Consider the following 56,972-nt stretch of genomic DNA (forward strand, 5'->3'; position numbering starts at 1 on the left):
GGAACGGTGGACTGGTTGACCGCGGCCATCGCGCGCACGCCATGGCGGATGGTCGCCGACTTCTCGGCCTCGAGCCCGATCATGAAGCCGGGGCAGTCCATCAAATAGACGACCGGCAGATGGAAGGTCTCGGCAAAGTCGACCCAGCGTACCACCTTCTGGCACGCCTCCGCCGTCCACGACCCGCCATAGTGGAAGGGATCGCTGGCCAGCAGCAGCACCGCGCGGCCCTCAAACCGGGCTAGCCCGGTGATGATCGGGCGGCCGAAATTGGCATTGACCTCGAAGAACGAGCCCTTGTCGACGACGGCCTCGATGATCGGGCGCATCTTGTAGACCTGGCGGCGGCTGCGCGGTACCGCCTTGAGCAGCGATTCTTCCTCGCGCTCAGGATCGTCATTGCACGGCGTGGTCGGCGGCAGGTCGTAGACTGATGAGGGCAGATAGGACAGGAAACGCCGGGCGCGCTCGAACGCCTCCTCCTCGGTATCGACCGCATCATCGACGCCGCCGGCGCGGGTCTGGATGTCAGCGCCGCCAAGCTCCGTCTTGGTGAGATCCTGGCCGAGGCGTTTCACGACCGGCGGGCCGGCGACGAACATCGCCGAATTCCGCGTCATGACGGAATAATGGCTGGCGGCCAGCCGAGCCGCGCCAAGGCCAGCGACCGAGCCGAGCCCGAGCGCGACCACGGGCACGCGCGCCATGTTGGCCGTCGTGAACCAGTACCAGCGCGTGCCGCCAACGCCGCCGGGCAGATTGGCCGCGCCGCGGGTCTCGATCGTCTTCACCGAGCCGCCGCCGCCGGAACCTTCAATCACGCGGATGATCGGCAGGCGGAAATCATGTGCCATCTCCTCGGCCATCAGCGGCTTGGCCGAGATCGAGGCGTCGGCCGAGCCGCCGCGCACGGTGAAATCGTCGCCGACCACGACTACGGTGCGGCCGTCGACCTTGCCGCGGCCGAACACGCAGTTGGCTGGCGTCAGGTGCTTCAGCTCGCTGTTTTCGTCGTATTCGGCGATCCCGGAAATCGCGCCGATCTCGTGGAAGGTATTCTTGTCGATCAGTCTGTCGATACGCTCACGAACCGTAAGCCGGCCCTGGTCATGCTGGCGCTTGACCTTGTCAACGCCTCCCATCTCGCGCGCGAACGCTTCGCGCCGAGCGAGCTCGTCGAGCTCCGGCTTCCAGTTCATTCGTATCCTCCGTCTTGATGACCTTATTGTTATGGACCGGGACCGGAAGCGGCTTTCTTTCGATTCGGCCGGGGAAGATGTCGCCCTCGCCGCCTTCGAGCAGGCTGCCGATCGCAGCGCCAAGCTCGATCATCTGCGGCGCCACTTCCCGGTGCAGCCGCTCCTCATCGAACATCGCGGACAGAAGGCCGATCGTCACGACGACAAAGGTTTGATACTGCGGCGACCACACCGGCACCGCGCAGCCGTTGATGTGCGGGCTCCAGGTGCCGCAGCCGACGACATAGCCGCGTTCGCGTAAGTGGCGGCGGTTGTCTTCGATGCGCGACTTCAACTGTGCCGCAGCATCCGGAATCTCGCGCTCCATTTCGGCGATCAGGGCGTCGCCGACGTCGGTATCGAGCGCTGCGGTATAGGCGAAACCCGCCGCGGTGCTCGTCATCGAGATGCGGCTGCCGGTTCCCTCGTGCAGGCCGAGCGCGTTCGCTGCGCGCGCGAATTCGAAATAGACCAGATGATAACGATCCGGAATCACGAAGCCGACGGTTCCAGGCAACTGATCGGCGACATCCTGAAGCCGCAGCCTGATCAGGTTCCGAAGCTGCAACCCCTTCATCATCGAGGTGCTCATCGCCACGGCGCTGGGGCCGATGCGGTATTTCTGGTCGCGCGGCAGATAGACAAGCTGTCCCATCCGCGTCAGCGTGTGCGTCAGCCGTGATACCGTTGAGCGCGGCAGACCACAACGGCTGGAAATCTCCAGATTGCCGAGTCTCGCTTCATGACCCTCGAAGCAGCGCAGGACGTCGAACGCCCGCGAGACCACCTGGATCACATCCCCCTCGCCATTGAGGTCGCTGGCGAGCATTCCCTGCTTGCTAAGCCGTTCCGAGCGTCTTCCCATTGTTATTGGCTCCATTCCGCTCTGCGGAATAAAATTCCACTTGCAGAACAAACTACCTCAGGCAATCTGCCGCCACAACAAAAAGCCGTTCACGAGGACAGCCAGTCCGTCAGACGGTCCTTGGGAGAACGGAAATGCCAGACATCAAAATTGTCACTGAAGTCGCCGGACGCGTGTGTGCGCTACCCATTGCAACCGGTAGCAATGTCGGCGATGGCGACGAGGTCGCTTTCGTCGAAGCGATGAAGATGGAAATTCCGGTTACGTCGACGGCAGCAGGAAAGATCAAGGCGATACTGGTCAAGCTCGACGACGTCATTGCCGAAGGACAGGTGGTTGCGATCATCGAAGCTTAACGAGATCGCGGCATAGAACGACTCGCAACAAGTTTCCGCGACAATCTGTCCAGCCTAGATGTTTAGTCGTAAGCACCTAACGTTGCCATCGCAAGCGGCCGATGACATGATTGACGGTAACGAGATATCTCGCATCGCGAAGCCAATCTGAGGGGAAAATGATGATTCATCGCTTGAAGGCGCCGGCGCTGGCACTGGCAGGCATCTCGTGGCTGACCTTGTCCGCGGCCTATGCCGAGGACGTCAAGCTGCCGCCGACCATGGTCGTCACCGCCTATGACACCGGCACCGCGGGCTTCAACATCGCTGTCGGCGTCGGCAAGATGATGAAGGACAAGTACGGCACCGATGTGCGCGTGCTGCCCGCCGGCAACGACGTGGCCCGGCTGGCGCCGCTCCGCGCCAAGCGCGCGGCGATGTCCGCAATGGGTTCCGGCACCTATTTCGCCCAGGAAGGCGTGTTCGAGTTCGGCACCAAGGAATGGGGACCGCAACCGCTGCAACTTGTATTGTCGTCGGTCGACTGCAACGCCGGCTCGCTTGGCGTCGCCAAGGACACCGGGGTCACCGAGATCAAGCAGCTCAAGGGCAAGCGCGTCGGCTTCGTGGTCGGCTCGCCGGCGCTGAACCAGAACGCGCTGGCGATCCTGGCATTCGGCGACCTCAAGCAGAGCGACGTCAAGATCGTCGAGTTCTCGAGCTATGGCGCGATGTGGAAAGGCATGATCAACAACGACGTCGACGCCGCCTTCGCCACCACCATCACCGGCCCGGCGAAGGAGTTGGAGACATCGCCGCGCGGCATCGTCTGGCCGCCTTTGCCCCCGGGTGACAAGGCCGGCTGGGAGCGTGTGAAAAAGGTCGGCTCGTTCTTCTTCCCGCATGTTGCGACCTGCGGCGCCGGCATCTCCAAGGACAAGCCGGTCGAGCTCGGCAACTACCCCTACCCGATCTTCATGGTTTATGGGACGCTGCCCGAGGCCGACGTCTACGCCATCACCAAGGCGATGATCACCGGCTATGACGCCTACAAGGATTCCGCGCCGGGTGCGGCGGGCCTTGGGGCTGACCGTCAGACCAAGAACTGGGTGGTGCCGGTGCATCCGGGCGCCGCGAAGGCGCTGAAGGAGGCCGGTCAGTGGACCGATGCCCAGGAAGCCCACAACAAGGAGCTGTTGAAGCGCCAGCAGGTTCTGGCGGCGGCATGGACCGACTATGGCAAGTCCAATCCGCCATCGGACGACAAGGCGTTTCTCGACGGCTGGATGAAGGCACGTGCGGCGGCGCTGGCCAAGGCGAACATGCCGAACGGATTTGAATAATACTGCTTAACTCTTCGCTCAAATCGTAGGCGAGCAGCGTCTCGGGGGAAATGATGTCACCTTCTGCGAGCGACAGCACCGTCGCGCCGACAAAACGCGTCGAGTTCGACGACCCCCATGCCAACATGCAGGAAGCCGAAGTCACGCGCGTGCGAACGCTGCGCGGCGCGTGGCGCTGGGCGCTCGTGGTTGCGACCGCGGTAACCATCCTGCTGTGCATCAACCAGCAATTCTCGCTGCGCTTCTTCATAGGCTATACCCAGCTCAACACCGAGTATTTCTACCTCCTGATCGCGCTGATGCTGCCGTTCACGTTCCTGATCTTCCCGGGAACGGAGAGTGCGCCACTGGATCGCGTTCCCTGGTACGACATATTGCTTTTTGTCGTGACCTTCGCTTGCGCTATTCTTCTGATGCGCAGCGTCCGCAAGGCGGCGGAAGCCGGCTGGGAATTTGGCGGCGCGCCCACCCAGGTGATCGTGGCCGGTGTCATCATGTGGGTGGTTCTAATGGAGGCGTTGCGCCGCACCGGCGGCTGGAGCCTCTTGCTCAGCGTGCTGCCCTTTACGGTTTATCCCCTGTTCGCCGATGCGAGCTGGCTCGGGCCGTTCCGCGGGACCCAATCGACCCTCGAGCAGGCGACCTCCTATCACGTGCTGTCGGGCGAAAGCCTGCTCGGGATCCCGATCCAGGCCTTCGCCGATACCGTGATCGGCTTTCTTGTATTCGGCACCGCACTGATGATGACGGGTGCCGGAAAGTTCTTCATCAACCTGGCATTCGCCCTGTGCGGTACGTTCCGCGGGGGCGCCGCGAAGGTATGCATCTTCGCCTCCGGCCTGCTCGGCATGATGTCAGGCTCGATCATCTCCAACGTGCTGACCGCGGGCACCATGACCATTCCGGTCATGAAGAAGAGCGGTTTCCGTGCCTCCTATGCAGGTGCAATCGAAGCCTGCGCCTCGACCGGGGCCGTGCTGGCGCCGCCGGTGATGGGTGCGACCGCCTTCGTGATCGCGCAATTCCTCAATGTCAGCTATGCCGACGTCGCCCTTGCTGCAGTCATTCCGGCCGCACTCTACTATGTCGGCCTGTTCATGCAGGTGGATTCCTATGCCGCCCGCCACGGTCTAAAAGGCATTCCGCGCGCCGAACTGCCTAGGGTCTGGGATACGATCAAGGACGGCTGGTACTACGTCTTCGTGATCGCGCTCCTGATCGTCATGCTGTTGTACTTCAAGCGCGAGAGCCATGCACCGTTCTACGCCACCGCGCTGCTGCTGGTGCTGAACCAGTTCTTCTCCAAGGACACGCGCTGGACGCTTGGAACCATCAACAAGTTCCTCGAGGTCAATGGCCGCACCTTTGTCGAACTGGTCGGCATCCTGGCCGGTTGCGGTCTTCTGATCGGCGCGTTCTCGATGACCGGCGTGGTCTCCAGTCTGGCCAACGACCTGCTGCGGATCGCCGGCGACAACGCGTTCCTGCTGCTGGCGATGTGCGCCTTCACCAGCCTGGTGCTCGGGCTCGGGTTGACGACGACGGCCTGCTACATCTTCCTGGCCATCCTGGTCGCGCCCGCGCTGGAGAAGCTCGGCCTTAATCGCATGGCCGTGCACATGTTCATCTTCTACTGGGGCATGCTGTCGTCGATCACGCCACCTGTCGCCATCGCCTCCTTTGCCGCGGCCGGCATCGCCGGCTCGCCGGCGATGAAGACCGGGTGGGAATCGATGTGGGTCGGCAGCATCATCTATTTCATCCCGTTCTTCTTCGTGCTGAACCCGGCGCTGGTGTTGCAGGGACCAAGCCCGTATCTCGAAGCCCTCGGCTTGATGGCTCTTGCCGGCGTCGGCACGCTGTTCATCTGCGGTGGCATTCAGGGCTACCAGGCCTTTGTCGGCGACCTCCGCGGCGCCGGCACGTTGGAATGGCCGCTACGGGTCCTGCTCGTGATCGGCGGCTTTGTGATCGCGACGCCCGGCGGCGGGATCATGCCGCTGTCGCAAATGCAGGTGACAATGCTCGGCCTCGCCATCCTCATCCCCACGGTGCTGGTCGCGCTCGTCCTGATACGACGCCAAGCACCGGTGGCGAAGCAGTTGCACGCTCCCTGATTGCGTTGCACAAGAGGAGGCGATGAAACCGTTGCCTCCTCCGTTCCAGGCCGCGCCCGCGGTCTGGACCCGTTCAAAGCCGCCCTTGCTGCGGTTCCTGACCGCCTGCCACGAAGACTTCACGCCCGAGACCAACGGCGCGATCGCCGACTACATTCCGGAGCTCGGCAAAGCCAACCCCGACCATTTCGGCATCAGCCTCGCCACGCTCGACGGTCATGTCTATGAGGTCGGCGACACCCAGGTCCCCTTCACCATCCAGTCGATGTCAAAACCGTTCGTGTTCGCGTTGGCGCTGGACACGCTCGGCGCGGCCGGGGTCGAAAGCGTGATCGGCGTCGAGCCCTCCGGCGATCCCTTCAACTCAATCCGTCTCAACGCCGAAAACCATCCGTTCAATCCGATGGTCAATGCCGGCGCCATCGCCTGCTCCGGCTTGATCCACGAGGCCAAGGGCGACGCCGCGTTCGAGCATATCAGGCAGGCGCTGGGCCGCTTTGCCGGCCGCGAGCTCGACGTGGACGAGGCCGTCTATGCTTCCGAAAGCGCAACCGGCGACCGCAACCGCGCGATCGGTTATCTGCTGCGCACCAATGCCGTCATCAAGGAGAATGTGGCTGAGGTGCTGGAGGTCTATTTCAGGCAATGCGCCGTCCTCGTAACGGCGCGCGATATCGCTGTGATGGCGGCGACGCTCGCCAACCGCGGCATCAATCCGGTGACCGGTGAGCGGGTGATGAGCGCCTACGCCATCTCGCGGACGCTCTCGGTGATGACGAGTTCCGGCATGTACGACTATGCCGGCGAATGGATCTACCGGGTCGGCATCCCCGCCAAGAGCGGCGTCGGCGGTGGCATCCTCGCCGCGCTCCCGGCCCGGCTCGGGCTCGGCAGCTATTCGCCAAAGCTCGACAAGCATGGCAACAGCGTGCGCGGCATCAAGGTCTGCGAGGCGCTTTCGGCGCATTACGACCTGCATATGCTCAACCGCAGCGACGATGCCCGCAACAGCATCATCGCCGATTACGACATCGGCAACTCCCCTTCGCGGCGGGTGCGCCGCGCGCAGGAACAGGAGATCCTCGCCGCGCACCACCAGGACGTTCGCGTGATCGAGCTGGTCGGGACGCTGTCGTTCTCCAATGTCGACTACGTCTCGCGCCAGCTTGCGGCGAGGCCGCGCCCACAGCTCGTCATTTTCGACCTGCGCCGCGTCACCGCCATGACGCGCGCCGGCGCCCGCCTGCTCGCCGAGGAATTCCGCGAGCTCGCCGCGCATCACGTCACCGTCATTCTATCTGGCATCCGCCGCGCCTCACCGGACTGGCAGATGCTCGCGGAGTGGACGGAGGGACTGACCAACATCCGCAACTACTATTTGCTCGACGCTGCGATCGAATGGGCGGAAGACCAGGTCGTGTACCGCTATGGCGGCGCCATCGACTTCTTCGAGGCAACCGAGCTCTCTGAACAGTCGCTGCTCGCGGGCCTGACGGACGAGGAACTGACCGATCTCACCTCACTTGCATCGATCAGAACCTATCAGGCCAATGAGAAGATCATCGCCGCCGGCGACCCGGCCGACTCGCTGTTTTTTCTCAGGAGCGGCGTGGTCCATGTCACCCTACCCGACGGCATCCGCCTGGCGACGCTGACGGCCGGAATGCCCTATGGCGAAATGGCGCTGTTGGAGCCGCGCCGCTCGGCCGACGTCTTCGCTGACATGGCCGCCACTGCGTATGAGATCCCACTGCGCGATTTCGAACGTTTTCGCAAACAGCATCCGCGCGCCGGCGAGCGGATCATGCGCAATCTTGCGCAGCTATTGGCCGATCGGCTGATCATGGCCAATGCCAGGCTGAACCTGCTGACGTCGGGGTAAACTTCCGTGTCCCGGACGCGGTGCAGCGTTCTTCACGCTGCTCCGCAGAGCCGGGACCATCACCCGCCGCAGTGGACCCCGGATCAGCAGCGCATCGCTCCGCGCTGCGCAGCGTCCGGGGAACGCCCAGGCACCTATCCCGCTTTGCCCCGTCCGCTCTTCTCGGCCGCGCGGCGCAGCGCCTCGGCGAGTGCGCCGCCCTGCTCCTGCGCCTTGCGTGGCGATGACGACGTCATCGACGCCTTGGAAAATTCGCGCGGCTTGCCTTGCGGCGCCCGGTCGCTCTTGGCGCCGACTTCATCGTCGAGCCGCAGCGTCAGCGCGATGCGCTTGCGGGCGACTTCGACCTCCAGCACCTTGACCTTGACGATGTCGCCCGGCTTCACCACCTCGCGCGGGTCCTTGATGAAGTTTTTCGACATCGCCGAGATGTGCACCAGTCCATCTTGATGCACGCCGATGTCGACGAAGGCGCCGAACGCCGCGACGTTCGTGACGGTGCCTTCCAGGATCATCCCGGGTTTGAGGTCCTTGATCTCCTCGACGCCTTCCTTGAACACCGCGGCCTTGAACGCCGGGCGCGGGTCGCGGCCAGGCTTTTCCAGTTCGCGCAGGATGTCGGTCACCGTCGGCAGGCCAAACGTCTCGTCCACGAAAGCCTGCGGCTTCAACTGGCGCACGATCTCGGCATTGCCAAGCAGCGCCTTGATGTCGCTCTTGGTCGCGGCAAGAATCCGCCGCACCACCGGATAGGCCTCGGGGTGCACGCCCGACGAATCCAGCGGGTCTTCCCCGCCGTTGATGCGCAGAAATCCGGCGCACTGCTCGAACGCCTTTGGCCCGAGCCTCGGCACGTCCTTCAGCGCCTTGCGTGACTTGAAAGGACCATTGGCGTCGCGGTGCTGCACGATGCTCTGCGCCAGCCCGGCCCCGATGCCCGACACCCGCGCCAGCAGCGGCGCGGAAGCGGTATTGGCATCGACGCCGACGGCGTTGACGCAGTCTTCCACCACGGCATCAAGCGAGCGCGCCAGCTTGGTTTCGCCGAGGTCGTGCTGATACTGCCCGACGCCGATCGCCTTCGGATCGATCTTGACGAGCTCGGCGAGCGGGTCCTGCAGGCGCCGCGCGATCGAGACCGCGCCGCGCAAGGTGACGTCGAGCTCCGGCAGCTCCTCGGAGGCGAAGGCCGAGGCCGAGTAGACCGACGCGCCGGCCTCCGACACCACGATCTTCGATATCTTCAGGTCCGGCAGCATTTTGACCAATTCAGTCGCCAGCTTGTCGGTCTCGCGCGAAGCGGTGCCGTTGCCGATCGCGATCAGATCGACCTTGTGCGTGACCGCGAGCTTGCCGAGGATCGCCAGCGCCTCGTTCCACTGCCGCTGCGGCTCGTGCGGATAGATCGTCGTGGTCGCCACCACCTTGCCCGTCGCATCGACGATGGCCGTCTTGACGCCAGAGCGGTAGCCGGGGTCGAGCCCCATGGTGACGCGTGCGCCGGCCGGCGCGGCCAGCAGGAGATCGCGCAGGTTCGAGGCGAACACGCGCACGCCCTCGGCCTCGGCGGCGGTCCAGAGACGCATCCGCAGGTCGATGTTGAGATGCACCTGGATTTTCGTACGCCACGCCCAGCGCGCGGTATCGATCAGCCAGCGATCACCCGGCCGGCCCTGATCGGTGATGCCGAAGCGCTGCATGATCTTCAGCTCATAGGTGCCGGGAACGCCGGCCGCGGGCGGGCTCGCCTCGGGCTGGATCTGCAGTTCAAGGATCTCTTCCTTCTCGCCGCGAAACAGCGCGAGAATACGGTGCGATGGCAGCTTGTGGAGGGCGCCGTTGTAGTCGAAATAATCCTTGAACTTTTCGCCTTCGGTCTTCTTGCCGTTGCGCACAGTCGAGGTCATTACCCCGCCCGACCACATATCCTCGCGCAGCCGGCCGATCAGGTCCGCGTCTTCTGCGAATCGCTCGACCAGGATCGCGCGCGCCCCCTCCAGCGCGGCGGCGACGTCCGCCACCTGCTTCTCGGCATTGACGAAGCTCGCGGCAACGGCCTGGGGATCATTCTGCGGCTGCGTCAGCAGCAATTCGGACAGCGGTTCGAGGCCGGCTTCCTTGGCGATCTCGGCCTTGGTGCGGCGCTTCGGCTTGAACGGCAGATAGATGTCTTCCAGGCGGCCCTTGCTATCCGCCGACATGATCTGGGCTTCCAGCGCGGCATCGAGCTTGCCCTGCTCGCGGATCGAATTGAGGACAGCAACCCGACGCTCCTCAAGCTCGCGCAAATAGGTCAGGCGCTCTTCGAGGGTGCGCAGTTGGGCATCGTCGAGCCCGCCGGTGATTTCCTTGCGGTAGCGCGCCACGAACGGAACGGTAGCTCCGCCGTCCAAAAGTTCGACGGTTGCCGCGATCTGTTCCTCGCGAACGCCAAGCTCTTGCGCAATCTGTCGGTTGATATTTGCCACGCGACCTCTTTTTAAAAGCCGTTTGCGGCAGCATAACCCGCCGCGGGACGCAGCTTATGGACCATCCCGGATTGATTTGCCAAGGCGCCGGGCGAAAGAAATTGATCTGTGGATTCGGCCCGATCGGCCGATCAGCAACACACGGGATTCGCAGGGAAAACACGCCGAGATAAGGGTGGATTGATGGCCTCGGAATGTGTAAACGGGCGCTCCCTCCCCGGAGCCTCCCATGTCGATCTGCGGCCTTGATTTCGGAACGTCGAACACGACGCTCGGCACCATCGATGGCCCGACACCCGATCTGGCGCCGCTAGAATCGGCGCACACCACGATTCCCAGCGCCATCTTCTACGCGGCGGATGGCAATGTCTTGATCGGCCGCAGGGCCATGGAAGCCTATGTCGAAGGCACGGCCGGCCGTCTGATGCGCAGCCTCAAATCAGTGCTCGGGACGTCACTGATCGAGGAAACCACCCGCCTCGGCCGCGCGCGGGTCGGTTTTCGCGACGTGATCGCCAACTACCTCGGAGCAATCAAGCGCCGTGCGGAACAGGCCACCGGTCGAGAGTTGCGCAATGTCGTCCACGGCCGCCCGGTGCACTTCGTCGACAACGCGCCGGATGCCGATCGCAAGGCCGAAGACACCCTGCGAACGATTGCCAAAGGAATCGGTTTCGAGGACGTCACGTTCCAGTTCGAGCCGATTGCAGCGGCCCTCGACTATGAGCGGCAGATCACCTCCGAGGAACTCGCCTTGATCGCCGATATCGGCGGCGGCACCTCGGACTTTTCGATCGTGCGTCTCGGGCCCGAACGCCACGGCAAGGCCGATCGCGCGGCTGATATCCTGGCCAATGACGGCGTGCGCATCGGCGGGACCGATTTCGACCGTCAGCTCAGCCTCGGCGTGGTGATGCCGCTGTTCGGATTCGGCGGCGCCATGAAGCGCGCCGGGCTTGATGTGCCCTCCAGCTATTTCCACGATCTCGCGACGTGGTCGAGCATCAACCGGATGTATGAGCCGCGCGTGCTGGCCGATATCCGCCAGGTACGGCAGGAGGCGGCGAAGCCGGAACTGCTCGACCGGCTGATCCGCGTGATCCACGAACAGCGCGGCCACACGCTGGCCATGGAAGTCGAAGACGCCAAGATCGCGCTGTCAGAAAAATCCCGCGCCGAGATTCCGCTCGCCTGGGTGGCGCCGGAGTTGAGCGCAGCCATCAGCCAGGGCGACCTCGTCAGTCACACCAAGCAGCTCGCGACGCGCATTTCGGCCCGCATCAAGAACTGCCTGGTTCAGGCCGGACTGACGGCCGACGCGATCGACGCCGTGTTCCTGACCGGCGGCTCGGTCAAGCTTGCCCATGTGCGCAAGGCGATCACCAAGGCCGTACCGGCAGCGCGCATCGTCGAAGGAGACATTTTTGGTGCCGTCGGCAAGGGACTGACGCTGGAGGCCTTGCGACGGTACGGGCCTTAAGAGGACGATCAGCCCACCACTTCGGTGACGGGCTGCATGTCGATGGCAAACGTCTCCAAAAACTTCGACGTCATGATGTAGAAGCCGACCGAAAGCTGTAGCTCGACCAAGGCAGCCGGCGTGAGTTTGGACGCGATGGCGTTGAAGGTCGCATCCGTCGGCTTGTGCTGCCTGACGATCTCATCGGTGAAAGCGAGCGCGGCGCGCTGCACATCATTGAAGCAGCTCGCCGCTTCCCAGTTCGCCAGCGCCTCGTTCTGCTCGTCGGTGACGCCGACATTCTTGCCGATCCGCTTGTGGGCGACGATTTCGTAGGGCGCCTCGCACAGGATGCCGGTGCGGGTGATGGCAAGCTCTCGCACGATCGGGTCCAGTTCACCCCGGTGCCGAATCGCTCCACCGAGTCGGCAGTATTGCTCGAGATAGCTCGGCGAATGCGCCATCATCCGGAAGATGTTCGCATTACGGTTTTTACCGAGCAATTCGCGGGTGCGCTCGTTGTGCTTGGCGGGATCGCTATAATCGATGCGGGCCATTCGTCACCTTGGGTTTTCACGATTTTCTGATTTGCTGACAGAGGGATCATGCACCGCAGCAGCGGGCCGATCAACCACTGAGACGACTCTCTCGCGGGCTTGAAGCCCTCTCCCAAGCTGCGCCAGACGCGCCAAAAAACTCCCTTTCTCGTGCACAAACCGGCTGCGAGCGAGCCAAATTGCCGCCTCAATGCTGGTCGATTTTCACGACTGTCGATATTCGCCGAGTGGGGACTCAAAGAGGCGAATACTCGTCGCGGGGTGTTCCGAGTAAACCAAACTGAGCTCATCAGGCCTTCACGGGCAAGGATGACTCATGCCCAAGTCTAGGGAGTTAGGCATGAAGGAAGCCACCAGGAAGGCGGCCTCGGAAGCGCTTGCGCAAACGCTGGCGGTAACGGCGATGCTCGTCATCGCTAGTGTTGTGTTCTACTGGCACTGAATGTTGACGCGTCGAAGCACTCAGATTTTTACCCGTTCCGCGTAATCTGGGTTGCTTCGTTGCGTGAGCATTTTGCCTGACAATCACCCCGTCTTTTCGAAATAGGGAACCAGCTTTCCCGCAAACTGTCGATAGCTCGCGGTGACCTTATCGCCGATCGAAAGGTCGTTGGTTCCGTGAGCCATCATGCGAAAACCTTCGGCGGTGTCGACCAACACGATATTGTAGGGAACGTGCGCGCGGGTTTCAGGCGTCGCGGCGCGGCAAACCAGCGATGTTGCATAGACCGTCCCTGCCCCGCTGGCGCGCTTTTCGACCGGATCAGGCGCGCCGCAGGCGGCGCAGAAGGCACGGTGGAAATACTGCACCGTCCCGCAAGCCTCGCAGGATTGATAGACGATGGCCTCGGTGCCCATGGTCCAGTCAGCTAGCCGCTCGGTCATCGCACTCGCTCCAGAAACATGCTGACATGCGAGGACAGCACGCCGCCATCGCCATGCAATAGCGCGACCGAGGCATCGCGGACCTGCCGCGGGCCGGCCCGCCCGGTCATCTGCAAATGTGTTTCGACGAGGTGCGCCATCGCGCCGCCGACGCCGCAATGGCCATAGCTCAACAGCCCGCCATGGGTGTTGAGCGGAACAGCGCCGTCGCGGCAAAAATACCCCGCCCGCACTCGTGCGGCCGCCTCGCCGCGCCCGGCCAGACCGAGGTCTTCCAGCAGCATCGCCAGCGTGATCGTAAAACTGTCGTAGACGGCGGCATAACGCACATCCGATATCGCAACGCCGGATGCTTCCTTGGCCTTGGCAATCGCGATCTCCGCGCCGAGCTCGCTGAGCGCGGGCGCCGCCGTGACGTGCTGATGGGTATGCGCCTGCGCGCAGCCGCGCACGCGAATGCGGCTCGTACCGGTCGGCTCGCGGCTGATCACGAACGCTGCGCCGCCATCGGAGACCGGGCAGCAGTCCAGCAATTTCAGCGGCATCGCCACCGGCTTCGAGGCCATCACGTCGGCCACCGTGATCGGCTCGTGGAACTGGGCGCCGGGATGGGTCAGCGCATGTGCGCGCATCAGCACCGCGAACTCGGCGAGGTCTTCTTCGGTGATGCCGTATTCGTGCATGTAGCGTGAGGCGACGAGACCGTAGTAAGCGGGGATGGTCGGCCCCAAGATCACCTCGTAATCGGGGTGACCGACCTGCGCCAGCGCCTGGATCGAAGCGTCGCGGCTCTGCCCGGTGAGACGGTTTTCACCGCCGACCACCAGCACATGCCGGGCTACGCCGGCGTCGACCAGATGATGCGCCAGCATGGTCATCGCGAGACCGGTGGCGCCGCCGACCTGCACGGCATGGGCGTAGGACGGTTGAATGCGAAAATGCTCGGCAAACACGGTTGCGAGCATGATGTGCGGCGAAACGGTCGAATAGCCGCAGAGAATGCCGTCGACCTCGGATCGCTTCAGCCCGGCATCGGCAATCGCAAGCTCGGCCGCCTTGCTCATGAGGTCGAGCGAGGACGAACCTTCATGCTTGCCGTAGGACGTCAGGCCGACGCCGGTGATGAAGCTCATGATCTCACCTCCTCGTCATTCCGGGGCGCGCGAAGCGCGAACCCGGAATCTCGAGATTCCGGGTCTGGTCCTTCGGACCATCCCGGAATGACGGCGTAAATTGCCGAGATGCGTCCCATCCTCAATACGACTTCGGCAGCCCCAGCACCTTCTCCGCAATAAAGCTGAGAATGAGCTGCGGGCTGATCGGCGCGATGCGCGGGATCAGGGATTCCCGCAAATAGCGCTCGACGTGATATTCCTTCGCATAACCAAAACCGCCATGCGTCATCACCGCCTGTTCGCAGGCATGGAAGCCGGCCTCGGCGGCGAGGTATTTCGCGGCATTGGCCGCGGGGCCGCACGGCATGCCTTGGTCGTATTGCCAGCCGGCACGCAGCACCATCATCCAGGCGGCTTCCAGCTCCATCCAGTTTTTCGCCAGCGGATGCTGAATGCCCTGGTTCATGCCGATGGGACGATTGAACACGACGCGGTTCTTGGCATAGCCCGCGGCGCGCGACAGCGCGATCTGTCCGAGACCGACCGCTTCGGCGGCAATCAGAATGCGCTCCGGATTCATGCCGTGCAGAATGTATTCGAAGCCGCGGCCTTCTTCGCCGAGACGATCCTCGACCGGAATTTCAAAGTTCTCGAAGAACAGTTCGTTGGAATCGACGGGCTTGCGACCCATTTTCTCGATCTCATGCACGGTGACGCGCTGCTTGTCGAAATCCGTGTAGAACAGGCTGAGCCCGTGGGTCGGGTTCTTCACCTCCTCCAGCGGCGTGGTGCGCGCCAATAGCAGGATTTTGTTGGCGACCTGGGCGGTGGAAATCCAGACCTTCTGGCCGTTGACGACATATTTGTCGCCCTTGCGCACCGCGCGCGTTTTGAGCTGGGTGGTGTTGAGGCCGGTATTGGGCTCGGTCACCGCGAAGCACGACTTGTCGCGGCCGTCGATGATCGGCGGCAGCATGCGCGTGCATTGCTCCTTGGTACCGAACACGACAACGGGATTGAGCCCAAAGACGTTCATATGCACGGCCGACGCGCCGGACATGCCGGCGCCCGATTCCGCGATCGTCCGCATCATGAGCGCGGCGTCGGTGATGCCGAGCCCTGAGCCGCCATATTCCTCGGGAATGCAGATGCCGAGCCAGCCGGCATCGGCCAGCGCGCGATGGAAGTCGGCGGGATAGCCGCCCTCCTTGTCCTTCTTCAGCCAATAGGCGTCGTCAAAGCGCGAGCAGATTTTTCCGACCGCATCGATGATCGATTCCTGGTTGGCCGACAGCGCAAAATCCATCTATCCCGTCCTCAATAGTTTGCTGCGGTTTTGGTGACGCCGTCGCGCACCAGCGCTGCGATTTCATCCGGCGAAAAACCGGCCTCTTGCAGAATTTCCGCGCTGTGCTCGCTGAGGCGCGGGGCCAGCCGCTGCGTCTCGACCGGCGTCTCAGAGAACCGCGCCGACGGCCGCATGTTGCGGATGCGCCCCTCGGTCGGATGGTCCACGACCGGGAAGAAATTGGTCGCGGCGATGTGGGGATCGCCGAGCAGGCTTTCGAGATCGTGCATCGGCATCACGGGCACGTCGGCCTTCTCCAAGATGGCCATCCACTCGGCGGTGGGTTTGGTCTCGAGAATGCGCGCCAGCTCGGCGTAGACCACGTCGATATTGGCGGCGCGGCCGGCGAAGGTCGCAAATTTCGGATGAACGCGCAGATCGGCGCGGCCGGTGGCGTCGAAGAAATTCTGCCACTGCTTGTCGTTATAGACGATCACGCAGATATAGCCGTCGGAGGTCTTGTAGGGCCGGCGGTCCGGCGACAGATGCCGCGCATAGCCGCCCTTGTCGAGCGGCGGCTCATAGGTCAGCCCGCCCATATGGTCGCCCATCACGAAGCCGGCCATGGTTTCGAACATCGGGATATCGACGCGCTGGCCGCGCCCGGTACGGTTACGATCGACCAGGCTGGCGCAGATCGCGCCGACTGCCGTCAACCCGACGATGCGGTCGACCAGCGCATTGGGCACATAGCGCGGCACGCCGTCAGCGGTCTGCGCCATCAGCGCCGGCAGCGCGGTGGCGCCCTGAATCAGATCGTCATAGGCCGGCTTTGCCGCATAGGGCCCATCCTGGCCGAAGCCGAACACGCCGGCGTAGATCAGGCGCGGATTGACCTCCGACACCACGTCATAACCGAGGTTCAGCCGGACCATGGCCTGCGGGCGCACGTTGTATACCAGGACGTCGGCCGACCTAATCAACCGCAGCACGGCGCCACGCCCGGCGGGCTTCTTCAGATCGAGGCAGATCGAGCGCTTGTTGCGGTTGGTGTTGAGGAATACCGGACCCATGCCGGGATGGCGCGTCGGGCCGATCTGCCGAGTAACGTCGCCGTCGTGAGATTCAACCTTGATGACGTCGGCGCCGTAATCGCCGAGCATCTGGGTTGCATAGGGCCCCATCAGCACGGTGGTCATGTCGATGACCTTGATGCCAGCCAATGGTCCCATGAACGCCCTGCTCCCGCTATGCGGCCATTTCCCGGCCGGCAATTGTGGCAGCCAAGTAACGGCAGGCGCTCGCGAAGATCAAGGCGCGCCCAGCGTATGGCCGTATGCGCGGGGCAGCTTCTATTTCTTCTATTTCTTCGGCGGCTCGTTTTTGGCTCTGGCGTCGCGCTCCCGGGTCAGGCGTTCCAGCTCTTCGTTTTGCTGGCTGAGGCGGTCGGCAATGCGCGCTTCGTTCTGTTCGCCGGAGGCGGCCGCAGCCTGTTCGATCAACTGCCGGATATTGTCTTCCAGCATTCGGATCCGGTTGTTCAGTTCTGCCTCTGACATCGAACTTTCGTTAGCCATGGTGCACGCTCCGGATGCGGGTGGGCAGAGCTACCGGGTCGCGCGAAATGCGCGCCCGATGACAGGCTCCGCGTGCCCACCAATCTCATCTCGCGCCAGTCATGGTAGGCACGGCACAAGCGCCTTTGCCTACCCTAAGATAGCATCGTACCACGTTTTTCAGCTACTTCACGGGCTCCAGCACGGAAACGTAATTCGCCACCGCTGCGCCGCCCATGTTGAAGATGCCGCCGAGCTTGGCGTTCTTGAGCTGCATGCCCTCCGGCGCCTGGCCGACGAGCTGCATCGCGCTCATCACATGCATGGAGACGCCGGTGGCGCCGATCGGATGGCCCTTGGCCTTGAGGCCGCCGGATGGATTGACCGGCAGCTTGCCGTCCTTCTGGGTCCAGCCCTCCTTGATGGCGCGGGCACCCTGCCCACGCGGCGTCAGGCCCATCGCTTCATATTCGATCAGCTCGGCGACGGTGAAGCAGTCGTGGGTTTCGACAAAGGACAGATCGGAAAGCTGCACCCCGGCCTGCGCCAGCGCACGCTGCCAAGCCACCGTGCAGCCTTCGAACTGCAGGATGTCGCGCTTGGACATCGGCAGGAAATCCTGCGCATGCGCGGTGGCGCGGAAGTTCACCGCCTTGCCCATGCTCTTGGCGCTCTCGGAATCCATCAGCACCAGCGCCGCCGCTCCGTCCGACACCAACGAGCAATCGGTACGCTTCAAGGGACCGGCGACGAACGGATTCTTCTCGCTTTCGGTGCGGCAGAACTCGTAGCCAAAATCCTTGCGCATCTGCGCGTAGGGATTGGCGACGCCGTTCTTATGGTTCTTGGCCGCGATCATCGCCAGCGCGTCCGACTGGTCGCCGTATTTCTGGAAATAGTTCTGCGCGATCTTGCCGAACACGCCGGCAAAGCCGCCCACGGTGTCGCCGTCCTCGGGCAGATAGGACGCCTTCAGCAGGTACTTTCCGATCTCGGGTCCCGGGGTCCGCGTCATCTGCTCGACGCCGACCACCAGTACGGTCCTGGCCGCGCCCGAGGCGATCGCCCGGATGCCCTGGTGTACCGCCGCCGAACCGGTGGCGCAGGCGTTCTCGACCCGGGTCGCCGGCTTGAAGCGCAGCTTGGGGTCGGCCTGCAGCACCAGCGATGCGGTAAAATCCTGCGGCGAGAAGCCGGCATTGAAATGCCCGAGCACGATCTCGTCGACGTCTTCGGCTGAAATGCCGGCATCCGCCAGCGCGTCGGTTGCAACCTTCACCACCAGGCTCTCGACGGTTTCCGCGTCGAACTTGCCGAATGGCGTGTGCGCCCACCCCACGATGCTGGCTGTCATGGTCGTTCTCCCTTGTTCCGGTTTCGGAAGCCTTTGTAGCCTATCGGGAAAAAGACTTCACGCCGGTTTCAGCGATTTCAGGGTCCGCGCGCACATAGCGGTTATGCCAGTCCAGTTACTGGCCCGGATGTCCGCCGCCGGACAGATCCAGGAACCGCCGACCGCCACCACATTCGGCTCGGCCAGCCACGCCGCGGCATTGGCCTCGCCGATGCCGCCGGTGGGACAGACCCGGATATTTGGAAACGGCCCGGCCAACGCCCGGAGCGCCTTGATGCCGCCGGCCTGCTCGGCGGGGAAGAATTTGACGATATCGAAGCCGGCGGCCAGTGCCTGCATCATCTCGGACGCGGTGGCGATCCCCGGCGCAAACGGCAGGTCGCTGGCTGCGGCCGCCTTCAACAGCTCCGGCGTCGAGCCGGGGCTGATGCCGAACTTGGCCCCGAGGGCCCGCGCCCGCGCCAGGTCGTCGCCATTCAGGATCGTGCCGATGCCGACGACCGCGTCCGGCACCTCCGCGATCATCGCCTTGGCTGCCTCGGCGGCAACCGGCGTGCGCAAGGTGACTTCCAGGACCCGGACGCCGCCGGCCACCAGCGCGCGTGCCAACGGCACCGCGTCTTCCAACCGCTCGATGGTGAGCACGGGGATCACGGTCGCGGACTTGAAGATGGCGGCGAGTTGTTCCTGCCTGGCGGCTGCGGTCATGGCGATGTCTCAACGGGAATTGGCGTGGTTCGGGATCAGGCCGGACGGCATCTCCGCACGCGGGATGATGGCGCCGGGATGGCATACCACAACGCCGGCGAGCCGATGCCCGGCGCGGGCGGCCTCGATCGGGTCCGCGCCCTTGAGGCGTGCGGCGACATAGGCGGCGGCGAAACTGTCGCCGGCCGCCGTGGTGTCGACGACGGGCGCCTCCACCGGCTTGGCCTTGATCGGATAGGACACACCTTCCAGGCGCACGATGCTCGCCGGCTCGGACAGCTTCAGCACCACTTCAGTGCCCGGAATCCGCGCCAGCAAGGCTTCGTTGGCCATATCAGGATAGAGCGGCAGCAAATCCTCGGTGGATGCCAGCACGATGTCGGCCAGGCCAAACGCCTCCTGGAAAACCGTGCGCGCGACGTCGAGGTCTGGCCAGCCGCGCGCGCGGAAATTGGTGTCGAAGGCGAAACGTACGCCCTTTTCGCGAGCGCGGTTCAGGGCTGAGAACAGTCTTGACCTTCCCGCCGCGCCATACAGCGAGAGCGTGATCGCCGAGAGATAGATCACATCATAGGTCGAGAGCACATCGAGGATCTCGGGCGTCTGCGGCAGATCCATCAGGCTGCGCGCGGCCGCGCTGTCTCGCCAATGGAAGAAGCGCCGCTCGCCCTTGTCGTCGGTCTGGATCATGTAGAGGCCAGGCAACTTTCCCGCCAGCCGCAGCACCCGCCCGGTTCCAACCCGCTCCGCCGCCCAGCCGGCGATCATCTCATCACTCAAGGCATCGTCGCCGAGCGCGGTGATGTAGTCGACACCGACGCCAAGGCGCGCGAGATAGACGGCGGTGTTGAGCGTGTCGCCGCCATAGCCGCGCGAGAACAGGCCACCATCAGCCTGTTTCAGCTCCACCATGCACTCGCCGATGCTGGCTACCCTGCTCATGACCGCATCCGTGCGAACCGGCGTGAGATCACCTCAGGCCGCGAACTTGCCGCCGAGCTCATCCTCGATGTGGATCCGGATGATATCGTCAAACGTCTTCTCGGCGGTGGTGAAGCCGAGCTTAAGCGCGCGGTCGGTGACGAAATCACGCGGCCAGCCGGAGACGATGCCGACGATCGTCGGATCTGGCACCCGCTTGATGCGCGCGGTAACGTTCTTGCCGGCGACGCGCTCGAGCGCGGCGATCTGTTCGCCGACGGTCACCGACAGGCCCGGCATGCTGAGGTTGCGCCGCGGCCCCATCGCATTGAGGTCCATGGTGCCGGCATGGACCAGGAAGCCGACCGCCGATTTCGGCGAGGCATGCCAGTGCCGGACGTCCTCGGAGACCGGCAGCACCGCCTCCTCGCCCGCCAGCGGCTCGCGGATGATGTTGGAAAAGAAGCCGGACGCCGCCTTGTTCGGCCGGCCGGGCCGCACGCAGATCGTCGGCAGACGGATCGAGATGCCGTCGAGCAGGCCCTTGCGGGTATAATCGTTGATCAGGAGTTCGCAGATTGACTTCTGCGTGCCGTAGCTCGTCAGCGGCGTGTGGAAGAATTCGTCGCCGATCTTTTCCGGGAACGGCGCACCGAACACCGCGATCGACGACGTGAACACCAGCCGCGGCTTGTAGCCGCCACCGGCATGGCGGATCACGTCGATCAGATAGCGCGTGCCGTCGAGATTGATCCGGTAGCCCTTGTCGAACTCGGCCTCGGCCTCGCCGGAGACGATCGCGGCGAGATGGAAGATCACCTCCGGCCGATGGGCGATCAACGGCTCCGCTGCGCCCGGATCGGCAAAGTCGGACGCCACGACTTCAATCGGGATTGCGGCATTGGCAGGCTTGGAGGGCGCCACCACGTCCTGCAGCGTCATGCGGGTGATTTCGTGCTTGCCGAGGCGGCCCTCGCGGAGCAGCCGTTCGGTCAGCTTGCGGCCTACCATGCCGGCGGCGCCGAGAATCAGAATGTGCAAGACCGTCTCCTTATTTTTATTCGTCGTCCCGGCCTTGAGCCGCGACCCATACGCCGCGGCCGTGGCTGTCAAAGCAAGATGGTCGACGGCTTCGTTTCAACAATTGCCGTCGGTGTTATGGATCCCTGCTTTCGCAGCGACGACAGCGATGGTTTCAGTGATTATTGGTGCGGCCCGCTTACTCTTTCACGGCTCCCGTCATGGCCGACACATAATGTTCGACGAAGAAGGCGTAGAGGATAACCAACGGCAGCGAACCGGCCAGCGCGCCCGCCATCAGCGAGCCCCAGCGATAGACGTCGCCATCGACGAACTCGTTGACGATTGCGACCGGCACGGTCTTGTTCTGCACCGATTGCAGGAAAGTGAGCGCGTAAATGAACTCGTTCCAGCACAGCGTGAAGCAGAAGATGAACGCCGAGATCAGGCCGGGAATGGCGAGCGGTAGCACGATCTTGACCAGGATCTGCCAGCGGCTCGCGCCGTCGATCAGCGCGCATTCCTCCAGTTCGAACGGGATGGTCTTGAAGTAGCCCATCAACAGCCAGGTCGAGAACGGGATCAGGATGGTCGGATAGGTCAGGATCAGCGCCAGCGGCGAGTCGAACAGGCCGTACTGGAACACGACGGTGGCGAGCGGAATGAACAGGATCGACGGCGGCACGAGGTAGGCGAGGAAGATAAGGCCGCCGACGAGGTTAGCGCCCTTGTAGCGCAGCCGCACGATGGCATAGGCCGCCAGCACGCTGGCAATGATCGACAACACGGTGGCGCAAACCGCGACGTACATCGTGTTCCACAGCCACATCGGATAGTGGCTTTCGAACAGCAGCTTGTAAAAATGCTTGAACGTCGGATTCCAGGTCCAGAACGGAGAATAGGTCTCCATGTCCAGCAGCTGCGCGTCCGGCTTCACGGCGGTGAGCGCCATCCAGTAGAACGGGAACAGCAGCACGAACACGATGATCGACAGCGGCAGATACAGCGTCACTATCCGGCGCGGCACCGACTGCAGATAGCTCATGCCCTCGCTGTGGTCCTCCCTTGCGGAAGACGTCAGCACACCCTTGAGGTTGACGTGCGTGGTCGGGAGATCAGTCATCGCACAACCCTCGTGTCCCGCGCGCGGTGCAGCGCGAAGCGGTGCACCGCAGATGCGGGACCCATTTCGACGCTAGCTACCCTGTTATGGGTCCCGGTTCTGCAGCGCATCACCATAGCGCGTCGAAGACGCGCGTGAACGCGCTTATCGTGACGCGCTGGGCCCGGGACACGGAGAGCAATGGAATTAGTCATTGCTCTCTCCCTGCTGCCACTTGCGGCGCTGCAACCCAAACCAGGAAATCATGATGGCACCGAGCAGGAACGGGATCATGGCGCTCGCGATCGCCGCGCCTTCGCCGAGCTGGCCGCCGATGATCGCGCGCTGATAGGACAGCGTCGCCATCAGGTGGGTGGCGTTGACGGGGCCGCCGCGGGTCATCGCCCAGATCAGCTGGAAGTCGGTGAAGGTGAACAGCACCGAGAAGGTCATCACAACAGCGATGATCGGCGTGAGCAAGGGATAGGTGATGTGGCGGAACATCTGCCAGCGCGACGCGCCGTCGAGCGTCGCTGCCTCATACAGCGAGGGCGACACCGTCTGCAGGCCGGCGAGCAGCGTGATCGCCACGAACGGCACGCCGCGCCAAATATTGGCGAAGATCACGCAGATCCGCGCCCAGGTGGTGTCACCAAGGAAATTGATGTTCTGGCTGATGATACCAAGGTGCTTGAGCGACCAGGAGATGATCGAAAACTGCGAGTCGAAGATCCACCAGAACGCCAGTGCAGACAACACGGTCGGCACGATGAACGGGATCAGCACCATTGCGCGCAACATCGCCTTGAACGGCATGTTCTCGTTCAGCAGCAGCGCGAGATAGAGACCGATGCCGAACTTGAAGGCGCTGGCGACGAATGTATAGAGCAGTGTGTTTAACACCGAGAGCCAGAAGACCGCATCGTCCCACAGCCATTCGTAGTTCTCGGCGCCGATATATTGCCCGACCCTGCCGATCTTGGTGTCGGTGAAGGACAGCCAGACGCCCAGGCCCAGCGGATAAGCCAGGAACAGGATCAGGAACGCCATCGCCGGCACCATGAACCAGAAGCCGAGCCAATTGTTGTTGTGCTTGAGCTGGTCCCACGACGTCGCTTCGCGGATCTGGGATTTGGCTTTTGCCGGCGTGAGTACGATGTCAGCCATGGGCCAGTTTCCTTGGGCCGTTTCCTTGGGCCAGCCAATCCTGGCGATACTCTGGGCGGTGTACCCGTTAGCCTAAGTCAAACGGGCGGCGGACGAGCCGCCGCCCCCTTTCACATCTTAGCGATAGATGCGCTTTAGCTGCCGCTCGGCTTCCGCCATGGCGGTCTTGGCATCCTTTGCGCCGGTGGCGTAGTTCGCGAACATGTCGACCACGATGAAGTCGGCGATCGCGGTCGCCGCCTTCTCGCCGACCTTGCCGATGCCAGAGGCCGGCAGCGCGCGCTTGGAGGCCTCGCGGAACACGGTGTTCTTCGGGTCCGCCGTCCACACCGGCGAGTTGTCATAGGAATTCAGCGTGTGGGTCAGATAGCCCCGCGAACCGGTCAGCCACTTGTCGTAGTTTTCCTTCTCCAGCATGAAGGCGACGAAGGCTTTCGCGGCGTTCGGATACTTGGTGAAGTTGAACGCCAGGATTGGAACCGTGAGCTGCAGCTCCGTCGGCTTGCCGATCGGACCCACAGGCCACAGCGCGTGATAGGTATCCTCGGTCAGCTCCTTCTTGGTTGGGTCGTCCTTGGCCGCCACGTAGATCGAAATACCGTTGGAGGTGCAGTACAATTCGCCGGCGAGGAATGCCTTATTGTTGGAGGAGTCGTTCCACGACGCCGTGCCCGGAATGAAGGTTTCGGAAAGCGCCTTGCAGTATTCCAGTGCCTTCGCCGTCTCCGGCGAGTTGATGATGACCTTGTCGTCCTTGTCGACGGTCCAGGCGTTGTGGCCCCACAGCAGCCAATGCAGCCAGCCATTGGCGTCGCCGGAGGCGTGGCCGAGCGCGAAGCCGGCGGGCGTGTTGTTCTTCTTCAGCGCCTTGCACAGCTCAAGGAAACCCGGAAAATCCTTCGGGAACTCCTTGAAGCCCGCCTTCTCGACCGCCGACTTGCGGTAGGTCATGTAGCCGCCGATGGTGGCCACCGGGATTCCAAGCCAGTCGTTGCCCTGCTTGCAGGTCAGGGCCGCCGCGTCAGTCCATCCGCCGTACTTCTTGCCGAGGTAATCGGCGACGTCGTTCATCTTCAAGACTTTGGTCGGGAACAGTTGCGGCAGCGTGTGCAGGCCCCAGACCAGGTCGAGGCCAGAACCCGTATTGGCTGACACCGACGCCTTCGGCTGCACGTCCTCGAAGGCCTCGCTGAACACGTTCATCTGCGTGCCGGTCGCGGATTGGAACGCGGCGACCATGGCGTTGAAGGCATCATCCTCTGCTGGCACGAAGCGCTTCCAGCGCATCACCGTCAGCTTGGCGCCGGATTCTGCTTTCCAGGGCGCGGTCTGCGCCCAGGCCCTGGCGAAATCGAACAGTGCCGGCCCGGTCAGCGCGCCGGCGGCAGCAAGCGCCGTGCCGCCCTTAAGCAGAGAGCGGCGGGTAAAATCTTCCATAGTCCATCCTCCCTTTGAATATTTTTTAGTTATTGCTCAGCCACTTCAGTTATTTTCAGCCATTCAGTCGCTTCCCTGTCGCCTCGTCGAACAAGTGCACGAGCGACGGATCCGGCTTGAGCCGCACCTTGTCGCCCGGACTGAATTGGTGGCGCTCGCGGAACACGGCGACGACCTGCTCGCCGCCCAGCTTGGCGAACACCTGGGTTTCCGAGCCGGTCGGCTCGACAACGATAATCTCGGCTTCCGCGCCGTCATCGGCAATGGTGAAGTGTTCCGGCCGCACGCCATAGACCACCGGCTTGCCGTCCGAGTTGCTCGGCGCCGTCTTCAGCGGCAACGCGACGCCGTTCGGCCCCTCGAACGTGGCCGCGCCGTTCACCTTCAGCTTGCCGTTGAGGAAATTCATCGCCGGCGAGCCAATGAAGCCGGCAACGAATTGATTGTCCGGCTTGTCGTAGAGTTCGAGCGGCGTGCCCATCTGCTCGACGATGCCGTCATGCATCACCACGATCTTGTCGGCCATCGTCATGGCCTCGATCTGGTCATGGGTGACGTAGACGGTGGTGGTCTTCAGCCGCTGATGCAGCTCCTTGATCTCGGTGCGCATGGCGACGCGCAGCTTGGCGTCGAGGTTCGACAGCGGCTCGTCGAACAGGAACACCTGCGGATCGCGCACGATGGCGCGGCCCATGGCGACGCGCTGGCGCTGGCCGCCGGAGAGTTGGCGCGGATAACGCTCAAGTAGCGGCGTCAACGCCAGAATTTCGGCGGCGCGCTTGACGCGGCTGCCGATTTCTTCCTGCTTGGCGCCGCGCAGCTTGAGCGAGAAGCCCATATTGTCGGCGACCGTCATGTGCGGATAGAGCGCGTAGTTCTGAAACACCATCGCAATGTCGCGCTCTTTCGGCTGGACATTGTTGACCACGCGATCGCCGATCGAGATCGTGCCCGAGGTGATGTTTTCAAGACCCGCCAGCATGCGCAGCAGAGTCGACTTGCCGCAGCCGGAGGGGCCAACCAGCACGACGAATTCGCCGTCCTCGATCGGAATCGACACGCCGTGCAAAACTTCAAAATTACCGAACGACTTGCGCACGTCGCGAATCTGTACCGACGACATCGAATCCACTCCCCTCATTTTCTGTTATTGGCACCGCAAGCGGGCAGCGGCACCTTGCTGTCTTTTCGACTTTAACGCCCGGAAGCCGAATTCAACGGGCACTATCATCCGCAGTTTGGCGGTTTTTAGCAATCCGATGGTAGCGCTGTCAATAATTGTTCAAACGTCTAATCTGGTATGATATGAGCGCAAGATGGGACGAAAACAGACAAAGTCTGGCAAAATCCGCCTCACCGAAGTCGCCAAGCTCGCTGGCGTCAGTCCCATTACGGCATCGCGCTTTTTCAGGAACCCCGAAGCGCTGTCGCTGGCCAAGCGGGAACGCGTCGACAGCGCGGTGAAGGAACTGGGCTACGTGCCCAACCTCGCTGCGCGCGCCCTCGCCTCCCACCGCACCGAAGTCATCGGCGTCGTGATACCTTCGCTCACCAACAACGTATTCGCCGACGTGTTGCGCGGCATCTATGATTCTTCCGAAGGTAGCCGCTACACCATCCAGCTTGCCAATACGCGCTACAGCATCCTGCAGGAGGAAAAGCTGTTGCGCCTGTTCCGGGCTCAGAAGCCTGCAGGCTTGATCGTCACCGGGATCAATCAGACCGCGGAATCACGCAAGGTCCTGGAGTCCATGAATTGCCCGGTCACGCAGATCATGGAGATCGGCGACAGTCCCGTCGACATGATGGTCGGCTTCTCGCACTATGATGCGGCATTTTCGGCAATTTCGCACATCCTCGAACAGGGGCGCCGACGGATCGGTTTTCTCGGCGCGCGCATGGACCCACGCGTGCAGCGGCGGCTCGACGGGTATCGTGATGCCATGAAGGGGGCATCGCTGTTCGACCCCAGCCTCGTCGTCACCACGTCGGTGCCGACCACTGTCACGCTCGGCGGGACGCTGTTCACCGATCTGCTCGCACAGGCGCCCGATATCGATGCCGTCTTCTGCGTCAACGACGACCTGGCGCTCGGGTCATTGTTCGAATGTCAGCGCCGGCAGATCGTGGTACCGCACGATGTTGCCATCGTCGGGTTCAACGATCTGGAATTTGCCGCCGCCGCCGTCCCGTCGCTCAGCAGCGTACGGACCAACCGTTACGAAATGGGACGGCACGCTGTCACCATGGTGATCGACGCGATCGAGGGCCGTCGTCCGCAGGAGCCGGTGATCGACCTTGGCTTTCAATTGATGGTCCGCGAAAGCTCGACGCCCACGAATATCTGACGCGCCGGTCCTTAAGCCCGGGCAGTGGTGCGGCAAAAAATGGTAGCGCTATCTTTTGTGCCAGATTAAGATCGCATCCACAAAATTCGAATTGGCGCGGCGGCCGCGTTGCAGCGGAAGAAATTTTCAGCATGGTGCAAAGACTGCCCCATGTTCTAAGCCGCTACCGATTTGCAGTGCGGGAGGAATCCAATGAAAAAAAGCGACAGCAAGGCCCCGACCAACGGCAAGGGCCGCAGGCTCCGTTCCCTCGAATGGTTCGACAACCCGCATAACCCGGGCATGACGGCGCTCTACCTTGAGCGCTACCTGAACTACGGCCTGACGCGTGAAGAATTGCAATCTGGCAAGCCGATCATCGGCATCGCCCAGACCGGCAACGACCTTTCGCCATGCAACCGCCACCACCTCGAACTGGCGCACCGGGTGCGCGAAGGCATCCGCGCGGCCGGCGGTATCGCGATGGAGTTTCCGACCCACCCGATCCAGGAGACCGGAAAGCGGCCGACGGCGGCGCTCGACCGCAACCTCGCCTATCTCGGCCTGGTCGAAGTCCTGTTCGGCTACCCACTCGATGGTGTGGTGCTGACCACCGGCTGCGACAAGACCACGCCGGCCTGTCTGATGGCGGCGGCGACCGTCAACCTGCCCGCCATCGTGCTATCGGGCGGCCCGATGCTCAACGGCTGGTTCAATGGCGAGCGCACCGGGTCCGGCACCATCGTCTGGAAACAGCGCGAGCGGCTTGCCGCTGGCGAGATCGACTACAACGAATTCATCGAGATCGTGGCCTCCTCCGCGCCGTCGGTCGGCCATTGCAACACCATGGGCACCGCCTCGACTATGAACTCGCTCGCCGAGGCGCTCGGCATGTCGCTGCCGGGCTGCGCGGCGATCCCCGCGCCCTACCGCGAGCGCGGCCAGATCGCCTATGAGACGGGAAAGCGGATCGTCGAGATGGTGTGGGAGGATCTCAAGCCCTCTGACATCCTGACCCGCAAGGCGTTCGAGAACTGCATCGCGGTGAATTCGGCGATCGGCGGCTCCACCAATGCGCCGATCCATATCAACGCGCTGGCGCGGCATATCGGCGTCGAGCTCTCGATCGACGACTGGCAGAAGCACGGCCACGACATTCCGCTGCTGGTGAACATGCAGCCCGCCGGCTTCTACCTCGGCGAGGAATTTCATCGCGCCGGCGGCGTGCCGGCGGTGGTGCGCGAACTGATGACGCAGAAGCGCATCCACGAAGACGCCATCACAGTCAATGGCCGCAGCATCGGCGAGAACTGCAGCACAGCGCCCAAGCCCGATGGCGACGTGATCTGGAGCTACGATAAGCCGCTGGTGAAGGACGCCGGCTTCCTGGTGCTGCGCGGCAATCTCTTTGATTCCGCGATCATGAAAACTAGCGTGATCTCCAAGGAGTTCCGCGAGCGCTATCTGAACAACCCCAAGGACCCCAACGCGTTCGAGGGACGGGCGATCGTGTTCGAGGGGCCTGAGGACTATCACGAACGGATCGACGATGCCGCGCTCAACATCGACGAACACTGCGTGCTGTTCATCCGCGGCACCGGGCCGATTGGCTATCCCGGCGGCGCCGAGGTCGTGAACATGCAGCCGCCGGCCGCGCTCATCAAACGCGGCATCCTCTCACTGCCCTGCATCGGCGACGGCCGGCAGTCGGGCACCTCGGGTTCGCCGTCGATCCTCAACGCCTCGCCGGAGGCCGCCGCCGATGGCGGGCTCGCGATCCTGCAGACCGGCGACAAGGTTCGCATCGACCTCAACACCGGCGACGCCAACATCCTGATATCAAGCGATGAATTGAAGAAGCGCCGCACTGAGCTGAAAGCCAAGGGCGGCTTCCCCTACCCGGCCAACCAGACGCCGTGGCAGGAGGTCTATCGCTCGACCGTCGGCCAGCAGGCCACCGGCGCCTGCATGGAGCTTGCCACGCGCTATCAGAATATCGCCGGCACGGTCGGCGTGGCGCGGGATAATCATTGAACCCGAGCCGTCATTGCGACGAAGCAATCCATTCTTTCCGTTCTGCGGTGAAATGGATTGCTTCGCTTCGCTCGCAATGACGACAACAAGCATTCGATCCAGATTCTAGGAGAAACCATGTCAGACCGCCTGAAGGGCAAGCGCGCCTTTGTCACCGCCGCCGCCGTTGGAATCGGCCGCGCCTGTGCGGTTGCTTTTGCGCGCGAAGGCGCGACGGTGTTCGCCACCGATATCGACGAAGCCAAGCTTGCCCCGCTGAAGAGCGAAGGGATTGCGGAAGTCGCGAAGCTCGACGTGCGCGACACGACGGCGGTCGCCGCGATGGCCAAGCGCGCCGGCAAGACCGACATCCTGCTCAATGCCGCCGGCTTCGTGCATCACGGCACGATACTCGACTGTTCCGATGACGATTTTGATTTCTCGTTCGACCTCAACGTCAAGTCGATGCACCGCACCATCCGCGCGTTCCTGCCTGATATGCTGAGCAACGGCCGAGGCACGATCGTGAACATCTCTTCCGCCGCCGGCGTGTTCAAGGCGGCGCCGAACCGTTACGTCTACGCCGCGACCAAGGCTGCGGTCGCGGCGCTGACGCGCTCGGTTGCCACCGACTTCATTGGCAAGGGCATCCGCTGCAACTGCATCTGCCCCGGCACCGTCGAGACGCCCTCGATGCTGGAGCGCGCTGCGGCCGCCGGCCCGAACGGACGCGAGATGTTCATCGCACGGCAGCCAATGGGACGGCTCGGCACCGCGGAGGAAATCGCCGCGCTCGCGGTCTATCTCGCCAGCGACGAAAGCGCCTTCACCACCGGCGTCGCACACCTCATCGACGGCGGCTGGACGTTGTGACCTTAACCTCTCCCCGCGAAGAGCGGGGCGAGGGAGCAGACCATTCGCGAAGCAGGGTTCGAGAGGAAAAACTCCATGAACAAGATCGATCTCAACGGCCGCTGCGCCGTCGTCACCGGCGGGGCGCAGGGGTTTGGCCGCGCCATCGCCGAGCGATTCATCGCATCCGGCGCGAAGGTCGCGATCTGGGATTTTGACCTGCCGCTGGCTGAAAAGACCGCCAGGGAAATCGGCCCTGCCGTCTCGGCCTTCAAGGTCGACGTCTCGGATCTCGCCGCCGTCGAGAAGACCCGCGACGAGACGCTGAAGGCGTTCGGCAAGATCGATATCCTCGTCAACAATGCCGGCATCGCCGGTGTCAATGCCACGGTTTGGGAAACCGATCTCGACGAATGGCGCAAGGTGCTACGTATCAATCTCGACGGTCCCTTCATCTGCTGCAAGGCAGTCGTGCCCGCGATGATCCGGCAGAAATACGGCCGCATCGTCAACATTGCCTCGATCGCCGGCAAGGAAGGCAACCCGAACGCCGCGCATTATTCCGCCTCAAAGGCCGGCCTGATCGCGCTGACCAAATCGCTCGGCAAGGAGCTTGCGCAGCACGACATCCTCGTCAACGCGGTGACGCCAGCAGCGGCGAAAACCGCGATCTTCGATCAGCTGACGCAGCAGCACATCGATTTCATGCTGTCGAAGATTCCAAAGAACCGCTTTGTCCTGGTCGAGGAGCTCGCAGCGATGGTGGCGTGGCTGGCGTCGGAGGATTGCGCCTTCTCGACTGGCGCAGTGTTCGACATTTCCGGCGGCCGGGCGACGTACTGAAATGGGCACGATCCGGGAAGGCGGTTGTTTCTGCGGCGCAGTCCGCTTCAAGGCCGAAGGCGAGCCGCTGAATATCCGGATCTGCCATTGCCGCAACTGCCAGAAGGCGATGGGCTCGCCGTTCTTTGCCCGTGCGCTGTTCGACCAGCGCGCGCTGACGGTCGAGGGAGAGACCGGGCGCTATCCCTCCTCCGAGGCAGTCGACCGGGTGTTCTGCAAGGTCTGCGGCACAAGGCTGTTTTCCCGGCGCACCAACGGCACCGCGATCGGCGTCGCGCTGGCGACGTTCGACGACCGCAACGCCTTTGCCCCGACCGAACACATCTGGGTCTCGGAAAAGATCGCCTGGGTGCGGCTCGATGATGATTTACCGCAATATCAGGAGACGGTTCCCCAGTAAGGCAGGCGTGCTAGGTTGGCGGCCTCGAAGCGCAAACCGGGGCATGCCGTTTGAACATCTCGCTGTACGACATCTCCGTCTGGATCCTCCCCCTTCTCATCGCCATCACCTTCCACGAGGCCGCCCACGGCTTTGTGGCATACAAGCTCGGCGACAATACCGCCTGGCAGCTCGGCCGGGTTAGCTTCAACCCGATCAAGCATATCGATCCGTTCGGGACGGTGATTCTGCCGGGCGTTCTGCTGTTGTCGCATTCCCCGTTCCTGTTCGGCTATGCCAAGCCGGTCCCGGTGAATTTCCGGAACCTTAACCATCCCAGGCTCGACATGGTCTGGGTGGCGCTCGCCGGCCCTGCCACCAACATCATCCTGGCTGTTATCGCGGCGTTTGCCTTCCACGCCCTGCCCTTGGTGCCGGCCGAGGCCGCCAGATGGACCGCGGACAACCTGAAAAATGCTTTCCTGATCAATATTGTGCTGGCGATCTTCAACATGATGCCGATCCCGCCGCTGGATGGTGGCCGGGTGGCCGTCGGGCTGCTGCCGCGGGTGCTCGCTTACCCGCTATCACGGCTGGAACCCTATGGAATGCTGATCCTGCTCGGACTTCTCATCCTGCTTCCGGTGATCGGCGCGCAGCTCGGCCTAAATCTTGATGTTATTTCGGCGATACTGCGGACACTGACCGGCTATGTGATCTCCGCCCTTCTCTTCATCACCGGCAACGCCTAAATTTCAGATAGAAACGACGCAGGGAAGAACCCGCCCGGACCATGCCAACAAAAGCTGCCGATATGTTGATTGCACGACGCGCCGATACACGTGCGAGGGCAGATTTTGCGACCTGGAAAATGATGGCCAAGCTGAACGGGTTTTCCGCCCTGCCTCCGGAGGCGCAGAGCTTTCTCGAAAGCTACCGGCAGATGCTGGCCAGCCAGACCGAGGCGGACGCTTCCGAAGCCACCATCCAGCTCATGTACAAGCGCTACTATGCGGAGATGGGCGGCAGCGGAACGCCGCCGCAGATCCCTTCCCGCGCCAGCGAGCCGCCCAAGGACAAGGGCAACGTCACTGCATTCCGCCGCCCACCGGCACGGCCGAAGCAAACCGCGCCGAATGCGACGGCAAAGCCGCGCCTGCCGGTGGCGCTGATCTTTATTTGTCTGGCCGTCGTCTACGTCAGCATTCGCATGCTCTGGCGCTGACGCGCACATTCCCTCACATCGTCTGATGTCCCCGCGCGATTGGCCGCGCCGCGGAATATTCGCAGCATGACGTTTGGCCGCAACGGCTAGGCGGCTGTCGCAAGGCCCGCCATAATGGCTCTGCTATTTCAACAAACGTCCAAAAAACGATTTCTGGAGGAGTGATGAAGCGATCCATTGCAGCATTGGTCATGAGCACGAGCCTGGTATTTGCCAGCGGCGCATTTGCGCAAACGCTCGACAAGGTCGTGAAGATCGGAAGCCTCGGGGACCAGTCCGGTCTCTACGCTGATATCGGCGGCCCCGGCTCGACCATCGCCGCGCAGATGGCGATCGAGGATTCCGGATTACTCGCCAAGGGCTGGAAGATCGATCTGATCTCGGCCGACCACCAGAACAAGCCCGACGTCGGCACCAATATCGGCAAGCAGTGGATCGATGTCGAGAAGGTCGACGTGTTCGTTGATCTTGCGAGCTCCGGCGTCGGCCTTGCCATCGCCAACCTCGCCAAGGAAAAGAACGTCGTTAATTTGAATTCCGGCTCGGCCTCATCCGACCTCACCGGTGCGCAGTGTTCGCCGAACACCATCCACTGGGTCTATGACACCTGGATGCTCGCCAACGGCACCGGCAAGGCGCTGGTGAAATCCGGCGGCGACAGCTGGTTCTTCCTCACCGCCGATTACGCCTTCGGCCATGCGCTGGAGCGCGACACCGCCGCTGTCGTCATCGCGAATGGCGGCAAGGTGCTCGGCGGCGTCAAGCATCCGCTCAACAATGCCGACTTCTCCTCGTTCCTGCTGCAGGCGCAAAGCTCGAAGGCCAAGATCATCGGGCTCGCCAATGCCGGCGGCGACACGACGAACTCGATCAAGCAGGCGGCGGAGTTCGGCATCGTCTCCGGCGGCCAGAAGCTCGCGGGCATGCTGATGTTCATCACCGACGTTCACGCCCTCGGCCTCAAGGTCGCCCAGGGCCTCAACTTCACCGAGACCTTCTACTGGGACATGAACGACCAGACCCGCGCCTTCTCAAAGCGCTTCGTCGAGAAGCACAAGAAGGGACCGCCGACCATGGTGCAGGCCGGCGTCTATTCCTCGCTGATCCATTACTTCAAGGCGCTGGAAGCGCTCGGCGGCAATCCGCATGACGGCCGCGCCGTGGTCGCCAAGATGAAGGAGATGCCGACCGACGATCCCTTGTTCGGCAAGGGCTCGGTCCGCGCCGATGGCCGCAAGATCCATCCGGCCTATCTGTTCGAGGTGAAGAAGCCGCAGGATTCGAAGTATCCGTGGGACTACTACAACCTCGTCGCCACGATCCCGGCCGCGGAAGCCTTCATCCCGCTCGAGAAGAGCGTATGCCCGATGCTGAAGAAGACCTGAGCATCCCGACCTCGGACGACCCCACGCAACCCTCTCCCGTTCGGGAGAGGGTTTTGCATTTGGGGCGTGGCGGAAGCCGCGCAGATGCCCCTCACCGCCGGCCCGCACGCAAAATATCGAAAACAACCCCATGCACCGTAGGGTGGACCTGGGTTTGCGGCATTCCCGTCTAGACTAGCGCAACAGTTCCCGGGCGATCACCAATCGCTGTATCTGGTTGGTACCTTCGAAGATCTGGGTCAGCTTGGCATCGCGCATCATGCGTTCGACGGGATAGTCCATGGTATAGCCGTAGCCTCCGAATATCTGAACGGCATCGGTCGTAACCTTCATAGCCATGTCGCTGCCGATGCACTTGGCCATGCTGGCCAGGACGTTCAGGCGCTTCCAGTCGGCGGCATCGCCCGCGCGGGCACATTCGTAGACCAATGCGCGCGCCGCTTCGATCTGCATGGCCATGTCCGCAAGCATGAACTGGACGCCCTGGAACTCGGAAATTGCTTTCTTGAACTGCTTTCGTTCCTTCGCATAGGCGATACAGGCGTCGAGCGCGCCCTGCGCTAGTCCAACCGATTGTGCCCCGATCGTCGGACGATTGAGATCGAGCGCACGCATGGAGGCGCGAAATCCCTTGCCCTCCTCTCCGATGAGGTTTTCGGCCGGAATGCGGACGTTGTCGAAGAAGATCGGCGTATTGGGGGCACCGCGAAAGCCCATCTTGCGCTCGTGGCGTCCGAACGAAACACCCGCCATCTTCTTCGGCTCCACGATGAAAGCACTGATGCCGTCTGCCCCTTCACCATCGCTCGTCCGCGCCATCACGACGATGTAGTCGGCAACAACGCCGTAGCTGCACCACTGCTTGCGGCCGTTGAGAACATAGCACTCGCCGTCCCTGCGGGCGCGGGTATTGATCGCGGCGACGTCGGAGCCGGCCTGCGGCTCGGAAATTGCGATCGCGGTGACGACGCCGCCCTTGGCGATGATCGGCAGGTATTTCTGCCGCTGCTCCTCCGAGCCAAAATGAAGAAGCGGCATGATGAACATCGTGTTGAGCGCCGCGATCGATGCGCAAGCGGGCGAAATCTTCGAGATTTCCTCGCGGGCGATGCAGGCCATGGTGAGGTTGCCATTCGGACCGCCATAGCGCTCCGGCACCCAAAGCTGCATCAATCCCATTTCACCAAACAGCTCCACGAGCTCGGTTGGAAAGCGATCGGTTTCGTCAATTTCCGCGGCGATCGGCGCCACGTGCTTGGCGGCCATCTTGCGGACGCTGTCGCGGAACGCGAGCTGCTCTTCGGAAAAGCTCATGGGACCCTCGAATATTTCTCCGCCGGACAGCCAAAAAGGACTTCCATTGAATGGGTGATCCATTTAATAATTCATCCCATGAGCACCAAGTCAAGCCCCCGCCCCGGCGCCCGGCATCCAGGCGCCTCCGCCAAGAGACGAGAGCGTCCCGGCGACCAACGGGCCGCAGCCACCGCGGCACCCGTTCCCAAATTTCGGCCGATACATACCAGGCGGGCGTTCGAGGAGATTTGCGAGCGCATTCGCGAGCAGCTTGCTCTGGGCGTGCTCAAGCCCGGCGACAAGCTGCCTCCGGAGCGCGATCTCGCCCAGCAGCTTGGCGTAAGCCGCAATGTCCTGAGAGAGGCGCTGCGCAGCCTTGAGATGGCGGGTGTGCTGCGATTGCTGAAGGGCGTCAAAGGTGGCGCTTTCATCCAGGAAGGCGACACCAGCCGCATGAACGATGTCATGCGCGACATGTTGAGCCTCGGAACGATTTCGATCCGGGAGCTGTCTGAGGCACGCGTTTACGTACTTGATCTGGTCGTCGGGCTCGCATGCGCCAACGCGCGCCAGTCCGACCTCGATGCGCTCGAAACCAATATTCAGCGGACCGAGCTGGCTACGAAGGAAGGCAGATTGCTGGACCGCGTCGAATGTTCGCGAGAGTTCTACAAGCTGCTTGGCAATTCGACGCGAAACAAGGTCATCGCGATGATCATGGATTCCGTCACCGAAATTCACATGCGCTTTGTCTATGCGAAGGTCGCTTCAAGCGGGGTCGCGATGAGCCGGCTGGCGGAAAGACGGCGCCAGCTCGTGTCGGCAATAGCCGGGAAAGACGCGTCGCTGGCGGGCCGGTTGATGCGCGCGCATCTGGAAGCCGTGCAGAAGATGCTGGAACAGGATCCGGGCGCCATGTCGCTTCATGTCGCGCTGGCGGAAATCCGGCCGGGTATGCGCCCGTAAGAGGCGTCCGGTCCATGTCGAACAACGAAAGCAAGGGAGGTTGGCGTGTCGGGTTATGCGAAGTATGAATGTCTGCAAGTAGAAGTGGCCGACAAGGTCGCGACGGTCACGCTGAACCGGCCACAGGCGCGGAACGCCATCAATCAAAAGCTGATCCGCGAGCTGCGGACCATATGGGACGACCTCGCAGATGATCATGCCGTCAACGTCGTCGTGCTGACGGGCTCAGGCGACTTCTTCAGCGTCGGGGGAGACGTCAAGGCGATGTCGGAGCGCCCGGGCGGCGACGTTCTGGAGGAAGGCGAGGTCCACGATCCCATGATTAGCCGGCGTGGCGTCACCCGGCAGCTGGAGCTCGACAAGCCCATCATCGCGGCCATCAACGGCGACGCGATTGGCCTGGCGGCAACCCACGCGTTGCTCTGCGACATAACAGTCATGGCCGAGGACGCGCGCATCGGCGACACGCATGTCTCGCGGGTCGGGCTGGTTGCCGGAGATGGCGGCACCGTGATCTGGCCCTTGCTCGTCGGCATCAACAAGGCCAAGGAATTCCTCATCCGCGGGACGCTGCTCAAGGGCGGAGAAGCCGAGCGCATCGGGCTGGTCAATCATGTGGTGCCGCGTTCGGAGGTCATGAGAAAGGCGCGGGAAATCGCCATCGAGCTCGCGAACGGTCCGACCTGGGCGATCCGCTGGACCAAACTATCGATCAATCAGATCGTGAAGGATCGCGTGAACATGCTGCTCGAAGCGTCAATGGCGCTCGAGCAGGTGACGTTTGAGACGGCCGATCACAAAGAGGCAACGATGTCATTCAAGGAGAAACGGAAGCCGAGATTCGGCCAGGCGTAGTGTGCCCCATGGATGTCGCCGGGGTCGAAAGCGATGACGCGGCCATGTTTCGCGATTCCCTGCGCGGGTTTCTCGACAAGCATTGGCGTGCCCAGGGCCCGGGCACAGAATCTTCCGAAGCGATCGCTGCGATATGGACCGGGCTGGTCGGGCAAGGGGTCACGGCCCTTGGTGCTAGTCCAAACGAAGGAGGTCTTCGCGAGATCCTGGTGGCGATGGAAGAGCTTGGTCGCGCGGCCTGTCCCGCTCCCCTGTGGTCGGCCGTACTCGCCAATCTCGTGCTCTCCGATGCATCGTCCGATGCAAGCCATATTCTCGAAGCTATCGGCACGGGAACGATGCGTATCGCGTTCTCCTTCGGTGCGTTCGATGCTGATTCCGGCATCGGCTCGATCAACCTGCAGAACGAGAAGGCGACGGGATCGCTTCGCTTCGTCGAGGCGGCCGGAATCGCTACCCATCTGCTCGTCCCGGCTAGCGAGGCGCAGCTCGCTCTCATCGACCTGGACGCTCCGGGAGCCCGCCGTATGCCTGTGCGCGCGATGGGAGCGTGGGGCAATTGGGAACTCGCGCTGAACGCAGTTCCGGCGAGAGTTATTTCCTTCAACGGCATCAGCCTGAGCGATCTCCGGTCGATCGCAAGAACGGCCTTGTTGGCACGAGCGCATGGTGCTGCGCGTCGTGCATTCGAGCTCGCGGTGGCTTACGCCAAGGAGCGACACCAGTTCGGGCAACCCATCGGAAGATTTCAGGCGATCCAGCACAAGCTCGCCAATTGTTTCATCGATCTGGAAGGCGTGCGTCTCATTCTGCAGCACGTGGCCAAGCTACAGACCCAGGGCGACCACGAGTGGCGTTATTTCGCGCATTGCGCGATGGCGTTCGCCGGCCCGGCCTTGCGCCGCGCTTCGCTGGAAACGCAGCATACGTTTGGTGCTGTCGGCTATGCCGAGGAGCACGAAGCGCCCGGTCACTTCAAGCGTGTCCATCTGGACACGATCGCGCTTGGGGGTGCCGCCTATGCCAGGAAAAGCCTCGCCGCCGGTTTGTTCGACGGTGGCAGCACGGGGTTGCCGCAATATGATCTCGGGCCGGCCGGCAACGAACTGCGCGCCCAGGTCAGGTCCTGGCTTGCGCAAAACTGGACGGGAGACAGGAAGGCCGGTTTTGATGCAAAGCCATTCGCAAAGCGTGAGTTCGATGCCGAATTTGCGCTCGAAGTGGGTGCTACCGGATGGATTGGCCTCGGTTGGCCGCAACAACACTGTGGCCAGGCCCGATCGCCGCTGGAGCAGATCGCTTTCATGGAGACGATGGAGCAAGGCGAAGCGCCGCGTATCGGCGCGTCGATTCAGGCCAACGCCCTGATAATGTTCGGCACATCAGAGCAACAGACGAAATACCTGCCGGAGATCCTGCGCGGTGAGGCCATGCATGGCATGGGCTATAGCGAACCGCAGGCCGGATCGGATCTTGCGGCGCTGCGGACCAGCGCGACCCGCGACGGCGACCACTGGGTCATCAATGGTCAGAAGATCTGGACCACGACCTGGTGGGGAAAGTACATGTTTCTGGCGGCACGAACCGACAAGAACGCGACGCCACCCCATGCCGGCATCAGCATGTTCATCGTGCCGATGAACGCCCCGGGAATCACGATCCAGCCGGCAACCACGATGTACGACGGATCGTTCGCCAACATCTTCTACGACAATGTTCGCGTGCCGCTGGAGAACATCGTCGGTCGCGAAAACGAGGGATGGAAGGTTCTCACCGGCGCCCTCGCCTTCGAGCGCGGACTGGTCGGCGGCGGCATCGTGTTGAAAGTCGCGCATGCCTTTGAGCAGTTGCGCCTGCATCTCATGACCCGGCCCGACTTGCGTGACGATCCGATCGTTCGCGACCGTATGGCGACATTTGCCTGCGAGATCGAGATTGGCCGGCAATTGATGATGCATTGCGCAGAACTTGGGGCAGACGGTGTTACGCCGCCGGAATATGGCGCGATCAGCAAGGTCTTCTCCGGTGAGTTGATGGAGCGCTTTGGCGAAGGCGCGCTCGACATGCTGGGCATGCGCGGCGCACTGTCGGAGCAGATGCCGGGCGCCATCCAGAACGGCCGGTTCGAGCAGAACCTGCGTCACTCCCTGATGTGGGTGATCAGCATCGGAACTAATGAAATTCAGCGCACCCTGATCGCCCAGCGTGCGCTTGGCTTACCTCGATAGGAAACCGATGATGCAAGGTCGACCATCACCGCTCGACGGCGTCCGCGTGCTGGACTTCTCCATCATGCTGGCCGGTCCCTACTGCGCGCGCCTGTTGGCCGACGTCGGCGCCGAAGTGATCAAGATCGAGCCTCCCGAAGGCGAAGAAATGCGCCTGCGGGCGCCGCTTCGCGAAGGCCAAAGCGCTTATTTCGGGCAGCTCAACGCAGGAAAGCAAAGCATTGCGCTCGACCTCAAGTCGCCCGAAGCGATCAAGCTCTTGCATCGCATGGTCGAAAGCACGGACGTTCTGGTCGAGAACTTTCGACCCGGCGTGATGGAGCGCCTCGGCCTTGGATATGAGGCGCTCCGCCAAATCAATCCGCGCCTGATCTATTGTTCGATATCCGGTTACGGCCAGACAGGCCCGCAATCCCAGCGCCCCGCCTACGCGATGATCGTTCATGCCGAGAGCGGCTTCGACCGCGCGCTGATGCGATACGCCGGCGATCGCGACCGGCCGGCCGGAGGAGCGGTGTTCGTCGCCGATATTCTCGGCGGCGTCTTCGGCTTCTCGGCGATCCAGACGGCAATAGTGCAACGGGCGCGCACGGGGATGGGGCAGCACGTCGATGTCGTGCTGATGGACTGCATGCTGAACCTGCTGGTGTATGAACTGCAGGAGGCGCAGTTCTCTGCGCCGGTGGCACGGCCGACCTATGGCCCGGTGCGTGCACGAGATGGCGACGTCCTGATCGCTCCGGTCTCGGCGCGCAACTTTGCGGCGCTTCGTGACTTGACCGGCCTGCCGGAGCTTGTGTCCGATCCTCGCTTTACCTCGGTTGAGGCGCGCGGCGCGAATTGGAGCGCGCTGATGCAGGTTGTCGAGAAGTGGACGAGCAAGCATACGGTGGACGAGTGCATGGCCGCTCTCGATCGCGCAGGTATCCCAAGCGCCCGCTTTCGCGATCCTGCACAGACGCTGGATGATCCGAATCTGGCCAGCCGCGGCGTATTCGCGCCGGTCGCCGACGCCGCAGGCGAATTCAGGGGCGTCAATGCGCCGTGGCGGATGTCGGGCGCCCAGATCGCAATCGGGCGGCACATCCCCTCTGTCGGCGAGCACCGGGATGAGATTCTGGCGCGTGTGCTCGGCATGTCTGCAAGTGAGGTCGGGCAGGCAGCCGCCGGCGGCGCATTCGGGAAGGCAGGACCGGCGTCATGACTTGATGCCGCGTCCGCGAGCTTGGGTATCTACAAGACAATTAAAAAAGCACAGCAAGGGAGAATCGACGTGAACGTACTGCGAGTTCTGTCTTTGATATTCGGGGTCGCACTGGTTTCCGCGACGGCTGCAGCTGATAATTATCCTTCACGTTCGATCCGGCTGATCGTGCCATATCCCGCCGGCGGGTCGACCGACATCATGGCGCGCGCGCTGCAGGAGCCGATGGCGAAAATCCTCGGCCAGCCGATCATTATCGACAACCGCGGCGGCGCGGCCGGCACGACCGGTTCCAACGAGGCGGCCCGGTCGGATCCCGATGGTTACACACTGCTGTTCGCGAACAATGGTCCGATTTCGATCGCCCCGTTGCTGCAGAAGGGCGTCGACTTCGATCCGCTGAAGAGCTTTGCGCCGGTATCTCTCGTGTCCACAGCGCCGCTGGTCCTGGTGGCAAGCGAAAAGGTGCCGGTAAACGACATCGCCGGGCTCGTCGCCTACGCCAAGGCCCAAAGCAAGCCGTTGCTATATGCGTCCGCCGGGCCCGGCTCGCTCGGACATTTGAGCACCGAGCGGTTTCTCAATCAGGCCGGCCTGCAGATGGTCCACGTACCATACCGCGGTCAGGCGCCGACGACGCTCGCGATCCTTGCCGGCGAGGTAGATATCCTGCTCACGACAACATCCGACACGTTGAACGAGCACATTCGCTCCGGCAAAGCCAAGCTGCTCGGGGTTTCGTCACCTGGTCCCTCGCCGATTGCGCCAGGCGCGGCGCCGATTGGCAATGTCCTCAAGGGTTATTCGGTCGAAACCTGGTTCGGCATCCTCGCCCCCGCCGGCACGCCGCCCGATATCATCGGCAAACTCAATGCGGCGCTCAACACGGTGCTGGCGATGCCGCCATTGCGGGACCGCTTTCTCAGTTACGGCGTCGAAGCCAAGGCCAGTACTCCCGCGGAACTTCAGGCCCTGATCGCCGCAGAAATCCCATCGTGGCGCAAAGTGATCGAAGAACGCAGCGTCAAGGCCGAGTAGCCGCCATCCAGGGTACGAGATGCTCCGGCGTCGCGGCCCGCCAACATCGAGCGCGGCGAGATCGTGACGATCTCCGCGCCTAGAGCATGATCCGGAAAAGTGTGAAGCGGTTTTCCGAAAAGATCATGCTCAAACAAAGACCTAAAGCGCGATGACGATTCATCCAAATCTCATCGCGCTTTAGACCGGTCCCAGACTACTTGGCCGCAGCCGCCGCGGTTTCGCCCGGTGGCGAAATCCGGAACATGAAGGTCGAAACCTTTTCCCCGGGTTTGAACGGACCGGGGGTCTGGTTGCTGACCGGGTTCAAACTTTGCAGAAAAGCCGTGATCGCCATGGCGTCGTCCCGTGTGAGTGTCGCAAAGGCGTGCCACGGCATGATCGGCGCCAAGATGCGGCCGTCCGGCCGTTCGCCGGCCTGTATCGCCTTCACGATCTGCTCCGGGGTCCAGCTACCGATGCCGGTCTTTTTGTCGGGTGTGATGTTTGAGCCAACAAAGACACCTTGACCTGGAATCTCGAACCCCACGTCCGAGCCGCCGAGAAAGCGTGACATGTCGGGCTTCCCCAAGAAGTATCCCGGCGTGTGGCAGTCGTTGCAGCCGCCGATCGTCACGAGATATTTGCCGCGCGCGATCTGTGAATCGTCAGCCATAGCCGCGAACGCTGCAAGCGCGATAACCGACGCGGTCACGGGTGCAAGACGAGCTGAAATCCGCGGCATGATTTGCCTCCGTGGCTTCGATCCTGTTACGCCCTACGGTTTGCGGCCGATCACGGCGCCGTTCGCGGCGGGTGCGTCGAACCAGACCGTCTCGATGTGCCGGAAGCCGGCTTCCTCGAGCCATGCCGAGTATTCGGCCGGTGTGTAGTTGCGTCCTTCGGTCTCGATCAGCATGTTGAGGCTCATCAGCGCGGCCGGCGCCGGCCCGGTCTTTTCGTCATTGACGAGGAGCTCGCTGATCACGACGGCGCCGCCGCTCGGCAAAGCCTCGAAGGACCGGCGCAGCAGGGTGCGGTTCTTCGGCTCGTCCCAATCATGCAGGATCATCGACAATAGATGCACGTCGTGCCCCCCGGGAAGCTGCTCGAAGAAATTGCCGCCCGCGGTCTCGATCCGATTGGTCAAGCCGGCCTCGGCAATCTTTCCCGCGGCGATCGCGGCCACATGCGGCAGGTCAAACACGGTCGCACGCAGCGCCCCATACTGTTTACAAAGCTCGATGTCGTAGGCGCCCGATCCGCCGCCGATGTCGAGGAGGCGGTGGAAGCGCCGGAAATCCACCGCTTCGCCGAGCTTGCGCGCGGTCATCGTGGAAAGCGAATGCATCGCCTCCCAGAAGAGTGCCAGCATCGTCGGATCCTCGCCGTCGAACATCGAAGATTGCGCGGCCGGATCCCACGTGGTTGGCCGGTTCGTGCGCAGCGCCTCCGCAAGCTTTCCCCAGCCCGCGTAGAGCCGCTTGTCGGCCATTTGCACGAAGCCGCCGAAATAATACGGTTTGCCGCGCACGAGATAGGCTTCGCTTAACGGCGTATTGCGATAACGACCGTCCGTTTTCTCCAGAAGCCCGAGTGCAGCACAGCCGGTCAACAGCATGTCGGCCGGCCGTGGATGCAGATGAAGCGTTTCCGCGAGCTCAGCAACCGTGACGCTGGCGCCGCCTGCAAGGCGGCTGAAAAGATCCAGCTCGTGCGCGGCGGCCAGAGTCTTGAAGGCCCAGAAACCGGTCGAAAGCGCCATCAGCGGGACGGCGGAAGGAAGCTCCGGCGTGGCGTGAATCGGCTGGACGTTTGCATGCCTGGCCGGAGGCGCTGTCCGCGAAAGCTGACTGGCCATATTCATCTCCTTTTCAGAGCGAGCTACGGCCGATCGTAAGAAAATCAGGGCTTGGTAGAAGTGCCAATTCGTGTGTTCCCGGCCAGTCCAATTCTCATTGGCATCGCTACGCCTTTCAACTCTTTGATATGTGTTGATGTTTTCGAAAATGGCCAGCCACGTTTCACTTTCGGCGAGCAGATTCTGACGAGTTGCAGCACCCTGTTGCGGGTTTGGGCGCCACAGGAGCAAGAATGCGTCGTCCTCAATTCATTTCAGACCATGCTCGTAACGCGCGCGGCATCTTGGGCCGGCTGATTGCGTTCATCATGGCTCGGGAAACCTGGAGCGAGAACATGCGCGCCATGGAAGCGCTCGGCATAGGACAGGCCGACCAGGTCCTCGACGTTGGATGCGGTCATGGGCGCAGTCTGATGGAAATAGCTGCGCGGGCCCCTCGGGGGCGGAGTGTTGGCATAGACCCCTCCGAGCTGATGGTAGAGATCGCGGCCAAACGAAACCGAACGCTCATCGAAGCCGGTCGCATTGATGTCGTTCTTTCGGGTGTGGAATCGTTGCCTTTCCCCGATGACATGTTCGACAAGGCGCTATGCGTCCACGTGCTTTATTTTTGGAAGGACGTCGAAATGTCGCTGCGCGAGATCGGGCGCGTGCTGAAGCCGGGTGGCCGTCTTGCATTGTTGTTCCGCACGAACTCCGACTTGAAGGCCATCGCGTCTTTTCCGGCAGAAATCTACCGCTTTCCAAGACTGGCCGACGTACGGACAGTGCTCGAACGAGCGGGCATGGAGGTCCATGTTGCAGGAGATGGCGCGAACGAGCCTGCCCTTCTGTTGGCGACGAAACGATCTGCCTGACTGGCGGCTGGTCGCAATCAGGACAACGCTATCTTGGCCAGACGCGCCACGACGGCGTCGATTTCGTCAGCCGTGGTGTGTCTTCCCAGGCTGAAGCGGATCGCTCCCATTCCAATCCGTTCCGGCACACGCATCGCCGCGAGAACGGGCGAGAGCTCGATCTGCCCCGAATGGCACGCCGAACCCGTCGATGCCGCCACATTGCGCAACTGGCCCAAAATGTCCGCGCCGATCCTGCCCACGAATGACACGTTAAGAGTGTTCGGCAAACGATGCATGGCATGGCCGTTGAGCGCGACGCCTTCGTTGAACCTCTCTTGCAGCGCCTTCCACAGGCGATCGCGCAGGGCCTGTACGTGCGTCATTGGCGCAAGGTCAGCCGACAGTGCACAGGCCGTCCCAAGCCCAACTGCCAGCAGGGCGCTCTCGGTCCCGGCGCGTCGGCCCGATTCATGGCCGGCGCCGTGGATCAATGGCTCAAGTTCGAGGCCTCGCCTGACATACAGCGCGCCGACGCCCTTTGGAGCGTAGAGCTTATGACCGGCGATCGTTAGCATATCGACACCGAGCTCGTTCACCTTGGTCGGAATTTTTCCGACGGATTGGGCTGCATCGGTATGAAAACGGATCCCGTACTGACGAGCGATCGCGCCGATTTCAGCGATCGGCTGTATGGTACCGACTTCGTTGTTGGCGTGCATGATGCTGATCAGGACCGTTTGCGGAGCAATCGCGCGGCGGACGTCCTCCGGATCGACGCAGCCTGTCCTGTCTACCGGAAGGTACGTGACCGCACCGCCGATCCGTTCGAGAAATCCGCACGGCTTGAGAACCGCAGGATGTTCAATGGCTGAGGTGATGATGTGCGCCCCACGGCGGTTCGGCGCAAAGAACGTGCCCTTGATCGCCAGATTGTTTGCTTCGCTGCCTCCACTGGTGAATACGATCTCGTCAGGTGAGGCACCGAGGAGCGCGGCGACCTGGCTGCGCGCCCGTTCCAACCCTACCTTCGCCGGCGCGCTGGCCCAATGGCCGCTGGAGGGGTTGCCGAACGCGTCGTCCAGGAATGGTTGCATCGCCTCAGCCACGGCCGGGTCAATCGGTGTGCTCGCGTTGTAATCGAGATATATCTGCCGCATCGTCGCCGTCACTTGTCCTGCTGCGTGTGGTTGAGCCGCAGCCAGGGCAGTTGCTCGTTGGCGAAAAAGTGCTTGCCCGGTTGCAGCTCCGCGGCCCGGTCGAAAGCGCCGACGTGGTAGTGCGTCTCCGTCGGAAAATGCACTGTAGCGCAGGTCAGCGTCGAGCCGCAGCGGGAGCAGAAGCCTCGCGTCGTTCCCGGCGATGATTTGAACGTGGTGATGGTGCCCTCGGTGACCGTGACAGCGTCGTTCTCAAACCCGACGAACACGCTGACCGGAGCGCCAGAATGTCTGCGACAGCTATCGCAGTGACACCAGAAGACTCCTTTCGGTCGGCCTCGCGCCTCGAATCGCACCGCCCCGCAGAGGCAGCGTCCTGCAAAGATCTCGCTCATTGTCGTGCTCCTGCCCTGCCCTCCATGGCGACGAATACTATCGCTCCCGAGAGGAAAGTGAGCGCGCCGATCGCTCCGATCGCCCAGGCCATGCCGAACAGGTCGGCGATGATGCCAGCCGATAGCGCCCCGATCGCGTAACCGAGATCGCGCCAGAAGCGGTAGACACTGAGCGATCGTGCGCGCCAGCTCGGATGTGAGGCGTCGGAGACGGCGGCGATCAGGCTGGGATACACCATGGCCGTGCCAAGCCCGAGCAGCAGGCTGCCGACAAGCCACCATTCAAAATGACTTGTCGTTGCGGTCAGAAACAAGCCCACGGCCTGCACCCACATGCCGGCAACGATCAGCCCTTTGCGTCCCCAGCGATCGGAAAGAGGGCCCGTAGCGATCTGCAGGATGCCCCAGGTCGCCGGATAGACGGCCTTCAATATGCCGATCCGATCGACGTGGAGGCCGAACGACGCGAAGAACAGGGGAAAGATTCCCCAGCTCATTCCGTCATTGAGATTGTTGACCAGCCCGGCCTGCGACGCGGCAAACAGGTTGCGATCCCTGAACGAGGTGAGAAGGAATATCTCGCGGAAACTGATCGGGGCGGATTGTTGCTTGTGGGCCGCTGTTTCCAGACGGACGTGCTCCCGGGTATCGTGCACCAGCAGAATCGACAGCGCGGTGCCGAGAATCGCATAGGCAACACCAAGATAGATCGGCGCCGGCCGCAGGCCGTATCTCGAGGCCAGATACCCGGTGAGAAAAGCGGTCACACCCACCGCAAGATAGCCTGCGAATTCATTCAGACCGACGGCAAGTCCTCGCGATTTCGGCCCGACGAGATCGATTTTCATGATCACCGTCATGGACCAGGCCAAACCCTGGTTGATGCCGAGAAGGGCGTTTGCTGCGATGACCCATTCCCAGCTCGGCGCCCACATGATCATGAACGGCACCGGCAGGCCGACGAGCCAGCCGAGGATCAGAACACGTTTGCGTCCCCAAGCGTCCGCGAGCTGGCCGGAGATCAAGTTAGCGCACGCTTTCACGACGCCGAAGCTGACGATGAAGGAAACTACGAGCGTCGTCGAACTGATCTTGAACTCCTCTGACCCGATCAGCGGCACGACCGTCCGCTCGATTCCGACCATCCCGCCGACGAAGGCGTTGATCAGGACGAGCAAGGCGAACTGCGGCCAGTTCTCTTTCAGCCCCAGTCGGACAGACGAGGCGGTCTGCGGAGCGGTTGCAGCCTCGGTCATGAGATCAGGCCGCAACCGCCGCCGCGCCTGAATTTGCCGCCCTGATCTTCGCGGCTTCCGGCGGTGCCGGCGGAATCTCGGCGACCATGAACTGGACAAACTCGGCTTCGTCCTCGATCGTGAACGCCTGATTGTGCCGCTTCTCGAAGCCGATTGCGGACGATGGCTTGCCGCTCAGGCGGCGACCGCAGACCGAGCCCGCATAGGCGCCCGGCAGCACCTCGACGTAGTCAGGGAGTTCTTTCAGCCTTCGCACGCTCTTGAACAATTGTCTCGCGCCCTCCTCCGCGCTCGCCGCGAGTTCGGTGCGGCCGAGATCGCCGACCATGAGGGTGTGCCCCGTGAAGACGAACCATGGCTCGTTGGCGCGGGTTCGGTCTGTCACAAGGATGCAGATGTGCTCGGGCGTGTGACCGGGCGTGTGCAGCACAGTGGCGGAGACGTTGCCGAGCGGGAGTACATCGCCGTCGCGCACGCCTTTGTAGGGAAAGGATACGATGGCGTCGGCCGAGAGCACGTACTCAGCTCCCGCTGCGGCTGCGAGCACCCGGCCGGCCGACAGGTGATCGGCATGGACATGGGTGTCGATGACGAAATGTATCCGCATGCCGGCATTGTCGGCGGCCTGCAGGTAGGGCTGAATATCGCCGATGGGATCAACGACCGCCCCGGCGGCTTTGCCGCCGCAGCCGAACAGGTAGGAGATACCGACTGGATCGCTATGCAAGAACTGGCGGAGAATCATGGACTTGCACTCCCTCGTGAGAAACGCTAGATACATTCAATCGATCTGCTGAATGATATATTGAAGGAGCGCCGTGTCAAGCTCGGGACCCAAACAGGCGATCTATGAGAATCTTGCCCAGGTGGCGCAGGCGCTTGGCCATGCTCACCGGCTTGAACTCCTTGAGCATCTTGCGCAGGGGATACGCACCGTCGAGGCGCTGTCGGCTCGGGCACATCTGACGTTCGCCAATACGTCGCGGCACCTACAGATCCTGAGGCGCGCGCGTCTCGTCGAGACCGAGCGTCGCGGCAAACATATTCTCTATCGCCTCGCCGGCGATGCCGAAGTGGTCACGCTGATCAAAGCATTGGGGCGCGTCGGTGAACGGAATGTCGCCGAGATCGGCCGGGTTGTGACCGATTACTTTCGGGCCCGTGATGCGCTTGAGCCCGTCTCGCGTGACGACCTGGTCGCGCGTTTACGGGACGGTCTGGTCACGTTGCTTGATGTGCGGCCCGAGGATGAGTTCGCGCTGGGCCACCTCCCGGGGGCGCTCAACATTCCTCTGGCCGAACTGGAAGGACGTTTCGGCGAGTTGCCGAAAGGTCGCGAAGTGATTGCTTATTGTCGCGGGCCCTATTGCGTTCTTTCGTTCGAAGCCGTGTCAGCCCTGAGGGCGCGCGGCTATCGCGTTCGCCGTCTTGAGGACGGTTACCCCGAATGGAAAGCCGCCGGCCTGCCGGTCGAGTCCGTGGCTTGAGACAGGTCGATCAGGTGCATCATGGATGATAAGCCTCATCGCGCGGAACCCGCGTGGCCGATTGTCGCCGTCAAGGATCACAAGGCGCCCTCGGTGTTTCGGCCTGAATCCCTGTTGAGGGAGGCGCGCCGGCAGAGGCAGTTGCCACTCCTCAACGTGCCCGAAATCTGCGTGCTCGATCCGGACGGTGACGTTGTCCGCCACCTCAAGCGGACCGGTGCTGGCCGTATCCATGAAGGTTGGGCCTGCTATCACACCGAGCTTCTTGCCTTCGATCTCGGCGGCATCGGCGAGATCGGCATCGTCGGTTGCGCGGTTGGTGCGCCGTTCGCCGTCCTCGTGGCAGAGCAGCTCTTCGCATCCGGCTGCCGACTTCTCATCAGCGTCACGTCCGCCGGACAAATCATCCCAGTCGGGCCGACGCCGTACTTCGTCCTGATTGACCGAGCGCTACGCGACGAGGGGACGAGTTATCACTACCAGCCGGGCTCGACTTTCGCCGAAGCGCCCGACACGTCGCTCCTGGACCGCATCGAGCGGGCGAGCCAATCGCTGCCCGAGAAACTGCATCGCGGCTCGACCTGGACGACGGACGCTCCGTATCGCGAGACGGAAGCGGCCATCGCGCGGGCGCACGATCTGGGAACGCTTGCAGTCGAGATGGAAGCAGCCGCTCTCTATGCCTTCAGCGCGACGAGCGGCCATTCCATCGTCTGTTTCGCGCATGTCACAAATTCGATGGCGCAAATGGAGGGCGATTTTGAGAAGGGTGAGGCTGACGGCGCCAAGGCAACCCTTGCTGTCGTCGCAGCAGCCGCGTGCGGCTGGCGAAGTTAGAAATCATCACCAGTAATGGCGCGTAGCTGAAGTTTCCCCCACATCTGAACACGTTTGACAGAACCATCAGTGTACGCTAATCATTAGCTATGACTAATTATGTACTGGGGACCCAATGTCATGACCGAATTGAAAGGTCCCGTTGGCACTCCCGGATTCGGACCTCGGCCAGCCATGGCTAAAGACAACGCGCAACTGGCCGCTCTGGGCGATTCGACTCGCAGACGAATATTCGAACTTGTGGGCGCGCGGCCTCGCACTGTCGTTGAACTCACCCGAGAACTGACGGTCTCCCAGTCAGCCGTCTCCCAGCATCTGAAGGTGCTGCGCGAATCTCGTTTGGTTCGTGCCGAGCCAAAGGGGGCCAGCAACATTTATCACATCGATCCTGCGGGGCTCGGCCAGATGCGCGCCTGGCTTGACCGGTTCTGGAGCAGCACCCTGGCAGCTTACAAAGTAGCCGTCGAAAAATCAGTGGAGGACCAGCAATGAGCATACGTGTAACCGCCGCGCCCATCAAACAATCCGTCGTGGTTGAGGCGCCTATTGAGCGTGCGTTCAAGGTCTTCACCGAAGACTTCGGCAGCTTCAAGCCGCGCGAGCACAATCTGCTCTCCGTTCCCATCGCAGAGACCGTGTTCGAGCCCCGCGTCGGGGGTCACGTTTATGATCGGGGTGTCGATGGCAGCGAATGCCGCTGGGCGCGTGTGTTGGCTTTTGAGCCGCCAAATCGCGTGCTTCTGAGCTGGGACATCAGTCCGCGTTGGCAAATCGAAAGCGATCCCGACAAGACGAGTGAATGGGAGGTTCGGTTCATCGCCGAGACGCCAAGCCGGACTCGGTTGGAGCTTGAACACCGTCACCTCGAACGTCATGGCCAAGGTTGGGAAGGCGTGCGTGAAGGCGTTGAGGGCGATCAGGGTTGGCCACTCTATCTGAAGCGGTTCGCCGAGCGGATTGCCCGCGAGGCATAATACTCGCGCATTCCATGCGACGTGATCGCAATTGCGGAGGTCGGTATGGCAGCCTACTCGCTTAGCATTGTGGGAGTGCTTTCCCTTTGCTTCCTGTCAATTTTGCTGGCGGTCTATTCAGGATCGTCCAAAGGCAGGGCCGGAGCACTCTCCGGACCTGTCCTTCCAGCGGATGACGGCAATCTGCTGTACCGGATCGATCGCGTTCACATGAACGCGGTGGAGGCGCTGACGCCTTTTGTCGTCCCGGCTATACTGGCTATGATGGTGGGGGTAAGACCCGCCACGCTTGCAACGCTCGTATGGATCTATACCGCAATTCGTCTGATCCACATTGCGGTCTATTTGCGCGGCGGCAACGCCGCCAAAGGCGGCAGCATCAGAACCGTTCTCTATGTTTCAGGTGCGCTCGTAACCATCATTCTCATTGCCGTAACTGCCGCGGCAGCCATCCACTAGGGTAGCAACACCTGGCCGTCCGAGAGCTTTTGACCCGCCTCCAACGGAGAGAAACGTCCCCAAGGAGACATTCGCGAACGCCTGACAGTGTGATTTTCCGAAATGGCGGTCAGGGCGCGAGCGCGCCAGCGCGACAAAGTCAGTACAAACCAACTTAACTTGCATTGCAAGCCCCTCCAAACCGGGCGATCTGACGCCGTCTCAGGAGGAGCAATCCATGTCCTTGGATACACCGACGAATACGACGACGTTCAGCAACTGGCCGCATCGCGTCATCCGGCGCAGCGACACGGTGCGGCCGCTACCGCCGCACGCCTGTTCGCTCGCGGACCTGACCGTCGAGGTGGGCGGCCGCAGCCTCAGCGTCAGCGACTGCATGACCCGCTGCCGCACGGCCGGAGTCCTGATCCTGAAGGACGGCGCGATCGCACTGGAGCGCTACGGCATGGAAAGCGGTCCGGGCAGGCGTCGGGAGGGCTATTCGACCACGAAATCGATCGTCGCGACGCTCGTCGGCGCCGCGCTCCACGATGGCGCGATCGGCAGCCTGGACGATTGCGGCGACCTCTATGTGCCGCGGCTGCGCGGCTCGGCCTATGAGGGCGTCACGGTTCGCAATCTCATGCGCATGTGCTCGGGCGTGGCCTGGGACGAGGAAGGCGATGGACGGGCGGACAATGGGCGCCTGGAGCTGGCCTGGGCGAGCCGGCAGCCAGGCAGCATGCTCGATCTCGCATGCAGCCTGCCGCGCGAGCAGCCGCAAGGCACCGTCTTCAACTATTCGACCGTCGAGAGTTCCGTGCTGGGCGCGGTGGTTGCGGCCGCCACGGGCCGGACGCTGGCCGACTACTGTGCCGAGAAGATCTGGGGACCTGCCGGCATGGAAGCCAACGCGTACTGGATGCTCGATGCCGACGCCGGCCAGGAGCCGGGCGGATTTGGCGTCAGCGCATGCCTGCGCGATCTCGGCCGCTTCGGCCTGCTGTCTCTGGAGGACGGCGCGGCGTTCAGTGGCCCGCAGGTGCTGCCATCAGGCTGGCACGATCTCGTTGGCCAGCCCGACAGCGCGCCCACCGGCTTCGGCCGGCTCACGCCCGGCTCTCCCATGGGATACGGTTACCATTGGTGGGCCATGCCGCACGGGCCGACCGGCATCCACGCCGGCGCTTTCCTGGCGGCCGGCTCCTTCGGCCAGTACGTGTATGTCCATCCAGCCGCGCGGGTGGTCGCTGCCGTCCAGAGTGCGTGGCGTCAGCATGAAGACCCCGACGCCAACGCCGGAACCTGGGCACTGCTCGGAGCTGCCCTGCGCGCGCTCCGAGCGACGTAGGCGATGACGGCGATTAGAGTGACAGCTCACTCAATTGGTCCGAAACGTACTTCTGTGAACTTGCGCGCTGAGCCGGTCGAAGACTTTAGGCGGATGGGGGCCTACTCAGCGCGAGCCGTTTGATTGTGCAATGTCGGTACCTATAGTTGGTAAGCGCGGCCACCCAGCGGCGTTTACCGAAGTCGATAGGCTGTTTTCATGGGTTAAACTGACGTCGCAACTGCCGGCGCCCAAGTCAGAAGTGACCCATCTCGGAAGCGGGCGGCCAAGTTTGTTGCGCCGCGATAAAGCCACTTCCGGTAAGCTGGCCTCACCGGCTCCAAAAGGAGATATGTCCATCATGCTGGACCGCATTCTCGATGCAGCAACCGACAACCTCAGGTTCGCGAAGATTCTGGTCCAAATGGGTCTCGATCCGACCAACGTGACCTGGGACGCCATCTTCAACCGCCTGCTGGAAATCTTTCTGCACAACATCACGCTTGCCAATATGTTCGCCCTGGTCGGCGCGATCTTCTTTGTCGCCACATTGCTGACGCACACGATGGTGCCGCTGCGGGTCGCGAACATGATCGGTTGCGCATTCTTCGCCATCTTCGGTGCGCTCACCGGAGCCGTCGCGACCTTTCTTCTTTATCTCCTGATGATTCCCATTAATGCCTACCGTCTCCGTCAAATGCTTGCTCTCGTGAAGAAGGCGCGCACCGCAACACAGGGTGACACTTCGATGGAGTGGCTCAAACCGTTCATGACCGACCGCAAGTATCGCAAGGGCGATATCTTGATGAAGAAAGGTGACGCAGCGAACGAAATGCTGCTGACTGTTACCGGCAAATTCCGGGTCATCGAAATCAATGTCGAACTTCCGCCGGGGCGTTTGATGGGCGAGCTTGGTTTCCTCACGCCCGACAACCGCCGGACCGCGACGATCGAATGTATCGAGGATGGCCGCGTCCTGACTATCAGCTACGAAAAGCTGCTCGAGATCTACTTCCAAAATCCGCAGTTCGGCTATTACTTCCTTGTCTTGACCAGCCAGCGCCTGCTGGAAAATCTCGCGCGGGCCGAAGCCATCATCGCGCAGAACAAGATCGCGCCGCAGCCGCCTTTCGCCAACTGACAGCGGGTCCGGGCGATTGGTCGCGGCCGTCGCCTGCTCCGCCGCCGTCGTCCTAATTCCCACTGGCTTCGCGCGCACCGCGCAGAACTCGAATTCGGGGATCTTTTTTGGACGGATCGAACGGTACCCAACTTAGAGACATCTGCCAGGGTTCGGATGGAGGCTGGTCGCCGGTTGGGTCCGCACTACCGCGTTCCGTTTGCTTACGGCAACCCCGCGATGCGATTCACGAGGCCGTCAAGCGGTAAGATGGAACCTTCGCCTTTGAGCAAGGTTACCAGTCCAATCCGAAATAAAGCGGGTTCGGGATTGTGGCTCTTCATGTCAGTCTTGTTGATCGGGATGACCTTAGTGGCGAGATATATCGGCAGATCCGGCAAGCCATTCTGGACGGGCGCCTTCGGCCTGGAGAGCGGCTGTCCGCCACGCGGGAACTGGCCGCCGCACTGACCGTGGCGCGATCGACGGTCGCAATCGCATATGAAACGCTCGTCGCGGAAGGATTTGCAACCTCGCGTACGGGCGCCGGGACATTCGTCAGCCACCAGCTTGAGGCTAAATCTCCTGCATCGAACGCAAAGCGCCCGACATCCCGCGCCATTCGGGTGCGTGACGTTTGGGAGAAGATCTCGCTACCGCCTTTTCGCTGCCCGGCGCGCTACGACTTCAGAGTGGGAGTTCCGGACGCCTCGCTGTTTCCACACCGAATCTGGCGGCGGGTGGTCGCCGATGCGCTGCGCTCGCGCGAAATGACGGCGGGCCTCTACGAGCATCCCGCCGGCAATCGGGACCTGCGCGCGGCGGTCGCCCGCCACATCGGCATCTCACGAAGCGTTTCCGGATCGCCCGACGACATCATCGTGACGAACGGCACCCAACAGGCACTCGACATCATCGCCCGCGTGCTTCTCGAGCCGGGCGACGTCGTTGCCGTGGAGAAGCCGGGCTATCTGCCGCCAAAGAAATTGTTCAACGCGCTGGGCGCGCGCGTGGTCGGTGTGCCCGTCGACCGCGAGGGTCTGGTCGTGGAGGCGCTGCCGGCTGACGCCAGGATGGTCTACGTGACGCCCTCGCATCAATTTCCCCTCGGCATGGCCATGAGCCTGTCGCGCCGACGTGCACTGCTTGCCTGGGCCGAGCGCTGCAACGCGGTTGTCGTCGAGGACGACTATGACAGCGAGTTTCGCTTCGGCGGACGTCCGCTCGAGCCGCTTCAGACGCTCGATACGATCGGACGGGTTGTGTATGTCGGCACGTTTTCAAAGACATTGCTGCCCACCCTCCGGCTGGCCTTCATGGTGGTGCCGCCATCGCTGCGAGAGGCGACGTACAAGGCGAAATTTGTCACCGATTGGCATACGGAGACGACCGCGCAGATCGCACTGGCGCGGTTCATCGACGAGGGCGCGTTTGCGCGCCACATTCGCAAGGTGAGCCGCATCTATAGCGAACGGCATGAGATGCTGACCGCGGGGATCAGAAGCAACTTCGGCGATTACCTCCAGCTTGTTCCATCGAGCACCGGGCTGCATGTCGCCGCCTACGCGCGGACGGCCTCGCTCGGCGACATCGATGCGATCGCATCGCGCGCCTTTGACCTCGGCGTGGCCATTCAATCCTTCCCGCTGGAGGGAAAGCCTCAGGCCGGCATCATGCTGGGATATGGATCGATCGAGACGGCGCGGATTGCCGAAGGCCTGCGGCGGTTACGCAGTTGCTTCGATGAACACATGTCCCGGCGCGCGAAAGCGGCGTGAGCAACGATCAACGACGCCGTCAGTCACAGCGCTACAACCCTCATCCTGAGGAGCGGCGTCTTCGCCGCGTCTCGAAGGATGAAGGCCCGTCTGTGGCCTCATGGTTCGTGCGGCGATGCGAAAGCATCGTCCGGAGACGCGCGAAGACGCGCTCCTCACCATGAGGGCTTGCGCCGCGGTAAGACTAGCTCTTGGTTTTGACGCGGAAGATCACCGGCAGCGTGAAGGTCAGGCCTTCGTCGGCGATGACGGGCGGCGGCATCGGCACTGGATCGGAGCGCCGCACCATCGCCAGCGCCGCCTCGTCGAACGCCGCATCGCCCGAGCCCTTTTCGATTTCAGTCGCGAGCACATGGCCCATGCGGTCGAGCGTGAAGCGAACCTGGATCTCGGCGGACTTCTGCTGCCGCTCCTTCGGATAGCGCTTGTGCTTGTCGAGATGGGCGACCAGTTCCTTCTGCCAGGTCGCGCGCGCCCGTCGTGCGCTTTCACCGGTGCCGATGACCGGCGCGACCGAGCGCTGTCCTTCCGGCATTTCCTCCGAACTCGGCGTCGCGGTGGCTTCGGCGGCAACCGACTCGGTGGAAGCCTGGGTCTGCACCGCCGCAACCTTCGGATCGTCGTCTTTCGGCTTCTTGGTCTCGTTCTCCGTCACCACCCGGTCGGCCTCTTCGGGCTCGTTCGGCTTGTCCTGCGGCAGGTCGGTTTCCTTCACCTCCGCCTTCTGCTCATTGAGCTGGGGCGAAGCCGCGGAAGCATCGGTGTCCGGGCCCGGCGGCAGGTCGGTCACCTCGCGGCGGACGGCGGCCATTTCCAGCCCGATCTCGATCGCCGTCGCGCCAAGGGCGTCATCGGCTTCTTCGGTCTGCAAATGCGAAATCGCAAGCGCGGCGCCGCCGACATGGAGCGCGAGCGCGATCACCGCGGCTGAAATCCATAGCCGCCTGGAGGGCTTCTGATCGTCGAGCCCGGTCAAGGTTTTGCCGGCGCCGCTTGCGCCGCCGCTGCTTCGGGAACGCCTTCGAGCGCCACCAGCTTGAGCTTGGAATAGCCGCCGGCGCGCAGGATTTCGAGCACGTCCATCAATTCGCCGTAAGGCACGGCGCGATCTGCGCGCAGGAAGATGTAGCGCTCCTTGCTGGCATCCGGCATCGCATCGAGCGAGCGCACCAGATCGACGCGCTTGACCATGTTCTCCCCGATCGCGACCGAGAGATCCGGCTTGATGCTGACATAGGTCGGCTTGTCCGGCTTCTTCTGCGGCGTGGCAGTCGAGGTCGGCAAATCGATCGGCAGGTCGACGGTCGAAAGCGGCGCCGCGACCATGAAGATGATCAGGAGAACCAGAATGACGTCGATGAACGGCGTGACGTTGATCTCATGCGATTCCGCGAAATCGCTGTCGTCATCATCATGTTCTGCGATCGATGCGCCCATCGCCTACTCCGCCGCTCCGCGGACATGTTGCCCGCTGACATGGGTGCGGTCGAGATCGCGCGACAACAGCCGCCCCGCGGCGCCCGAGGCACGGCTGACCAGCTCCATGTAGCCCTTGGTCACCCGCGAGAAGTGATTGTAGATGATGACGGCGGGGATCGCAGCGACAAGGCCGATCGCAGTCGCGAGCAGCGCTTCGGCGATGCCGGGCGCGACGACGGCAAGGTTCGTGGTCTGCGATTTCGAAATGCCGATAAAACTGTTCATGATGCCCCAGACGGTGCCGAAAAGGCCGACGAAGGGCGACGTCGCGCCGATGGTGGCCAGCAGGCCCATGCCGAGCCGGATACGCCGGGCCTCGGCGCGGACGATTTCCGCAAAGCTCGAGGCGGCGCGCTCCTTGATACCGGCATCGCTGGAGATGCCCGCCGACAGTCGCGCCTCGCGCATGGCTGCCGCCAGGAAGGCCGCCAGCACACTGCCCTTGGCCCCCAGCGCGAATTGCGCTTCCGCCAGCGAGCGCGCGTCGGCGATCTTATTAAGTGCCGAGCGCACCTTGCGCTGCACCACAGTGAGCTCGATCATCTTGGCGATGAAGATGGTCCAGGTCACCAGCGACGCAAAGGCAAGGCCGATCATCACCGCCTTGACCACCA

54 protein-coding genes (2 of these 54 running past the window's edge) are annotated in these 56,972 nt (G+C 62.6%); 27 read left to right on the top strand and 27 right to left on the bottom strand.

The features are described from left to right. Together QA643_RS23465 and QA643_RS23470 are read right to left on the bottom strand one after the other, a co-directional pair. Window positions 1-1,199, bottom strand: partial view of a carboxyl transferase domain-containing protein gene (locus tag QA643_RS23465; protein WP_283028259.1) — the 5' portion only. Its footprint begins 361 nt before the window's first position; the window shows 1,199 of its 1,560 coding nt (coding positions 1-1,199); the start codon lies at window positions 1,197-1,199; the stop codon falls past the left edge of the window. After that, complete coding sequence (locus tag QA643_RS23470) at window positions 1,129-2,103, bottom strand: IclR family transcriptional regulator (protein ID WP_283028261.1); 975 nt, start codon at window positions 2,101-2,103, stop codon at window positions 1,129-1,131. Before QA643_RS23470 ends, QA643_RS23465 begins: the two co-directional genes overlap by 71 nt. Window positions 2,104-2,237: 134 nt before the next feature. Here QA643_RS23470 and QA643_RS23475 point away from each other — a divergent pair, with 134 nt between their 5' ends. The 4 genes from QA643_RS23475 (at window position 2,238) to glsA (ending at window position 7,780) form a co-directional block, all read left to right on the top strand. Then, a complete protein-coding gene (locus QA643_RS23475) occupies window positions 2,238-2,459 on the top strand; it encodes an acetyl-CoA carboxylase biotin carboxyl carrier protein subunit (protein ID WP_283028262.1) in 222 nt (73 codons plus the stop codon). A gap of 161 nt (window positions 2,460-2,620) precedes the next feature. Continuing rightward, window positions 2,621-3,781 (top strand): TAXI family TRAP transporter solute-binding subunit, encoded by a 1,161-nt coding sequence (locus QA643_RS23480; RefSeq protein WP_283034901.1) that lies wholly within the window; start codon window positions 2,621-2,623, stop codon window positions 3,779-3,781. 53 nt (window positions 3,782-3,834) lie between these two features. Then, window positions 3,835-5,898: a TRAP transporter permease gene (locus QA643_RS23485; protein ID WP_283028263.1), complete on the top strand. Its 2,064-nt coding sequence runs from the start codon at window positions 3,835-3,837 to the stop codon at window positions 5,896-5,898. 22 nt (window positions 5,899-5,920) lie between these two features. After that, window positions 5,921-7,780 (top strand): glutaminase A, encoded by a 1,860-nt coding sequence (glsA, locus tag QA643_RS23490; protein WP_283028264.1) that lies wholly within the window; start codon window positions 5,921-5,923, stop codon window positions 7,778-7,780. Between the two features lie 134 nt (window positions 7,781-7,914). On the opposite strand, the gene QA643_RS23495 is transcribed toward glsA, so the two are convergent. Next, window positions 7,915-10,248: a Tex family protein gene (locus QA643_RS23495; protein WP_283028265.1), complete on the bottom strand. Its 2,334-nt coding sequence runs from the start codon at window positions 10,246-10,248 to the stop codon at window positions 7,915-7,917. 229 nt (window positions 10,249-10,477) lie between these two features. On the opposite strand from QA643_RS23495, the gene QA643_RS23500 reads away from it, so the two are divergent. Beyond that, window positions 10,478-11,728 (top strand): Hsp70 family protein, encoded by a 1,251-nt coding sequence (locus tag QA643_RS23500; RefSeq protein WP_283028266.1) that lies wholly within the window; start codon window positions 10,478-10,480, stop codon window positions 11,726-11,728. An 8-nt stretch (window positions 11,729-11,736) separates the two neighbouring features. Here QA643_RS23500 and QA643_RS23505 read toward each other — a convergent pair whose 3' ends face one another. The 14 genes from QA643_RS23505 to ugpC all read right to left on the bottom strand — a co-directional run bounded on the left by QA643_RS23505 (window position 11,737) and on the right by ugpC (window position 25,940). Then, a complete protein-coding gene (locus QA643_RS23505) occupies window positions 11,737-12,264 on the bottom strand; it encodes a carboxymuconolactone decarboxylase family protein (protein ID WP_283028267.1) in 528 nt (175 codons plus the stop codon). A gap of 525 nt (window positions 12,265-12,789) precedes the next feature. Then, entirely contained in the window at window positions 12,790-13,149 is a 360-nt protein-coding gene (locus QA643_RS23510) for an OB-fold domain-containing protein (RefSeq protein ID WP_283028268.1), read from the bottom strand. Continuing rightward, window positions 13,146-14,282 (bottom strand): thiolase family protein, encoded by a 1,137-nt coding sequence (locus tag QA643_RS23515; protein ID WP_283028269.1) that lies wholly within the window; start codon window positions 14,280-14,282, stop codon window positions 13,146-13,148. Before QA643_RS23515 ends, QA643_RS23510 begins: the two co-directional genes overlap by 4 nt. A 121-nt stretch (window positions 14,283-14,403) precedes the next feature. After that, window positions 14,404-15,570 (bottom strand): acyl-CoA dehydrogenase family protein, encoded by a 1,167-nt coding sequence (locus QA643_RS23520; protein ID WP_283028270.1) that lies wholly within the window; start codon window positions 15,568-15,570, stop codon window positions 14,404-14,406. An 11-nt stretch (window positions 15,571-15,581) separates the two neighbouring features. Beyond that, window positions 15,582-16,784: a CoA transferase gene (locus tag QA643_RS23525; RefSeq protein WP_283028271.1), complete on the bottom strand. Its 1,203-nt coding sequence runs from the start codon at window positions 16,782-16,784 to the stop codon at window positions 15,582-15,584. Between the two features lie 129 nt (window positions 16,785-16,913). Continuing rightward, window positions 16,914-17,129, bottom strand: a complete 216-nt coding sequence (locus QA643_RS23530; RefSeq protein WP_283028272.1) for a hypothetical protein — start codon at window positions 17,127-17,129, stop codon at window positions 16,914-16,916. Window positions 17,130-17,292: 163 nt separating this feature from the next. After that, window positions 17,293-18,462 (bottom strand): acetyl-CoA acetyltransferase, encoded by a 1,170-nt coding sequence (locus QA643_RS23535; RefSeq protein WP_283028273.1) that lies wholly within the window; start codon window positions 18,460-18,462, stop codon window positions 17,293-17,295. Window positions 18,463-18,519: 57 nt separating this feature from the next. Further along, window positions 18,520-19,170 (bottom strand): bifunctional 4-hydroxy-2-oxoglutarate aldolase/2-dehydro-3-deoxy-phosphogluconate aldolase, encoded by a 651-nt coding sequence (gene eda, locus QA643_RS23540; RefSeq protein ID WP_283028274.1) that lies wholly within the window; start codon window positions 19,168-19,170, stop codon window positions 18,520-18,522. Window positions 19,171-19,179: 9 nt separating this feature from the next. Beyond that, window positions 19,180-20,112 carry a sugar kinase gene (locus tag QA643_RS23545; RefSeq protein WP_283028275.1) on the bottom strand — a complete coding sequence of 311 codons (933 nt, stop codon included), beginning with the start codon at window positions 20,110-20,112 and terminating at the stop codon, window positions 19,180-19,182. 33 nt (window positions 20,113-20,145) lie between these two features. Beyond that, entirely contained in the window at window positions 20,146-21,132 is a 987-nt protein-coding gene (denD, locus tag QA643_RS23550; RefSeq protein WP_283028276.1) for a D-erythronate dehydrogenase, read from the bottom strand. A 178-nt stretch (window positions 21,133-21,310) separates the two neighbouring features. Next, complete coding sequence (locus tag QA643_RS23555) at window positions 21,311-22,234, bottom strand: carbohydrate ABC transporter permease (protein ID WP_283028277.1); 924 nt, start codon at window positions 22,232-22,234, stop codon at window positions 21,311-21,313. A gap of 186 nt (window positions 22,235-22,420) precedes the next feature. Next, window positions 22,421-23,380, bottom strand: a complete 960-nt coding sequence (locus tag QA643_RS23560) for a sugar ABC transporter permease (protein ID WP_283028278.1) — start codon at window positions 23,378-23,380, stop codon at window positions 22,421-22,423. A gap of 117 nt (window positions 23,381-23,497) precedes the next feature. Beyond that, entirely contained in the window at window positions 23,498-24,817 is a 1,320-nt protein-coding gene (locus tag QA643_RS23565; protein WP_283028279.1) for an ABC transporter substrate-binding protein, read from the bottom strand. Between the two features lie 55 nt (window positions 24,818-24,872). After that, window positions 24,873-25,940, bottom strand: coding sequence for a sn-glycerol-3-phosphate ABC transporter ATP-binding protein UgpC (ugpC, locus tag QA643_RS23570; protein WP_283028280.1), 1,068 nt, complete (start codon window positions 25,938-25,940; stop codon window positions 24,873-24,875). A 193-nt stretch (window positions 25,941-26,133) separates the two neighbouring features. On the opposite strand from ugpC, the gene QA643_RS23575 reads away from it, so the two are divergent. The 8 genes from QA643_RS23575 to QA643_RS23610 all read left to right on the top strand — a co-directional run bounded on the left by QA643_RS23575 (window position 26,134) and on the right by QA643_RS23610 (window position 33,841). Beyond that, window positions 26,134-27,165 carry a LacI family DNA-binding transcriptional regulator gene (locus tag QA643_RS23575; protein ID WP_283028281.1) on the top strand — a complete coding sequence of 344 codons (1,032 nt, stop codon included), beginning with the start codon at window positions 26,134-26,136 and terminating at the stop codon, window positions 27,163-27,165. Between the two features lie 192 nt (window positions 27,166-27,357). Continuing rightward, the gene (locus QA643_RS23580) at window positions 27,358-29,178 is read left to right on the top strand and encodes an IlvD/Edd family dehydratase (protein WP_283028282.1); all 1,821 of its coding nucleotides are present in this window, start codon (window positions 27,358-27,360) and stop codon (window positions 29,176-29,178) included. A 117-nt stretch (window positions 29,179-29,295) separates the two neighbouring features. Further along, window positions 29,296-30,030 (top strand): SDR family oxidoreductase, encoded by a 735-nt coding sequence (locus QA643_RS23585; RefSeq protein ID WP_283028283.1) that lies wholly within the window; start codon window positions 29,296-29,298, stop codon window positions 30,028-30,030. A 75-nt stretch (window positions 30,031-30,105) separates the two neighbouring features. Beyond that, entirely contained in the window at window positions 30,106-30,852 is a 747-nt protein-coding gene (locus QA643_RS23590; protein ID WP_283028284.1) for an SDR family NAD(P)-dependent oxidoreductase, read from the top strand. 1 nt (window position 30,853) lies between these two features. After that, on the top strand, window positions 30,854-31,252 hold the full coding sequence (locus QA643_RS23595) for a GFA family protein (protein WP_283028285.1): 399 nt from the start codon (window positions 30,854-30,856) through the stop codon (window positions 31,250-31,252). Between the two features lie 50 nt (window positions 31,253-31,302). Next, the gene (locus QA643_RS23600; protein ID WP_283028286.1) at window positions 31,303-31,983 is read left to right on the top strand and encodes a site-2 protease family protein; all 681 of its coding nucleotides are present in this window, start codon (window positions 31,303-31,305) and stop codon (window positions 31,981-31,983) included. Between the two features lie 62 nt (window positions 31,984-32,045). Next, complete coding sequence (locus QA643_RS23605) at window positions 32,046-32,456, top strand: hypothetical protein (RefSeq protein WP_283034902.1); 411 nt, start codon at window positions 32,046-32,048, stop codon at window positions 32,454-32,456. A gap of 164 nt (window positions 32,457-32,620) precedes the next feature. After that, window positions 32,621-33,841: an ABC transporter substrate-binding protein gene (locus QA643_RS23610; RefSeq protein ID WP_283028287.1), complete on the top strand. Its 1,221-nt coding sequence runs from the start codon at window positions 32,621-32,623 to the stop codon at window positions 33,839-33,841. A 174-nt stretch (window positions 33,842-34,015) separates the two neighbouring features. Here the strand turns inward: QA643_RS23610 and QA643_RS23615 are convergent, their stop codons facing one another. After that, entirely contained in the window at window positions 34,016-35,155 is a 1,140-nt protein-coding gene (locus QA643_RS23615; protein ID WP_283028288.1) for an acyl-CoA dehydrogenase family protein, read from the bottom strand. A 78-nt stretch (window positions 35,156-35,233) separates the two neighbouring features. Between QA643_RS23615 and QA643_RS23620 the strand changes: the two genes are divergently transcribed. Genes QA643_RS23620 through QA643_RS23640 form a run of 5 tightly spaced genes read left to right on the top strand, consistent with a single transcriptional unit; the run spans window position 35,234 to window position 41,428 of the window. Then, window positions 35,234-36,103, top strand: a complete 870-nt coding sequence (locus QA643_RS23620) for a GntR family transcriptional regulator (protein WP_283028289.1) — start codon at window positions 35,234-35,236, stop codon at window positions 36,101-36,103. Between the two features lie 45 nt (window positions 36,104-36,148). Continuing rightward, the gene (locus QA643_RS23625; RefSeq protein ID WP_283028290.1) at window positions 36,149-36,958 is read left to right on the top strand and encodes an enoyl-CoA hydratase-related protein; all 810 of its coding nucleotides are present in this window, start codon (window positions 36,149-36,151) and stop codon (window positions 36,956-36,958) included. A 44-nt stretch (window positions 36,959-37,002) separates the two neighbouring features. Then, window positions 37,003-39,186 (top strand): acyl-CoA dehydrogenase, encoded by a 2,184-nt coding sequence (locus QA643_RS23630; RefSeq protein WP_283028291.1) that lies wholly within the window; start codon window positions 37,003-37,005, stop codon window positions 39,184-39,186. 10 nt (window positions 39,187-39,196) lie between these two features. Next, the gene (locus QA643_RS23635) at window positions 39,197-40,390 is read left to right on the top strand and encodes a CoA transferase (protein WP_283028292.1); all 1,194 of its coding nucleotides are present in this window, start codon (window positions 39,197-39,199) and stop codon (window positions 40,388-40,390) included. 21 nt (window positions 40,391-40,411) lie between these two features. Beyond that, complete coding sequence (locus QA643_RS23640) at window positions 40,412-41,428, top strand: tripartite tricarboxylate transporter substrate binding protein (RefSeq protein ID WP_283028293.1); 1,017 nt, start codon at window positions 40,412-40,414, stop codon at window positions 41,426-41,428. Between the two features lie 196 nt (window positions 41,429-41,624). Here QA643_RS23640 and QA643_RS23645 read toward each other — a convergent pair whose 3' ends face one another. Together QA643_RS23645 and QA643_RS23650 are read right to left on the bottom strand one after the other, a co-directional pair. Then, entirely contained in the window at window positions 41,625-42,083 is a 459-nt protein-coding gene (locus QA643_RS23645) for a c-type cytochrome (protein WP_283034903.1), read from the bottom strand. 102 nt (window positions 42,084-42,185) lie between these two features. After that, complete coding sequence (locus tag QA643_RS23650; protein WP_283028294.1) at window positions 42,186-43,499, bottom strand: methyltransferase; 1,314 nt, start codon at window positions 43,497-43,499, stop codon at window positions 42,186-42,188. Between the two features lie 2 nt (window positions 43,500-43,501). Between QA643_RS23650 and QA643_RS23655 the strand changes: the two genes are divergently transcribed. Continuing rightward, window positions 43,502-44,125 (top strand): class I SAM-dependent methyltransferase, encoded by a 624-nt coding sequence (locus tag QA643_RS23655; protein WP_283028295.1) that lies wholly within the window; start codon window positions 43,502-43,504, stop codon window positions 44,123-44,125. 17 nt (window positions 44,126-44,142) lie between these two features. Here QA643_RS23655 and QA643_RS23660 read toward each other — a convergent pair whose 3' ends face one another. Genes QA643_RS23660 through QA643_RS23675 form a run of 4 tightly spaced genes read right to left on the bottom strand, consistent with a single transcriptional unit; the run spans window position 44,143 to window position 47,660 of the window. Beyond that, the gene (locus QA643_RS23660) at window positions 44,143-45,276 is read right to left on the bottom strand and encodes a cysteine desulfurase family protein (RefSeq protein WP_283028296.1); all 1,134 of its coding nucleotides are present in this window, start codon (window positions 45,274-45,276) and stop codon (window positions 44,143-44,145) included. After that, window positions 45,273-45,659: a GFA family protein gene (locus tag QA643_RS23665; protein ID WP_283028297.1), complete on the bottom strand. Its 387-nt coding sequence runs from the start codon at window positions 45,657-45,659 to the stop codon at window positions 45,273-45,275. Before QA643_RS23665 ends, QA643_RS23660 begins: the two co-directional genes overlap by 4 nt. Continuing rightward, window positions 45,656-46,915 (bottom strand): MFS transporter, encoded by a 1,260-nt coding sequence (locus tag QA643_RS23670; protein ID WP_283028298.1) that lies wholly within the window; start codon window positions 46,913-46,915, stop codon window positions 45,656-45,658. Before QA643_RS23670 ends, QA643_RS23665 begins: the two co-directional genes overlap by 4 nt. A 4-nt stretch (window positions 46,916-46,919) precedes the next feature. Then, window positions 46,920-47,660 (bottom strand): MBL fold metallo-hydrolase, encoded by a 741-nt coding sequence (locus tag QA643_RS23675; RefSeq protein WP_283028299.1) that lies wholly within the window; start codon window positions 47,658-47,660, stop codon window positions 46,920-46,922. A 73-nt stretch (window positions 47,661-47,733) separates the two neighbouring features. On the opposite strand from QA643_RS23675, the gene QA643_RS23680 reads away from it, so the two are divergent. The 8 genes from QA643_RS23680 to QA643_RS23715 all read left to right on the top strand — a co-directional run bounded on the left by QA643_RS23680 (window position 47,734) and on the right by QA643_RS23715 (window position 54,879). After that, window positions 47,734-48,402, top strand: a complete 669-nt coding sequence (locus QA643_RS23680; RefSeq protein WP_283028300.1) for a metalloregulator ArsR/SmtB family transcription factor — start codon at window positions 47,734-47,736, stop codon at window positions 48,400-48,402. A 21-nt stretch (window positions 48,403-48,423) separates the two neighbouring features. Further along, complete coding sequence (locus tag QA643_RS23685; protein ID WP_283028301.1) at window positions 48,424-49,239, top strand: nucleoside phosphorylase; 816 nt, start codon at window positions 48,424-48,426, stop codon at window positions 49,237-49,239. 174 nt (window positions 49,240-49,413) lie between these two features. Beyond that, window positions 49,414-49,731 (top strand): metalloregulator ArsR/SmtB family transcription factor, encoded by a 318-nt coding sequence (locus tag QA643_RS23690; protein ID WP_283034904.1) that lies wholly within the window; start codon window positions 49,414-49,416, stop codon window positions 49,729-49,731. Next, entirely contained in the window at window positions 49,728-50,213 is a 486-nt protein-coding gene (locus tag QA643_RS23695; protein ID WP_283028302.1) for an SRPBCC family protein, read from the top strand. Before QA643_RS23690 ends, QA643_RS23695 begins: the two co-directional genes overlap by 4 nt. Before the next feature lie 45 nt (window positions 50,214-50,258). Then, a complete protein-coding gene (locus QA643_RS23700; RefSeq protein ID WP_283028303.1) occupies window positions 50,259-50,672 on the top strand; it encodes an MAPEG family protein in 414 nt (137 codons plus the stop codon). A gap of 217 nt (window positions 50,673-50,889) precedes the next feature. After that, a complete protein-coding gene (locus tag QA643_RS23705) occupies window positions 50,890-52,002 on the top strand; it encodes a serine hydrolase domain-containing protein (RefSeq protein ID WP_283028304.1) in 1,113 nt (370 codons plus the stop codon). A gap of 331 nt (window positions 52,003-52,333) precedes the next feature. Continuing rightward, window positions 52,334-53,122 carry a cyclic nucleotide-binding domain-containing protein gene (locus tag QA643_RS23710; RefSeq protein WP_349253292.1) on the top strand — a complete coding sequence of 263 codons (789 nt, stop codon included), beginning with the start codon at window positions 52,334-52,336 and terminating at the stop codon, window positions 53,120-53,122. A 671-nt stretch (window positions 53,123-53,793) separates the two neighbouring features. Beyond that, on the top strand, window positions 53,794-54,879 hold the full coding sequence (locus QA643_RS23715) for a PLP-dependent aminotransferase family protein (protein WP_283028306.1): 1,086 nt from the start codon (window positions 53,794-53,796) through the stop codon (window positions 54,877-54,879). A 184-nt stretch (window positions 54,880-55,063) separates the two neighbouring features. Here the strand turns inward: QA643_RS23715 and QA643_RS23720 are convergent, their stop codons facing one another. The 3 genes in view from QA643_RS23720 to exbB are tightly spaced (at most 3 nt apart) and all read right to left on the bottom strand, a layout consistent with a single transcriptional unit that may run on beyond the window. Next, window positions 55,064-55,855 carry an energy transducer TonB gene (locus tag QA643_RS23720; protein WP_283028307.1) on the bottom strand — a complete coding sequence of 264 codons (792 nt, stop codon included), beginning with the start codon at window positions 55,853-55,855 and terminating at the stop codon, window positions 55,064-55,066. Further along, window positions 55,852-56,316 carry a TonB system transport protein ExbD gene (gene exbD, locus QA643_RS23725; RefSeq protein ID WP_283028308.1) on the bottom strand — a complete coding sequence of 155 codons (465 nt, stop codon included), beginning with the start codon at window positions 56,314-56,316 and terminating at the stop codon, window positions 55,852-55,854. Before exbD ends, QA643_RS23720 begins: the two co-directional genes overlap by 4 nt. A gap of 3 nt (window positions 56,317-56,319) precedes the next feature. Then, window positions 56,320-56,972, bottom strand: partial view of a tonB-system energizer ExbB gene (gene exbB / locus QA643_RS23730; RefSeq protein ID WP_283028309.1) — the 3' portion only. 292 nt of this gene lie beyond the right edge of the window; the window shows 653 of its 945 coding nt (coding positions 293-945); its start codon lies off the right edge, out of view — the gene reads right to left on this strand; it ends in the stop codon at window positions 56,320-56,322.

The organism is Bradyrhizobium sp. CB3481 (genome assembly GCF_029714305.1).
Classification (GTDB): Bacteria; Pseudomonadota; Alphaproteobacteria; order Rhizobiales; family Xanthobacteraceae; genus Bradyrhizobium.

What these genes read in the sequence shown, in the direction of transcription:
- QA643_RS23470 (WP_283028261.1), bottom strand. Translation starts at nt 2,103, where the DNA reads ATGGGAAGACGCTCGGAACGGCTTAGCAAGCAGGGAATGCTCGCCAGC.
- QA643_RS23475 (WP_283028262.1), top strand. Translation starts at nt 2,238, where the DNA reads ATGCCAGACATCAAAATTGTCACTGAAGTCGCCGGACGCGTGTGTGCG.
- QA643_RS23480 (WP_283034901.1), top strand. Translation starts at nt 2,621, where the DNA reads ATGATTCATCGCTTGAAGGCGCCGGCGCTGGCACTGGCAGGCATCTCG.
- QA643_RS23485 (WP_283028263.1), top strand. Translation starts at nt 3,835, where the DNA reads ATGTCACCTTCTGCGAGCGACAGCACCGTCGCGCCGACAAAACGCGTC.
- glsA (WP_283028264.1), top strand. Translation starts at nt 5,921, where the DNA reads ATGAAACCGTTGCCTCCTCCGTTCCAGGCCGCGCCCGCGGTCTGGACC.
- QA643_RS23500 (WP_283028266.1), top strand. Translation starts at nt 10,478, where the DNA reads ATGTCGATCTGCGGCCTTGATTTCGGAACGTCGAACACGACGCTCGGC.
- QA643_RS23505 (WP_283028267.1), bottom strand. Translation starts at nt 12,264, where the DNA reads ATGGCCCGCATCGATTATAGCGATCCCGCCAAGCACAACGAGCGCACC.
- QA643_RS23510 (WP_283028268.1), bottom strand. Translation starts at nt 13,149, where the DNA reads ATGACCGAGCGGCTAGCTGACTGGACCATGGGCACCGAGGCCATCGTC.
- QA643_RS23515 (WP_283028269.1), bottom strand. Translation starts at nt 14,282, where the DNA reads ATGAGCTTCATCACCGGCGTCGGCCTGACGTCCTACGGCAAGCATGAA.
- QA643_RS23520 (WP_283028270.1), bottom strand. Translation starts at nt 15,570, where the DNA reads ATGGATTTTGCGCTGTCGGCCAACCAGGAATCGATCATCGATGCGGTC.
- QA643_RS23525 (WP_283028271.1), bottom strand. Translation starts at nt 16,784, where the DNA reads ATGGGACCATTGGCTGGCATCAAGGTCATCGACATGACCACCGTGCTG.
- QA643_RS23530 (WP_283028272.1), bottom strand. Translation starts at nt 17,129, where the DNA reads ATGGCTAACGAAAGTTCGATGTCAGAGGCAGAACTGAACAACCGGATC.
- QA643_RS23535 (WP_283028273.1), bottom strand. Translation starts at nt 18,462, where the DNA reads ATGACAGCCAGCATCGTGGGGTGGGCGCACACGCCATTCGGCAAGTTC.
- eda (WP_283028274.1), bottom strand. Translation starts at nt 19,170, where the DNA reads ATGACCGCAGCCGCCAGGCAGGAACAACTCGCCGCCATCTTCAAGTCC.
- QA643_RS23545 (WP_283028275.1), bottom strand. Translation starts at nt 20,112, where the DNA reads ATGAGCAGGGTAGCCAGCATCGGCGAGTGCATGGTGGAGCTGAAACAG.
- QA643_RS23555 (WP_283028277.1), bottom strand. Translation starts at nt 22,234, where the DNA reads ATGACTGATCTCCCGACCACGCACGTCAACCTCAAGGGTGTGCTGACG.
- QA643_RS23560 (WP_283028278.1), bottom strand. Translation starts at nt 23,380, where the DNA reads ATGGCTGACATCGTACTCACGCCGGCAAAAGCCAAATCCCAGATCCGC.
- QA643_RS23565 (WP_283028279.1), bottom strand. Translation starts at nt 24,817, where the DNA reads ATGGAAGATTTTACCCGCCGCTCTCTGCTTAAGGGCGGCACGGCGCTT.
- ugpC (WP_283028280.1), bottom strand. Translation starts at nt 25,940, where the DNA reads ATGTCGTCGGTACAGATTCGCGACGTGCGCAAGTCGTTCGGTAATTTT.
- QA643_RS23575 (WP_283028281.1), top strand. Translation starts at nt 26,134, where the DNA reads ATGGGACGAAAACAGACAAAGTCTGGCAAAATCCGCCTCACCGAAGTC.
- QA643_RS23580 (WP_283028282.1), top strand. Translation starts at nt 27,358, where the DNA reads ATGAAAAAAAGCGACAGCAAGGCCCCGACCAACGGCAAGGGCCGCAGG.
- QA643_RS23585 (WP_283028283.1), top strand. Translation starts at nt 29,296, where the DNA reads ATGTCAGACCGCCTGAAGGGCAAGCGCGCCTTTGTCACCGCCGCCGCC.
- QA643_RS23590 (WP_283028284.1), top strand. Translation starts at nt 30,106, where the DNA reads ATGAACAAGATCGATCTCAACGGCCGCTGCGCCGTCGTCACCGGCGGG.
- QA643_RS23595 (WP_283028285.1), top strand. Translation starts at nt 30,854, where the DNA reads ATGGGCACGATCCGGGAAGGCGGTTGTTTCTGCGGCGCAGTCCGCTTC.
- QA643_RS23605 (WP_283034902.1), top strand. Translation starts at nt 32,046, where the DNA reads ATGTTGATTGCACGACGCGCCGATACACGTGCGAGGGCAGATTTTGCG.
- QA643_RS23610 (WP_283028287.1), top strand. Translation starts at nt 32,621, where the DNA reads ATGAAGCGATCCATTGCAGCATTGGTCATGAGCACGAGCCTGGTATTT.
- QA643_RS23615 (WP_283028288.1), bottom strand. Translation starts at nt 35,155, where the DNA reads ATGAGCTTTTCCGAAGAGCAGCTCGCGTTCCGCGACAGCGTCCGCAAG.
- QA643_RS23620 (WP_283028289.1), top strand. Translation starts at nt 35,234, where the DNA reads ATGAGCACCAAGTCAAGCCCCCGCCCCGGCGCCCGGCATCCAGGCGCC.
- QA643_RS23630 (WP_283028291.1), top strand. Translation starts at nt 37,003, where the DNA reads ATGTTTCGCGATTCCCTGCGCGGGTTTCTCGACAAGCATTGGCGTGCC.
- QA643_RS23635 (WP_283028292.1), top strand. Translation starts at nt 39,197, where the DNA reads ATGCAAGGTCGACCATCACCGCTCGACGGCGTCCGCGTGCTGGACTTC.
- QA643_RS23645 (WP_283034903.1), bottom strand. Translation starts at nt 42,083, where the DNA reads ATGGCTGACGATTCACAGATCGCGCGCGGCAAATATCTCGTGACGATC.
- QA643_RS23655 (WP_283028295.1), top strand. Translation starts at nt 43,502, where the DNA reads ATGCGTCGTCCTCAATTCATTTCAGACCATGCTCGTAACGCGCGCGGC.
- QA643_RS23665 (WP_283028297.1), bottom strand. Translation starts at nt 45,659, where the DNA reads ATGAGCGAGATCTTTGCAGGACGCTGCCTCTGCGGGGCGGTGCGATTC.
- QA643_RS23670 (WP_283028298.1), bottom strand. Translation starts at nt 46,915, where the DNA reads ATGACCGAGGCTGCAACCGCTCCGCAGACCGCCTCGTCTGTCCGACTG.
- QA643_RS23675 (WP_283028299.1), bottom strand. Translation starts at nt 47,660, where the DNA reads ATGATTCTCCGCCAGTTCTTGCATAGCGATCCAGTCGGTATCTCCTAC.
- QA643_RS23685 (WP_283028301.1), top strand. Translation starts at nt 48,424, where the DNA reads ATGGATGATAAGCCTCATCGCGCGGAACCCGCGTGGCCGATTGTCGCC.
- QA643_RS23690 (WP_283034904.1), top strand. Translation starts at nt 49,414, where the DNA reads ATGGCTAAAGACAACGCGCAACTGGCCGCTCTGGGCGATTCGACTCGC.
- QA643_RS23695 (WP_283028302.1), top strand. Translation starts at nt 49,728, where the DNA reads ATGAGCATACGTGTAACCGCCGCGCCCATCAAACAATCCGTCGTGGTT.
- QA643_RS23700 (WP_283028303.1), top strand. Translation starts at nt 50,259, where the DNA reads ATGGCAGCCTACTCGCTTAGCATTGTGGGAGTGCTTTCCCTTTGCTTC.
- QA643_RS23705 (WP_283028304.1), top strand. Translation starts at nt 50,890, where the DNA reads ATGTCCTTGGATACACCGACGAATACGACGACGTTCAGCAACTGGCCG.
- QA643_RS23710 (WP_349253292.1), top strand. Translation starts at nt 52,334, where the DNA reads ATGTCCATCATGCTGGACCGCATTCTCGATGCAGCAACCGACAACCTC.
- exbD (WP_283028308.1), bottom strand. Translation starts at nt 56,316, where the DNA reads ATGGGCGCATCGATCGCAGAACATGATGATGACGACAGCGATTTCGCG.